At 61.2% G+C, this 55,612-nt stretch carries 58 protein-coding genes and 1 pseudogene (2 of these 59 cut by a window edge); 38 read left to right on the forward strand and 21 right to left on the reverse strand.

What is annotated here, in order from left to right; genetic code table 11:
* From ACFQX9_RS34235 to ACFQX9_RS34275, 9 genes are all read left to right on the forward strand, one after another.
* A protein-coding gene (locus tag ACFQX9_RS34235; protein ID WP_162496348.1) for a histidine kinase crosses the window boundary here: on the forward strand, positions 1-1,110 show its 3' portion. The gene continues 249 nt to the left of window position 1, outside the view; only the last 1,110 of its 1,359 coding nucleotides appear in the window; its start codon lies off the left edge, out of view; its stop codon occupies positions 1,108-1,110.
* 153 nt (positions 1,111-1,263) lie between these two features.
* Entirely contained in the window at positions 1,264-3,783 is a 2,520-nt protein-coding gene (locus ACFQX9_RS34240) for a TonB-dependent receptor (RefSeq protein ID WP_377791687.1), read from the forward strand.
* 132 nt (positions 3,784-3,915) lie between these two features.
* Positions 3,916-4,215, forward strand: coding sequence for a hypothetical protein (locus ACFQX9_RS34245; protein WP_007601417.1), 300 nt, complete (start codon positions 3,916-3,918; stop codon positions 4,213-4,215).
* Positions 4,212-4,445: a hypothetical protein gene (locus tag ACFQX9_RS34250; protein WP_018460276.1), complete on the forward strand. Its 234-nt coding sequence runs from the start codon at positions 4,212-4,214 to the stop codon at positions 4,443-4,445. The genes ACFQX9_RS34245 and ACFQX9_RS34250 overlap by 4 nt, the downstream gene beginning before the upstream one ends.
* A gap of 169 nt (positions 4,446-4,614) precedes the next feature.
* Entirely contained in the window at positions 4,615-4,782 is a 168-nt protein-coding gene (locus ACFQX9_RS34255; protein ID WP_007601419.1) for a hypothetical protein, read from the forward strand.
* Between the two features lie 61 nt (positions 4,783-4,843).
* Complete coding sequence (locus tag ACFQX9_RS34260) at positions 4,844-5,251, forward strand: hypothetical protein (protein ID WP_018460275.1); 408 nt, start codon at positions 4,844-4,846, stop codon at positions 5,249-5,251.
* Positions 5,252-6,114: 863 nt separating this feature from the next.
* Complete coding sequence (locus tag ACFQX9_RS34265) at positions 6,115-7,578, forward strand: GH1 family beta-glucosidase (RefSeq protein ID WP_377791688.1); 1,464 nt, start codon at positions 6,115-6,117, stop codon at positions 7,576-7,578.
* A gap of 148 nt (positions 7,579-7,726) precedes the next feature.
* Complete coding sequence (locus ACFQX9_RS34270; RefSeq protein WP_377791689.1) at positions 7,727-8,959, forward strand: acetyl-CoA C-acetyltransferase; 1,233 nt, start codon at positions 7,727-7,729, stop codon at positions 8,957-8,959.
* Between the two features lie 357 nt (positions 8,960-9,316).
* A complete protein-coding gene (locus ACFQX9_RS34275) occupies positions 9,317-9,619 on the forward strand; it encodes an HU family DNA-binding protein (protein WP_007601427.1) in 303 nt (100 codons plus the stop codon).
* Between the two features lie 70 nt (positions 9,620-9,689).
* On the opposite strand, the gene ACFQX9_RS34280 is transcribed toward ACFQX9_RS34275, so the two are convergent.
* From ACFQX9_RS34280 to ACFQX9_RS34300, 5 genes are all read right to left on the reverse strand, one after another.
* Positions 9,690-9,845: a hypothetical protein gene (locus ACFQX9_RS34280; RefSeq protein ID WP_377791690.1), complete on the reverse strand. Its 156-nt coding sequence runs from the start codon at positions 9,843-9,845 to the stop codon at positions 9,690-9,692.
* A 5-nt stretch (positions 9,846-9,850) separates the two neighbouring features.
* The gene (lon, locus tag ACFQX9_RS34285; protein ID WP_377791691.1) at positions 9,851-12,256 is read right to left on the reverse strand and encodes an endopeptidase La; all 2,406 of its coding nucleotides are present in this window, start codon (positions 12,254-12,256) and stop codon (positions 9,851-9,853) included.
* Between the two features lie 8 nt (positions 12,257-12,264).
* Positions 12,265-12,648 (reverse strand): Hsp20/alpha crystallin family protein, encoded by a 384-nt coding sequence (locus ACFQX9_RS34290; RefSeq protein ID WP_007601432.1) that lies wholly within the window; start codon positions 12,646-12,648, stop codon positions 12,265-12,267.
* Positions 12,649-12,802: 154 nt separating this feature from the next.
* Complete coding sequence (locus ACFQX9_RS34295; protein ID WP_085384836.1) at positions 12,803-13,369, reverse strand: ferritin-like domain-containing protein; 567 nt, start codon at positions 13,367-13,369, stop codon at positions 12,803-12,805.
* Positions 13,370-13,469: 100 nt separating this feature from the next.
* Entirely contained in the window at positions 13,470-13,676 is a 207-nt protein-coding gene (locus ACFQX9_RS34300) for a hypothetical protein (RefSeq protein ID WP_007601434.1), read from the reverse strand.
* Between the two features lie 89 nt (positions 13,677-13,765).
* On the opposite strand from ACFQX9_RS34300, the gene ACFQX9_RS34305 reads away from it, so the two are divergent.
* The 3 genes from ACFQX9_RS34305 (at position 13,766) to ACFQX9_RS34315 (ending at position 17,004) form a co-directional block, all read left to right on the forward strand.
* On the forward strand, positions 13,766-14,392 hold the full coding sequence (locus tag ACFQX9_RS34305; protein WP_377791692.1) for a MarC family protein: 627 nt from the start codon (positions 13,766-13,768) through the stop codon (positions 14,390-14,392).
* A gap of 158 nt (positions 14,393-14,550) precedes the next feature.
* On the forward strand, positions 14,551-15,204 hold the full coding sequence (locus tag ACFQX9_RS34310; RefSeq protein ID WP_377791693.1) for a class II aldolase/adducin family protein: 654 nt from the start codon (positions 14,551-14,553) through the stop codon (positions 15,202-15,204).
* Between the two features lie 12 nt (positions 15,205-15,216).
* Positions 15,217-17,004 carry a chloride channel protein gene (locus tag ACFQX9_RS34315; RefSeq protein ID WP_377791694.1) on the forward strand — a complete coding sequence of 596 codons (1,788 nt, stop codon included), beginning with the start codon at positions 15,217-15,219 and terminating at the stop codon, positions 17,002-17,004.
* Positions 17,005-17,054: 50 nt separating this feature from the next.
* On the opposite strand, the gene ACFQX9_RS34320 is transcribed toward ACFQX9_RS34315, so the two are convergent.
* A complete protein-coding gene (locus ACFQX9_RS34320) occupies positions 17,055-17,312 on the reverse strand; it encodes a DUF2798 domain-containing protein (protein WP_085350586.1) in 258 nt (85 codons plus the stop codon).
* A gap of 286 nt (positions 17,313-17,598) precedes the next feature.
* On the opposite strand from ACFQX9_RS34320, the gene ACFQX9_RS34325 reads away from it, so the two are divergent.
* The gene (locus ACFQX9_RS34325) at positions 17,599-17,988 is read left to right on the forward strand and encodes a hypothetical protein (protein WP_085350675.1); all 390 of its coding nucleotides are present in this window, start codon (positions 17,599-17,601) and stop codon (positions 17,986-17,988) included.
* Positions 17,989-19,355: 1,367 nt separating this feature from the next.
* Complete coding sequence (locus ACFQX9_RS34330; RefSeq protein ID WP_377791695.1) at positions 19,356-19,538, forward strand: hypothetical protein; 183 nt, start codon at positions 19,356-19,358, stop codon at positions 19,536-19,538.
* A gap of 198 nt (positions 19,539-19,736) precedes the next feature.
* Here the strand turns inward: ACFQX9_RS34330 and ACFQX9_RS34335 are convergent, their stop codons facing one another.
* The 4 genes from ACFQX9_RS34335 to ACFQX9_RS34350 form a co-directional block, all read right to left on the reverse strand.
* Positions 19,737-19,976: a hypothetical protein gene (locus ACFQX9_RS34335; RefSeq protein ID WP_317245909.1), complete on the reverse strand. Its 240-nt coding sequence runs from the start codon at positions 19,974-19,976 to the stop codon at positions 19,737-19,739.
* A 95-nt stretch (positions 19,977-20,071) separates the two neighbouring features.
* Positions 20,072-20,335 (reverse strand): hypothetical protein, encoded by a 264-nt coding sequence (locus ACFQX9_RS34340; RefSeq protein ID WP_085350588.1) that lies wholly within the window; start codon positions 20,333-20,335, stop codon positions 20,072-20,074.
* Between the two features lie 187 nt (positions 20,336-20,522).
* Positions 20,523-21,233, reverse strand: coding sequence for an ion channel (locus ACFQX9_RS34345; RefSeq protein WP_377791696.1), 711 nt, complete (start codon positions 21,231-21,233; stop codon positions 20,523-20,525).
* A 110-nt stretch (positions 21,234-21,343) separates the two neighbouring features.
* Positions 21,344-21,982: a response regulator transcription factor gene (locus ACFQX9_RS34350; protein WP_377791697.1), complete on the reverse strand. Its 639-nt coding sequence runs from the start codon at positions 21,980-21,982 to the stop codon at positions 21,344-21,346.
* 409 nt (positions 21,983-22,391) lie between these two features.
* Between ACFQX9_RS34350 and ACFQX9_RS34355 the strand changes: the two genes are divergently transcribed.
* From ACFQX9_RS34355 to ACFQX9_RS34385, 7 genes are all read left to right on the forward strand, one after another.
* On the forward strand, positions 22,392-23,399 hold the full coding sequence (locus ACFQX9_RS34355; RefSeq protein WP_377791698.1) for a transporter: 1,008 nt from the start codon (positions 22,392-22,394) through the stop codon (positions 23,397-23,399).
* Positions 23,400-23,714: 315 nt separating this feature from the next.
* Entirely contained in the window at positions 23,715-25,478 is a 1,764-nt protein-coding gene (locus ACFQX9_RS34360) for an ATP-binding protein (RefSeq protein WP_377791849.1), read from the forward strand.
* A gap of 52 nt (positions 25,479-25,530) precedes the next feature.
* On the forward strand, positions 25,531-25,752 hold the full coding sequence (locus tag ACFQX9_RS34365; RefSeq protein ID WP_377791699.1) for a hypothetical protein: 222 nt from the start codon (positions 25,531-25,533) through the stop codon (positions 25,750-25,752).
* Between the two features lie 13 nt (positions 25,753-25,765).
* Positions 25,766-26,296 carry a DUF1269 domain-containing protein gene (locus tag ACFQX9_RS34370; protein WP_377791700.1) on the forward strand — a complete coding sequence of 177 codons (531 nt, stop codon included), beginning with the start codon at positions 25,766-25,768 and terminating at the stop codon, positions 26,294-26,296.
* A gap of 414 nt (positions 26,297-26,710) precedes the next feature.
* Positions 26,711-27,043: a hypothetical protein gene (locus tag ACFQX9_RS34375; RefSeq protein ID WP_377791701.1), complete on the forward strand. Its 333-nt coding sequence runs from the start codon at positions 26,711-26,713 to the stop codon at positions 27,041-27,043.
* A gap of 1,230 nt (positions 27,044-28,273) precedes the next feature.
* Positions 28,274-28,774, forward strand: coding sequence for a septal ring lytic transglycosylase RlpA family protein (locus tag ACFQX9_RS34380; protein ID WP_377791850.1), 501 nt, complete (start codon positions 28,274-28,276; stop codon positions 28,772-28,774).
* Positions 28,775-28,960: 186 nt separating this feature from the next.
* The gene (locus tag ACFQX9_RS34385; RefSeq protein WP_377791702.1) at positions 28,961-29,239 is read left to right on the forward strand and encodes a hypothetical protein; all 279 of its coding nucleotides are present in this window, start codon (positions 28,961-28,963) and stop codon (positions 29,237-29,239) included.
* Positions 29,240-29,626: 387 nt separating this feature from the next.
* Here the strand turns inward: ACFQX9_RS34385 and ACFQX9_RS34390 are convergent, their stop codons facing one another.
* Positions 29,627-30,904 carry a L,D-transpeptidase gene (locus ACFQX9_RS34390; RefSeq protein WP_377791851.1) on the reverse strand — a complete coding sequence of 426 codons (1,278 nt, stop codon included), beginning with the start codon at positions 30,902-30,904 and terminating at the stop codon, positions 29,627-29,629.
* Positions 30,905-31,157: 253 nt separating this feature from the next.
* Between ACFQX9_RS34390 and ACFQX9_RS34395 the strand changes: the two genes are divergently transcribed.
* Complete coding sequence (locus ACFQX9_RS34395) at positions 31,158-32,297, forward strand: transglycosylase (RefSeq protein ID WP_377791703.1); 1,140 nt, start codon at positions 31,158-31,160, stop codon at positions 32,295-32,297.
* Positions 32,298-33,121: 824 nt separating this feature from the next.
* Here the strand turns inward: ACFQX9_RS34395 and ACFQX9_RS34400 are convergent.
* Positions 33,122-33,340, reverse strand: coding sequence for a hypothetical protein (locus ACFQX9_RS34400; protein ID WP_161495139.1), 219 nt, complete (start codon positions 33,338-33,340; stop codon positions 33,122-33,124).
* A gap of 186 nt (positions 33,341-33,526) precedes the next feature.
* Between ACFQX9_RS34400 and ACFQX9_RS34405 the strand changes: the two genes are divergently transcribed.
* The 3 genes from ACFQX9_RS34405 to ACFQX9_RS34415 all read left to right on the forward strand — a co-directional run bounded on the left by ACFQX9_RS34405 (position 33,527) and on the right by ACFQX9_RS34415 (position 36,533).
* Positions 33,527-34,465, forward strand: a complete 939-nt coding sequence (locus ACFQX9_RS34405) for a hypothetical protein (RefSeq protein ID WP_377791704.1) — start codon at positions 33,527-33,529, stop codon at positions 34,463-34,465.
* 142 nt (positions 34,466-34,607) lie between these two features.
* A complete protein-coding gene (gene lpxD, locus ACFQX9_RS34410; protein ID WP_377791705.1) occupies positions 34,608-35,633 on the forward strand; it encodes a UDP-3-O-(3-hydroxymyristoyl)glucosamine N-acyltransferase in 1,026 nt (341 codons plus the stop codon).
* A gap of 669 nt (positions 35,634-36,302) precedes the next feature.
* Positions 36,303-36,533, forward strand: coding sequence for a hypothetical protein (locus ACFQX9_RS34415; protein WP_377791706.1), 231 nt, complete (start codon positions 36,303-36,305; stop codon positions 36,531-36,533).
* A 138-nt stretch (positions 36,534-36,671) separates the two neighbouring features.
* Here ACFQX9_RS34415 and ACFQX9_RS34420 read toward each other — a convergent pair whose 3' ends face one another.
* Together ACFQX9_RS34420 and ACFQX9_RS34425 are read right to left on the reverse strand one after the other, a co-directional pair.
* Positions 36,672-37,004 carry a DNA-binding protein gene (locus ACFQX9_RS34420; RefSeq protein ID WP_377791707.1) on the reverse strand — a complete coding sequence of 111 codons (333 nt, stop codon included), beginning with the start codon at positions 37,002-37,004 and terminating at the stop codon, positions 36,672-36,674.
* Between the two features lie 72 nt (positions 37,005-37,076).
* Positions 37,077-37,847 carry an outer membrane protein gene (locus ACFQX9_RS34425; protein WP_085350678.1) on the reverse strand — a complete coding sequence of 257 codons (771 nt, stop codon included), beginning with the start codon at positions 37,845-37,847 and terminating at the stop codon, positions 37,077-37,079.
* A gap of 451 nt (positions 37,848-38,298) precedes the next feature.
* Here ACFQX9_RS34425 and ACFQX9_RS34430 point away from each other — a divergent pair, with 451 nt between their 5' ends.
* Positions 38,299-38,889 carry an NYN domain-containing protein gene (locus ACFQX9_RS34430; RefSeq protein ID WP_377791852.1) on the forward strand — a complete coding sequence of 197 codons (591 nt, stop codon included), beginning with the start codon at positions 38,299-38,301 and terminating at the stop codon, positions 38,887-38,889.
* Positions 38,890-38,974: 85 nt separating this feature from the next.
* On the opposite strand, the gene ACFQX9_RS34435 is transcribed toward ACFQX9_RS34430, so the two are convergent.
* Positions 38,975-39,433 carry a hypothetical protein gene (locus ACFQX9_RS34435; protein ID WP_377791708.1) on the reverse strand — a complete coding sequence of 153 codons (459 nt, stop codon included), beginning with the start codon at positions 39,431-39,433 and terminating at the stop codon, positions 38,975-38,977.
* Positions 39,434-40,108: 675 nt separating this feature from the next.
* A complete protein-coding gene (locus ACFQX9_RS34440) occupies positions 40,109-40,432 on the reverse strand; it encodes a hypothetical protein (protein ID WP_377791709.1) in 324 nt (107 codons plus the stop codon).
* Positions 40,433-40,984: 552 nt separating this feature from the next.
* Here ACFQX9_RS34440 and ACFQX9_RS34445 point away from each other — a divergent pair.
* Positions 40,985-42,022: an AraC family transcriptional regulator ligand-binding domain-containing protein gene (locus ACFQX9_RS34445; protein ID WP_377791710.1), complete on the forward strand. Its 1,038-nt coding sequence runs from the start codon at positions 40,985-40,987 to the stop codon at positions 42,020-42,022.
* Positions 42,023-42,154: 132 nt separating this feature from the next.
* Here the strand turns inward: ACFQX9_RS34445 and ACFQX9_RS34450 are convergent, their stop codons facing one another.
* Positions 42,155-42,421, reverse strand: a complete 267-nt coding sequence (locus ACFQX9_RS34450; RefSeq protein WP_377791712.1) for a hypothetical protein — start codon at positions 42,419-42,421, stop codon at positions 42,155-42,157.
* 1,174 nt (positions 42,422-43,595) lie between these two features.
* Between ACFQX9_RS34450 and ACFQX9_RS34455 the strand changes: the two genes are divergently transcribed.
* The 5 genes from ACFQX9_RS34455 (at position 43,596) to ACFQX9_RS34475 (ending at position 46,758) form a co-directional block, all read left to right on the forward strand.
* A complete protein-coding gene (locus tag ACFQX9_RS34455; RefSeq protein ID WP_377791713.1) occupies positions 43,596-45,035 on the forward strand; it encodes an IS1182 family transposase in 1,440 nt (479 codons plus the stop codon).
* Between the two features lie 279 nt (positions 45,036-45,314).
* Complete coding sequence (locus tag ACFQX9_RS34460) at positions 45,315-45,674, forward strand: hypothetical protein (RefSeq protein ID WP_377791861.1); 360 nt, start codon at positions 45,315-45,317, stop codon at positions 45,672-45,674.
* Positions 45,572-45,811 carry a DUF6894 family protein gene (locus ACFQX9_RS34465; RefSeq protein ID WP_377791714.1) on the forward strand — a complete coding sequence of 80 codons (240 nt, stop codon included), beginning with the start codon at positions 45,572-45,574 and terminating at the stop codon, positions 45,809-45,811. The genes ACFQX9_RS34460 and ACFQX9_RS34465 overlap by 103 nt, the downstream gene beginning before the upstream one ends.
* Positions 45,812-46,134: 323 nt before the next feature.
* Complete coding sequence (locus ACFQX9_RS34470; RefSeq protein WP_377791715.1) at positions 46,135-46,323, forward strand: hypothetical protein; 189 nt, start codon at positions 46,135-46,137, stop codon at positions 46,321-46,323.
* 90 nt (positions 46,324-46,413) lie between these two features.
* Positions 46,414-46,758, forward strand: coding sequence for a response regulator (locus ACFQX9_RS34475; protein WP_377791716.1), 345 nt, complete (start codon positions 46,414-46,416; stop codon positions 46,756-46,758).
* Here ACFQX9_RS34475 and ACFQX9_RS34480 read toward each other — a convergent pair.
* Complete coding sequence (locus tag ACFQX9_RS34480; protein WP_377791717.1) at positions 46,755-47,099, reverse strand: response regulator; 345 nt, start codon at positions 47,097-47,099, stop codon at positions 46,755-46,757. The two genes, ACFQX9_RS34475 and ACFQX9_RS34480, sit on opposite strands and share 4 nt — an antisense overlap.
* A 723-nt stretch (positions 47,100-47,822) precedes the next feature.
* On the opposite strand from ACFQX9_RS34480, the gene ACFQX9_RS34485 reads away from it, so the two are divergent.
* On the forward strand, positions 47,823-48,077 hold the full coding sequence (locus tag ACFQX9_RS34485) for a hypothetical protein (RefSeq protein ID WP_377791718.1): 255 nt from the start codon (positions 47,823-47,825) through the stop codon (positions 48,075-48,077).
* 528 nt (positions 48,078-48,605) lie between these two features.
* Positions 48,606-48,794, forward strand: a pseudogene (locus ACFQX9_RS34490) (ATP-dependent DNA ligase); the annotation flags it as partial.
* Between the two features lies 1 nt (position 48,795).
* Here the strand turns inward: ACFQX9_RS34490 and ACFQX9_RS34495 are convergent.
* A complete protein-coding gene (locus ACFQX9_RS34495) occupies positions 48,796-49,866 on the reverse strand; it encodes a tyrosine-type recombinase/integrase (protein ID WP_377791719.1) in 1,071 nt (356 codons plus the stop codon).
* Positions 49,867-50,917: 1,051 nt separating this feature from the next.
* Complete coding sequence (locus tag ACFQX9_RS34500; RefSeq protein WP_007612884.1) at positions 50,918-51,136, reverse strand: hypothetical protein; 219 nt, start codon at positions 51,134-51,136, stop codon at positions 50,918-50,920.
* Positions 51,137-51,363: 227 nt separating this feature from the next.
* Here ACFQX9_RS34500 and ACFQX9_RS34505 point away from each other — a divergent pair, with 227 nt between their 5' ends.
* From ACFQX9_RS34505 to uraD, 4 genes are all read left to right on the forward strand, one after another.
* Positions 51,364-51,642, forward strand: coding sequence for a hypothetical protein (locus ACFQX9_RS34505; protein ID WP_018456703.1), 279 nt, complete (start codon positions 51,364-51,366; stop codon positions 51,640-51,642).
* Between the two features lie 88 nt (positions 51,643-51,730).
* Complete coding sequence (locus ACFQX9_RS34510) at positions 51,731-52,144, forward strand: DUF3830 family protein (protein WP_007601448.1); 414 nt, start codon at positions 51,731-51,733, stop codon at positions 52,142-52,144.
* On the forward strand, positions 52,145-53,080 hold the full coding sequence (gene puuE / locus ACFQX9_RS34515) for an allantoinase PuuE (protein WP_377791720.1): 936 nt from the start codon (positions 52,145-52,147) through the stop codon (positions 53,078-53,080).
* Between the two features lie 5 nt (positions 53,081-53,085).
* On the forward strand, positions 53,086-53,973 hold the full coding sequence (uraD, locus tag ACFQX9_RS34520; protein WP_377791721.1) for a 2-oxo-4-hydroxy-4-carboxy-5-ureidoimidazoline decarboxylase: 888 nt from the start codon (positions 53,086-53,088) through the stop codon (positions 53,971-53,973).
* Here uraD and ACFQX9_RS34525 read toward each other — a convergent pair.
* Positions 53,970-55,612: the 3' portion of a molybdopterin-dependent oxidoreductase gene (locus ACFQX9_RS34525; protein ID WP_377791722.1), read on the reverse strand. 1,084 nt of this gene lie beyond the right edge of the window; the window shows 1,643 of its 2,727 coding nt (coding positions 1,085-2,727); its start codon lies off the right edge, out of view; the stop codon is at positions 53,970-53,972. The genes uraD and ACFQX9_RS34525 overlap by 4 nt on opposite strands.

Raw genomic sequence — 55,612 nt, forward strand, 5'->3', positions numbered from 1 at the left:
AGCATCGCGCTTCGGGACGAAGCCGGCCGTCCGCTGACGCAGCCCCGGACCGACGCCGATGACGACACCCGCGCGCCGCCGGCCTGGTTCGTCAGCCTGGTTCATCCCGAGCAGACCGCGGTGAGCGTGCCCGTCTCGATCCATGGCAAGCCGGGTTCGCTGCTGATCACCTCCCATCCCGATGACGAGATCGCCGAGATCTGGGACGCCATCGTGACCCAGCTCGAGGTCGGCTCGGTGATCGCGCTGGCGCTGTTCCTGGTGATGATGAATGTGATCGGCCGGGCATTGGCGCCGCTCCAATCCCTTGCGGACGTGATGGCCGAGCTCGAAGACGGGCGTTATCAGGCGCGCGTCGCGCCGGGCGGCGCGCCGGAACTCGCCGCGATCTGCACCAAGCTCAACCATCTTGCGGCAACGCTCAGTGACGCCATCGAGGACAAGCGGCGCCTCGCCGAGCGAACGGTGTCGCTCCAGGACGTCGAGCGCAAGGAGATCGCGCGCGAGCTCCATGACGAGTTCGGGCCATACTTGTTCTCGCTACGCGCGCATGCCAGCGCGCTGGCGAAGCAGGCGGACGGACGCGCCCCGAATGCGGAGGCCGTGCGAAAACACGGCAGTGCCATGCTGGAGCAGATCAACGCGCTTCAGCAGTTCAATCGCCGCGTGCTGGAGCGCCTCCGGCCAGTCGGCCTGGCCGAGCTCGGCCTGCGCCAGGCGCTGGAATCGCTGTCGCGGCTGTGGCGGGAGTCGCATCCCGATGTCACCATCGAGACCGTGATCTCGCCGGCGCTTGGCGTCACCGGGGAGACCGCCGACCTCACCATCTACCGCATCGTGCAGGAGGCGCTCACCAACGTGTTCCGCCACGCCGGCGCGACCTCGGTTAACGTCGTCATCGAGCCGGTGGCGGAGGCGGCAAGCGACGGCCGCAGCTGTGCCCGGGTGCGGGTCAGCGACAATGGCCGCGGCATGGAGCCCGGCCAAAAGCTCGGCTTCGGGCTCGTCGGCATGCGCGAGCGGATTCTCGCGCTGGGCGGCACGCTCAACGTCGTCTCGGGTGACGGTGGTCTGACCGTAGAGGCCCTGGTCCCGACGGCAGCGGCCTGATCGCGTCGGGAAAAATTCCCGATTTGGTCGGGAAAATTGGTGCGATACGGCCCGACCTTTTGTGGCTGGCGCACGCATTCCTGCCGATTACACTCGTCTCGACCAACCGGGGGAAGATCAAAACAGTCGGTGGTCACGGATGGGAAGGCTGGGATGGGCGATCGTGTTTGGTTCAAGCGTTTTCGGTTCAAGCCTATTGGGTTCAAGCCTCTTGGGTTCAATCGTCGTTTGTTGATCGCCTTGGTTTCGACCGGGCTGCTCTCCATCTTCGCGATCCCCGCGGGGGCCGCGCAGGACGAGGAAACCAACGTCCAGAACCTGCCGCCGGTCGAGGTGACGGCGCCGCCGCGGTCAACGGCGCGGCGCACCGCGTCATCGCGTCCGGTCGCGCACATCGGAGCGCCGTCATCCGCCAGCCCCAAGACGCGCCTCTACGTCTATCCGACCGCGCCGGGTACCGGCAGAGGTCTTGACGTCGACAAGGTCCCCTCGGCGATCAACGCCGTCGACGCCAGCCAGATCAAGCGCACCGGCTCGCTGAACATCACCGACGCGCTTCGCGACAACATCGCCGGCGTCAACATCAGCGAGGTTACCGGCAATCCATTTCAGCCGGATGTCGAATTCCGCGGCTTCGTTGCCTCGCCGGTGACGGGCACGCCGCAAGGCCTCGCTGTGTATCAGAACGGGGTTCGCATCAACGAGGCCTTCTCCGACGCCGTCAACTGGGACCTGATCCCGACCGCGGCGATCCGGTCGGTGACGCTCGTGACCAACAATCCCGCCTTCGGCCTCAACGCGCTGGGCGGCGCGATCAATTTGCAAATGAAGGACGGTTTTACCTATCAGGGCTCGGAGCTTGATCTCATGGGCGGCTCGTTCGGCCGCATTCAGGGCTCGGCGCAATGGGGCAAGACGGTCGACAAGAACTACGGCGTCTATGCCGCGCTCGAAGGCCTGCACGACAACGGCTTCCGCAATTTCTCCCAATCGGACGTGCGGCGCTTCTACGGCGACGTCGGTTACAAGGCGGGCGACAGCGAATTCCACGCCAACATGGGCGTCGCCAAGAACGATTTCGGCGCCAACGCCACCGTTCCCGCCGAGCTGCTCGACAAATATTGGGGCGCGACCTACACGACCCCGCAGACCACTTCCAACCGCGTCGGCTATCTCAACCTGACGGGCAAGGTCGATGCGACGCCGACCTGGACGCTCGAAGGCACCGCGCATGTGCGCAGGTACGAGCAGAAGCTCGTCGACGGCAATCCGACCGACGCGCAGGAATGCACTGACCCGGGGCTCGCTGGGCTTCTTTGCTTCGGCGACGGCGCCACACCGGCAAACGGCGTGAACGGCCTGCCGCTTGCCAATCCTTTCGCGTCCGGGACCATCCTCGGCGAGATCGACCGGAGCTCGATACGTTCGACCACCTTCGGCGTGTCGGGGCAGGCCACCAACACCGACCAGCTGTTCGGCCACGACAACCGCTTCGTGATGGGCGCGACCTATGACGCCAGTGTCACGCGCTATAACGCCACCGCCGAAATCGGCACGATCGGAGAAAGCTACGTCGTCAGCGGCGGCGGCCTCTTCCTGGGGCCGACTGGCGTACCTGATACCGTTGCCGGCCCTGTCTCGCTGCGGACCGTCAATCAATATAACGGCCTCTACGCAATGGACACGTTCAATATCACGGACGCCTTCGCCGTCACCGGCGGCGGCCGGTTCAACGTCGCGCGCATCACGCTGGAGGATCAGCTCGGGACCGATCTCAACGGCGATCACACCTTCACCCGCTTCAATCCGGTAATCGGCGGCACCTACAAGATCACGCCGGAGCTGACGGCCTACGCCGGCTATTCCGAGGCCAACCGCGTTCCGACGCCGCTCGAGCTCGGCTGCTCGGATCCAGCCCGTCCCTGTCTGATTGCCGCGTTTCTCGTCTCCGATCCGCCATTGAAGCAGGTCGTGTCCAAGACCGTGGAAGCGGGCCTGCGCGGCAGCAGGGAGCTGAACATCGGCACGCTCGGCTGGAAAATCGGCGGCTTCCGCGCCACCAATTACGACGACATCGTCGCCGTTCCCGCAGTCGGCCGCACCGGCTTCGGCTATTTCTCCAACGTCGGCCGTACCAGGCGTCAGGGGCTCGAAGCTGAGGTCAACATCAAGTCGCCCACGCTTCAGTTTCAGGCGAGCTACGCTTTCGTCGACGCACGCTATCTCGACGCTTTCGCGCTCGGTTCCGAAAGCCCGTTCAGGGATACTGTCACCGAGACCATTCAGGTGCTACCCGGCAACCAGCTCCCCGCGATCCCGCGCCATCGCGTCAAGGTCGGCATCGACTATGCCGTCACCGACGTGTGGAAGGTTGGCGGCAACGCGCTGTTCGTCTCCAGCCAATATCTGGTCGGCGACGAGTCCAACCAATATACGAAGCTGCCGTCCTACACCGTGTTCAACTTGCACACGTCCTACCAGGTGACCAAGAACGTCCAGCTCTACGGCAAGATCGACAATATCTTCGACAGGCGCTACGCGACCTACGGACAGTTCTTCGACCGCGAAGCCGTGCCCAACTTCACCAATGGCGGTGCCGAGTTCACCGACCCGCGCTCGCTCAGCCCGGCAAGGCCGCGTGCGTTCTATGCGGGGATGCGGGTGACGTTCTGATCTTGGCTCGGTAAGCCCGGGGGTGGCGCCGCCCGGCATGGCGTGTCACGCCGGCTCTGCTCTACCTCAAGCCGATTGACTCATTGTTCATGTTTTGTTCTTATGTTGCTCGTCCAGCCAAGGGAGCGAGCCATGGACAACCGCATCAACGAAATCCGCAGGATCATCAGGGCGTTACGCGTCAGCATGCGTGAGGCGGAGGCGATCATGCATGAGCAGATCAACAGGGACGAGGACTGCAGCTTCGTCGCAGGCGAAGTCATGAAGATGCGCACGGTAATGAGCGGGCTGGTTCAGGAGCGGGCCGCGCTCGGAGACACCGACCCGATCGTCGTCGCCAGCCTGTTCGTTCCCCGCCGTCGGCCGATGCCATCGCGCGTCGGTGTTGAGAAGCGCCGCCTTGTTCCGCCACGAGAGATGGCACGAGCATGAAGGGGGAGAGGCCGACCTACTTCTCCGACATGCAGGAGCCGCCGGAATTTCTGAAGGCGCTTCATCATGCGCGGCGCCTGTCTTGCCTTGAGGGTTGGTGCCGCATGCACATCGAGGCCATCCAGGTTGCGATTGATCAGTACGCGGAGGCGGCTCTCGGTAACCGGGAGTTCTTCCTCAATAAGCCGCACAGCATCGGTGGAAGTCGCAGCGGCGGCGACGTGCCGTGACAGCGGTGCGTGTCAGCGTATCGACCTTTTGACATCTCCGATGATCCCGCCCGCCGGCGAAGCTTGGCGTCGCGTTGTTTTTACCGATCGGAAACCATAGCGAATGATCCTAAAATTGTAACGAAACTGTTCGGCTGTCTCTGCGTCGGTTCGTCGGAGGGCCCGTCCGATGACAGAGCACCAGTTGAGAGAGCAGGAATTCCAGATCGCGCGGTACCGGCATTTGGAGCGCGAAGTGACCGATCCACTTGCCGCCTGTCTGCTTCACAGCATCATTGAAGACCTGGAGGCCGAGCTGCGCAGGAATAGCCCGGATTGGCACGGGCCGCGCGATTAACGCTTTGTTAGCGCTGATCGTGTCGATGATGCGCGAGGAAATACCAGGGGAGACTGCTCCCATGTTGAAGGACGGCACCTACGCCGCCTGGTACAAGACGCCGCTCGATCAGGGGACCGGGATCGTCCATATCGCAGACGGACAGATCTGGGGCTGCGACAGCCTGATGACCTATCACGGCTCTTGCAAGGTCGACGGCGATCGCTTCACCGCCACCGTGTCGACGAAGCGCCATACCGACGGACGCGCAACCGTGTTCGGCGTCGACGATGAGCTCACGCTGGACATCGAGGGAAACTGCCCGGGCAAGGTGGCGACCTACACGGCGACGGCAGCGCAAGCGCCGGGAATGATCCTCCAGGGTACGCTGATTCTGACGGAACAGCAGGCGCCCGCACCTGAACGAACCGGGCAGATGCCGCCGTTCAATCCCGACAAGCTGCCAAAGTTGCCGAAGCGCTCGCGCTGATCGCGGAAGCCCGCGCGCCACCGCGGCGGAAGGACCTCATGTCTGCTCCCGACCCAGGCAGACATTCCGCAATCCAGGCTCGCCAAGCAACGAGAACGGTCCCGTCGTTGGTCATGGCAACACCGAGCCAATTCATCCGCGCTGGATTCCCGCCGTCATCAAGCGATCACTGCGAATACGAAAGCTGATCTTCCGTGACGACTCGCTCGATTTTCTCCGACTTGCACTTGATGCGGTATCGGAGACGTCCATCGGACTCGATGGGCATATGCTGGACGATGGTGTAAATCATCGGTGGCTCAGTTGCGGCACGTCCTTGTGGGCCTTGGGGCTGGTGGCGAACGTCTTCATTCAGCTTGTAGGCATACGACATATATCTACCTCGAATTCACGGTGGCTCTGACGCGGGTCAGTCATTGTATCCCTGGCAGGACAGGCGCTTGGTCAAGCGGAAGAGGTTACCACAGTCTGATGCGGTCAAACCGCGTCTTAAGTCAGTCGTTCTCTTGCTTGACCGGTGCAGACAGACAATCGCCCAGAGCGGAGCGGCGATGGCTGCACCATACGCCATATTTGCGAACTTTGGTCGTAATTTCCGAGCGGTATATGGCATTCTGTGAGCCTACGGGCCCTCGTATCGAGGGAACTGACAACTTCCTTGCCGGATTGGGCTGGAATTCGAATGACGGTGGGGCTGGTATTTCGGCTTTGGGGTAGCTCTGCCGACGATCGCCCTAGCCCCTTTCGGACAACTTTGTCGCATTCCGCAATCCTGCATCCTCGGCCCTCGGCTCGCCCGCTTCTCAAACGACCCGCGATTCGCCATGGTGCCGCCGAAAGAGCATCACCCCGGAGCACGATCAATGTCGGACAAGGTCTCGCGTCGCCAGTTCGCCACGCTGGCGGGATTGTCCGCAGCCGGAATCGCCAATCCTCTCGAGGTCGCGGACGCCAAGCCCGCATCGCCGCCGCGGAACGTGGACGGTTTCCCCGCGGGCTTCGTCTGGGGCACGGCGACCTCGTCCTATCAGGTCGAGGGCGCGGTCAACGAGGACGGGCGAGGGGCCTCGATCTGGGACAAGTTCGTCCGTATTCCCGGCAAGATCGAGGATGGCTCGACCGGCGACCGCGCCAACGAGCACTATCACCGCTACAAGGAGGACATCGCGCTCATCAGGGAGCTCGGCTGCAAGGCCTATCGCTTCTCGGTGGCCTGGCCGCGGCTGTTTCCGGACGGCGACGGCAAGCCCAACCCGAAGGGGCTAGACTTCTACAACCGCCTGGTCGACGAACTCCTCAAGAACGGCATCGAGCCGTGGCTGACGCTCTATCATTGGGACCTGCCGCAATCGCTCCAGGACCGGTTTGGCGGCTGGCGGTCGGCGGAGACCTGCAAGATCTTCGGTGATTACGCGGCCTATGTCGCCGAGCACCTGACCGATCGCGTCAAGAACGTGTTCACACTGAACGAGAGCGGTCGCTTCGTCTATTTCGGCTACGGCATCGGCATCGACGCGCCTGGCGTGACGCTGCCGAGAGCTGAGGTCAACCAGATCAGGCACAACAGCGCGCTCGCGCATGGGCTCGCGGTGCAGGCGGTGCGCGCCCATGGCCGCCGCGGCACCAGGGTGGGGCCGGCGGAGAACATCGATGCCTGTGCCCCCGCGATCGACACGCCGGAGAACGTCCGCGCCGCAGAGATCGCGCTGCGCGAAATGAACGCCGGCTATCTCAACGTCATCATGACGGGCCAGTATACCGACGCCTTCCTGAAATTCGCCGGGCGCGACGCGCCGAAATACACCGATGCGGAGCTGAAGATCATATCTTCGCCGGTCGATTTCCTCGGCCTCAACATCTACGCGCCGCAGAACTATGTGGTGGCCTCCGACCAGGGCGCGGGCTTCATGCCGCTGCCGATCCCGAAATCCTTCCCGCACATGAATTCGGACTGGCTGCGCGTCGGCCCCGAGACGATCTACTGGGTGCCCAAGCTGGCGGCAAAGATCTGGAAAACGGACGCGATTTATATCAGCGAGAACGGCACCTCCGGCGACGACGTCGTGACGCCCGACGGCAAGATCTACGACACCGACCGCATCATGTATTTGCGCAACTACCTGGCCCAGCTCCAGCGCGCCACCGCCGAAGGCGTGCCGGTGCGCGGCTATTTCCTCTGGAGCCTGATGGACAATTTCGAATGGGTATTTGGGCTCAACAAGCGCTTTGGGCTCTACCACGTCAATTTCGACACCCAGGTGCGTACGCCGAAACTCAGCGCCAGCTTCTATCGCAACGTGATCGCGAAGAACGCAGCGGGGGTTTGATTGCTCTCCCTCGCCCCGCTCTTGCGGAAGGGCGACGAGCTTGGCTCGCGTTGAGAGGGCGGGGTGAGGCGGTTCCGCCAGCGCGCATTGACTCCCTTCGCCCGCTGATTCAAAACGCTTCCAACCGTTCAACAAGAGGATAATGCCAATGATCGACGCACTCATCATCGATGCCTGCCGGACCCCGCGGGGCGTTGGCAAGGCCGGCAAGGGGGCGCTCTCGGGCATTCATCCGCAGCAGCTGGGAGCAACCGTGCTGCGCGCGCTCGCGACGCGCACCGGCATCGACACCGCCGACGTCGACGACGTCATCTGGGGCTGCAGCGCGCAGGTCGCAACGCAAGGCGGCGATCTCGGCCGCATGTCGGCGCTGGACGCCGGCTACGACGTGCGCGCGAGTGCCGTAACGCTCGACCGCTTCTGCGGCTCCGGCATCACCGCCGTCAACATGGCCGCAAGCTCGATCATGTCGGGCACGGAGGACCTCGTCGTCGCCGGCGGCTGCGAGATGATGTCGATGGAAGGACGCCGCGGCGGCGGTCCGATGATGATGGACAACGGCAATCTGCGCCTGCGAGCGCGGCATCCGCAGTCGCATCAGGGCGTCTGCGCCGACGCGATCGCGACGCTGGAAGGCATCACGCGAAGGGACGTCGACGCGCTGGGCCTCGAAAGCCAGAAGCGTGCCGCGCATGCGATCACGAACGGCCACTTCAAGAAGAGCCTTGTGCCGGTGCATCGCGAGGACGGCAGCCTCGCGCTCGACCATGAAGAATATCCGCGGCCGCAGACCACGATGGAAGGGCTGAGCGCTTTGAAGCCCGCATTCCCCGCTGTCGCCGACCATGCGCTCGACGACAAGGGCACGACCTATCGCGGCCTGATCCTGCAGAAATACCCCGACCTCGAGATCGACTTCATGCACCACGCCGGCAACTCGTCCGGCGTCGTCGACGGCGCCGCCGCGATCCTTCTGGCTTCGCCCGCTTACGCCAGGGCGCACGGCCTGAAGCCGCGCGCCCGCGTCGTCGCGATGGCGAATATGGGGGACTCGCCGACGCTGATGCTGAACGCGCCGGTGCCGGCGACGCGCAAGGTGTTGGCGAAGGCGGGGCTGACCATCGACGACATCGACCTGTTCGAGATCAACGAGGCCTTTGCCGTGGTTGCGGAAAAATACATCCGCGACCTCAAGCTCGACCGCGCCAGGGTCAACGTCAATGGCGGCTCGATCGCACTCGGCCATCCCATCGGCGCCACCGGCTCGATCCTGATCGGCACCATGCTCGACGAGCTCGAACGGCGCGACTTGAAGCGCGGTCTCGTCACCATGTGCGCGGCCGGTGGCATGGCCCCGGCCGTCATCATCGAACGTATCTAGCGCGAGCGAAGCTCGTCGCGCTCCCTGGAAATAAGGGAGAGAAAGTACCCGCGATCGCCACATCACGACGATCTAGGCTTGTTTTCCAGGGTGAATCGCGACCGGACTCCGACAAAGAGGCCGGTCATCGCTTGTCGAAAGCATCGAATCAGCTTTAGCAAGGCTGCGTGCGGGCCTTTGAAACAAGGTAAAATCCGCTGCCTGAGGCCTCTCCCGCTCCGGAAGTGGCTAAAAAGCAGGGTTTTTTGCCACAGAGGGCCAAAAAAGCCCGTAAAACCCCGACAAAACTGTGCAGAAGGCTATAGGCCTTCACCGGTTGGTCTAATATGCAGCCGTCAACGAATCAGAGGAGACACGATGGCCACCCAAATGTCGAAATCGCAGCTGATCGAAAAGATCGCGACCACCACCGAGCTTTCCAAGCGTGACGTCAAGAGCGTCATGGAGACGCTGACCGACGTCGGTCACAAGGAGCTCAAGAAGAACGGCCTGTTCCTGGTGCCGGGCTTCGCCAAGTTCGTGGTCATCAAGAAGCCCGCGACCAAGGCGCGCAAGGGCACCAACCCGTTCACGGGCGAAGAGATGATGTTCAAGGCCAAGCCGGCCCGGAAGATCGTTCGCGCCCGCCCGGTCAAGGCCGCCAAGGACGCCGTGGGCTAACAAGGCGAAGGCCCCCTCGAGCGAGGGGGCCTTTTGTTCGGGGCTGTCGCGAGGACTTGAGACGGAGGGCTCAACCCTTGCGGCGCTTCGCCCGGACCGGGGCCGGCTGAAGCCGCGGTCCCGGCATCGCCAGCGCATCGCGAACCCCGTCGGTGGCGCGATCCAGCAACTGGCGCAGCCGCTGCGTCGTCCGCGATCGCTTCGCTCTTTCCAGCAATTTCTTCATGGCATTCACTCCGCCGCTTCGACCTTGGCATCGGCTTGGGCCTCGGCCGGCTCGAGCGCCGCGGCGATGGCTTCGTCGACGCGCTCCAGCCAGATGAATTCGAGGTTGTCCCGCGCGCTCTGCGGGATGTCGTCGTAATCCCGCTTGTTGCGCGCCGGCAGCATCACCCGCTTCAGGCCCGCGGCCGCGGCTGCCACCACCTTCTCCTTGATGCCACCGACCGGCAGCACCAGGCCGCGCAGCGAGATCTCGCCGGTCATGGCGGTGTCGCTGCGCACCGTGCGATTGGTGAGCAGGGACGTCAGCGCCGTGAACATCGCAACGCCCGCGCTCGGTCCGTCCTTCGGGGTCGCGCCTGCCGGCACGTGAACGTGGATGTCGCTCTTTTCGAACAGCTGCGGATCGATGCCGAGCTGCGTGGCCTTGCTCTTCACCAGCGTCATCGCAGCCTGCACGCTCTCGCGCATGACCTCGCCGAGCTGGCCGGTCAGGATCATGCCGCCGCGGCCTGATACCCGCGAGGCCTCGATGAACAGGATGTCGCCGCCGACCGGCGTCCAGGCCAGGCCAGTGGCCACGCCTGGAATGCTGGTGCGCTGCGCGATCTCGCCTTCGAAGCGCGGCTGGCCGAGCACAGTGCCGATGTCCTTTGGCGTCACGACGATCTTGGCAGCCGTGCCCTCGGCGACCTGCACGGCAGCATGGCGGAACAGCTTTCCGATCTCCCGCTCCAGGTTACGCACGCCGGCTTCGCGGGTGTAGCCCTTGACCACCAGCTTCAGCGACTCCGGCTCGATCTCGGCCTGCTCGGCGGTCAAGCCGTTGGCCTCGAGCTGCCGGCGCACCAGATAGCGCTTGGCGATCTCCAGCTTCTCATCCTCGGTGTAGCCGGCGAGGCTGATCAGCTCCATGCGGTCCAGCAACGGACCCGGGATCTGGTCCAGCATGTTTGCGGTCGCGATGAACACCACGCGCGACAGGTCGAAGGGCACGCCCAGGTAATTGTCCCGGAATGTCCCGTTCTGCTCGGGGTCGAGCACCTCCAGCATCGCGGCGGAAGGATCGCCCTGCACGCCGCGGCCCATCTTGTCGATCTCGTCCAGCATCATGACGCAGTTCCGGGCGCCGGCCTTCTTGATGCCCTGGATGATGTTGCCAGGCAGCGCGCCGATATAGGTGCGCCGGTGGCCGCGGATCTCGGCCTCGTCATGCACGCCGCCGAGGCTGACGCGCACGAAGGGACGGTCCATCGCGCGTGCGATGGACTGGCCGAGCGAGGTCTTGCCGACGCCGGGCGGTCCGACGAAGCACAGGATCGGCGCCTTGCCCTGCGGCGCCAGCTTGCGCACCGCCAGATATTCGATGATCCGGCTCTTGATCTTCTCCAGGCCAAAGTGATCGGCGTCGAGGATGCGGCGCGCTTCCTTGATGTCGATCGGCTTCTCCGCGGGCAGTGCCCACGGCAGCTCGATCAGCCAGTCCAGGTAAGTGCGGACCATGCCGGCCTCGCCGGCGGCCTCCGGCATGCGCTCGTAGCGGCGCAGCTCCTTCTTCGCATGTGCATCGGCCTCGGGCGGCATGTTGGCCTTGGCGATGGCAGCGGTCAGCTCGGCCACCTCGGCCGCCTTGCCGTCGCCTTCGCCGAGCTGGCGCTGAATGGTCGCCATCTGCTCGCGCAGGATCGCTTCGCGCTGCCGCTCGTCGAAGCTGGCGCGGGTCTGCTGGCCGATCTCGTTGCTGATGCGCAGCACCTCCAGCCGTTCGGCCAGATGCTTCGACACCTTCTCGACACGCAGAGCGAGGTCGATGGTCTCCAGCACCTCCTGCTTGTCCTGCGGCTTGATGTCCATGAACGAGGTCGCCAGGTCCGCCAGCGGGCCGGGAGCCGTGGTGCCCTGGAACATCGCGACCAGTTCGGGCGGCGCCTGCGGCAGCAGCTCGATCGCCTCGATGGCCTGGCGCTGCAGGTTCAGCCCGCGGGCCTCGATCTCGGGCGTGCTGGTGGTCGGCTCCGGAATCTGCTGGATCCGCGCGGCCGGGAACGGCGTCCCCGGCAGGAAGTCGAGGATGCGCGCGCGCTGCACGCCCTGGCAGACGATGTGATGGGTGCCGTCGGGCGCGGTGATGTAGCGCACGATGTTGGCGATGGTCGCGACCCGATAGAGGTCGTCCGGTCCGGGCTCCTCGGTCTCGGGGCTGCGTTGCAGGACGATGCCGACCGGTCGCTGCTCGCGCAGCGCCTGTTGCGCGGCGGCGACCGACTTCGGCCGTGCGATCGCGATCGGCGCGATGGCGCCGGGGAACAGCACCATTTCGCGCACGGGAATGATGATCAGCGCGTCTTCGGGAATCTTCACGTCGGAATTGCTCTGGGGATTGGTCGGTGCGGTATTCATTGGTTCGGTGGCCATGATCGACCTCAGGATTTGGCGAGGCGCAGCGCGACGCAGCCGTCCATCACGAAGCGGCTGATGGCGTAACGGCCAACGGGCAATGCAATGCGGCGCTCAAAACGCCCCTGCGGCAGTTCGAGCCGGTGGATGCGGGCGTTGCGAAGCTCTGGCGGAAGGGTGCGCTGGCCGGAGATGACGAGCACGCCGTCATGGATGACAGTCTCGACATTGTCGGGATTGACGCCGGGAAGCGCGACCAGGATCAGGAGCTCATGCTCGGTTTCGAGCACGTCGATCGGCGGCTCCCAGCAGGCTTCCTGCCGGCCGAACTGCTGGCGCAGCCGTTCGGCGCGGGTCAGCGAGTCCAAGGCTTCGGACAGCATCCAGTCGAGGGGATTTTTGGGTTGCATGATGCGGGCTCGGCGGGTGAGGAACGCTGAATATGGGGCCGGTTCCCGAGAATTCCAGCCCGGCTGCGCGCAGGTGCCATGCGGATCGTGCGATCCGAAAACAAGCGCCGCGGCCTTCCGGGCCGCGGCGTTCCGTCGTCACCCTATGTGTGCCTCAGGCCGCCTGGCGGTATTCCTCTTCCGCCTCGAGGTTGATCACGGAGGTGGCGAGCTCGGTCAGGGCGTGATCGGTCGCCTCTTCCTCGTCCAGCGTCGCCTGCAGCAGCTTTGCCGCGTCCTGCATGCCGAGCTCCTCGGCCCAGGTGCGCAGCGTGCCGTAGCGGGAGATTTCGTAGTGCTCGACCGCCTGCGCGGCTGCGAGCAGGCCGGCGTCGAGCGCAGGCGCGTTCTTGAACTCCTTCATGATCTCGGCACCTTCGTCGGTGATGCCGTTGATCGCTTCGCAAGGCTTGCCGCGGGCCGGCTTGCCCAGCATCTTAAAGATCTGGTCCAGACGTTTGACCTGGCCCTGGGTCTCGCGCAGATGCTTGTTGAAAGCCGCCGCGAGCTCCTTCGAGTTGGCAGCCTTGGCCATCTTGGGCAGGGTCTTGATGATCTTGTTCTCGGCGAAATAGATGTCCTTGAGCGTCTCCAGGAATAGGTCGCTCAACATCTTCGGCGCCTGACGGGCGCGGCCCGTCGACGATTTCTTGCTTGTGCGCTTCTTTGCTCGTTTTGCCATACATCCTCCTCTTGAGGTGACGCGCGAAGGCATCGCCTTCCGCAATCCTCAGGCGATCAAAAGCTTTCGGAGAACGAAAGTTCCAAACTGCAGCCTGCGCTCAGGTCGGGCGCTTGTAGGGATCTTCCTGCCGCTGCCGCGCCTCGGTGTTGCGGTCGAGCTGCGCGCGCTCGCGGCGCCGCAGGCGCCCCGCCTTCGCCACGCCGTAGACGAGGACCGCACCGAGCACGAAGGCACCGATGAACCAGAGCCAGAGCAGGTTGCCCGAAAGGTGACCCAGCAACATTCCAATTCCACTGTCACTCATTGTGCATCTCCGGTGATTTTCAAAGCGGTTCTATCGGGCTAAGTCAGTCCGCCAGCCATCGTTCCTGCGTCCAGGGAGCCCACCGAGACATGATCGACTTCACCCTGTCCGCGTTCGTGACACTGCTGCTCGTGGTCGATCCGGTGGGCCTTGCGCCGGCCTTCCTCGCCGCGACCGGAGGCATGCCCGACAAGACCAAACGCACCATCGCGCTACGCGCGCCGCTGATTGCGGCGTCGATCCTGGTGGTGATCGCCCTGATCGGAAACTGGCTGCTGCGCCAGCTCGGGATCGGCATCCCCGCCTTCCAGATCGCCGGCGGGCTGCTGCTGTTCGGCGTGTCCTACCAGATGATCTTCGGCGACCGTCCGCATCGCGAGGCCCGCGAGGCCGACAAGGCAACGTCGGAGCATGCCTCCGACGTCGCGGTATTCCCGCTGGCGATCCCGATGATGGCCGGTCCCGGCGCGATCGCGACCACGCTGCTCCTGACCGGCGATGCCGGCTACGGACCGAGGCTCGCGATCATCATCGCGGTCGTGCTCGCCGTGTGCCTGCTCTGCATGCTCTGCTTTGTCTCCGCGAACATGATCGCGCGGACCCTCGGGCGCACCGGCAACGCCGTCCTCTCGCGCGTGCTCGGCATGCTGCTCGCGGCCTATTCGGTGCAGTTCGTGATCAACGGCTTCGCTGCTGTCCGGGCGAGCTTGCCGTAGAGCTGCGACAATCTGTTAATGCGTTGATTTTCATGTTTATTCCATGATGCCATGAGGCGGTTAGCGGGATCGCGCGCGATCCGGTCCGCTTTCTCTTGCGCTGCCATATTGCTTGACGTACTCCCCGTCTGACAGGCGCCCATCGTCAGGAAATCGAGATGTCGATGACAGCGGACGAGCTCGACAAGAGACAGGCCATCATCGGCGCCTGCCGCCGCATGAATGCGCTCGGCATCAACCAGGGCACCTCGGGCAATATCAGCGTCCGGCATGTGGACGGGCTTCTGGTCACCCCGACCAGCGTGCCCTACGACGCCATGACGCCGGACCAGATCGTGTTCATGACGATGGACGGATCGCACGCGCCCGATCAGAAGCCGTCCAGCGAGTGGCGCTTCCACCTCGACATCCTGAAGGCCCGGCCAGACGTCGACGCCGTCGTCCACGCCCATCCGACCTATTGCACCATCCTGGCGATCATGGGCCTGGAGATCCCGCCCGTGCACTACATGATTGCAGCCGCCGGCGGCGACAGCATCCGCTGCGCGCCCTATGCCACCTTCGGAACGGCGGAGCTGTCCGAACATGCCGTGCGGGCGCTGGAGGGGCGGCTTGCCTGCCTGCTCGACCATCACGGCATGATCGCAATCGGCAAGTCGCTGGACAAGGCGATGTGGCTCGCCGTCGAGGTCGAGACGCTGGCGCGGCAATATCACGGCTGTCTCCAGATCGGAGAGCCGCCGCTGCTGTCGAGCGCCCAGATCGAGCGGGTCCGCCAGCGCATGTCCGGTTACGGCATGTCGGAAGAGTAGGGCGGACAGAACGTGTTCCTGCGGATCAGACATCTCGCCGACCGCAAGGGGACGAACCGCATCATGGTTCGGCTGCGGGCGCTGCTGCGCAGCAACGAATTCTATCTGATCCCGCTGGCGCTGGTGATCGGCACGCTCGCCGGCGCCATCGTGACGCTGATGGCCGAGATTGCGCAGATTGCCCATATGGTGATCTACGGCATTCCCATCGACGTCCGCCTGTCCGCCAATACCAGCGTCAGTCCGTGGGCCGCGCTGATCGCGCCCGCGCTGGGCGGGTTGGTGCTTGGGATCATGGAGTGGTGGCGGCGACGGCTCAAGCTCTCGAGCGCGGTCGATCCGATCGAGGCGAACGCACTGCGCGGCGGCAATCTGTCGATGCGCGACAGCGTGGTGGTGTCCAGCCAGACGCTGATCTCGAACGGCTGCGGCGCCTCCGTCGGCCTCGAGGCCGGCTATACCCAGATCGGCTCGGGTATCGCCTCGTTGCTCGGCAAGTTCTTCAATCTGCGCCGCAACGATCTGCGCCTGATCGTCGGCTGCGGTGCCGCTGCGGCGATCGCGGCGGCCTTCGGTGCACCGATCACGGGCGCCTTCTACGCCTGCGAGCTGATCGTCGGCGTCTACTCGGTCGGCAGCGCGGCGCCGATCCTCGCCGCCTCGCTCGCGGGCGCCCTGACCGCGCAATGGCTCGGCGGCGCGCCATACTCGCTCGAAATACCCAAGGTCAGCGCCGTCGGCGTCGAGCAATATCTGGCGCTGATCGGTCTCGCGCTCGTCACCAGCGGTGTCGGCATCGCCGTGATGCGCTCGTCCTCGATGTTCGAGCGCCTGTTCAAATGGCTGCCGGTCTGGTTGCGCCCGGTGATCGGCGGCCTCATCGTCGGCAGTTTTGCGATCGTCACGCCGCAGGTGCTGGCGGCCGGCCACGGCGCAATGGTGCTCGATCTCTTTCACGACATGACGATCGGCCTGATCGCGCTGATCATCGCCTTGAAGGTGACGGCCTGCCTGATCTCGCTCGCCTCCGGTTTCCGCGGCGGCCTGTTCTTTGCCTCGCTGTTCGTGGGCAGCCTGATCGGAAAGTTCTTCTCCGCGGTGCTGCTCTTGATCAGCCCGAACTTCGTGATCGATCCGCTGGTCGCGATGCTGACGGGCATGGCGACGCTGGGCGTCGCCATCGTCGGCGGTCCCTTGACCATGTCGTTCCTCGTGCTCGAGATGACCCGCAACGTCGACGTTACCGCCGTGGTGCTCGCCGGCTGCATCGTCACCTCGATCTGCGTCCGCTTCATGTTCGGGCACTCCTTCTCGACGTGGCGCCTGCATCTGCGCGGCGAGACCATCCGCAGCGCCAACGACGTCGGCTGGCTGCGCAACCTCACCGTCGAGCGGCTGATGCGCTCAGATGTTGGCAAGGTGCCGTCGACCACGACGATCGCCGCGGTCCGCCGCGAATTCGCGCTGGGCTCGCGGCCCGGGATCGTCATCGTCAACAATGCGGACGAATATGTCGGCCTTGTCCTGCTGCCCGACCTGTTCTCGGGCGACCTCGACACCATCGCCGACGAAATCCAGGTGATCGAGCTCGCGCGCCTGACCGAGATCGTGCTGATCCCGGAAATGAACGTGAAGTCGGCGATGGCGGTGTTCGACGAGGCGGAGGCCGAGATGCTGGCGGTGGTCGATTCCACCGACAGCCGCAAGGTGGTCGGCTTCCTTACCGAGACCTTCGCCCGCCGCCGCTATGTCGAGGAGATCGACAAGGCGACGCGCGGCGTACTCGGCGCGCTGTCGTAAGGTCACGCGGAAGCGGGACGGCGTGCATCATGCGCCGCCGTCCGCGCCTGCTATCGGCCTGGCTGCAAGGGAGCAGCGACGACGCTAGCCACGATCCGGCGGACCAGTGGCAGCACCATCAGCAGCGTCGGAAAGGCGACGAGCCATGACAGCGCCCAGGCGCCCGGCCAGGTCGCGAGGAACGCCGGCGTTGCGCCGAGGCTTCGAAGGGTGGAAATGACCGACACCACGGCTGTCATGAGGATGGACAGCACAAATGGCATCACGATCGACGCATAGCGCGCCGGCAGTTTGCGAACCGCAATCATCTGGTTTCTCTTGGAATAAGACGCGTCAGTCACGGTGAACCCAAGAATGGCATCGATCCCGACGGCGTCGGTTGATGCGTTGGTTCACGTAAAACGCTTACGGCGACCGAAAGACGGTGCGCCTGTTCATTATCCGCTCATGTTGGATGGTTCAAGCTGGATCTGGACGTTCGATCTACAATCGTTCAACGCGTGGCAGATTGCCGCGATCACGAAACCATTTCAGTGGTTTGGACGTTTAGTCTTGTTTGATTATGTCGCTTCGAGCGAGAACAGGAAGGTCAAGATGAATAAAGGACCGATGATTTCCGCAGCCGGCCGCAGCGTTGGGCTGGCAGCTTTCGCAAGTCTTGTTCTGATGACGGCCCCGATCACCCCTTCGGCTGCCAACTCGCCCGCGCCCACCAAAGCCGCTGCCGCGGGCTCGGTCGCTCCGGCTGCCACCGATTTCAGCGCGGCTCGCCGCCACCGCTATTATCGGCGAGGTCCGAACGCTGCAGGCCTCGCTTTCATGGGCGTGGCGGCAGGTCTGATCGGCGGCGCGATCGCAGAGAGCAGGCGCCAGGAGTACTACGAGGACCGCTATAATTACGGTCCCGGTCCTTACTACGGCGGCCAGGGATATTACGGCGGCGGTCCCTACTATGGTCCGCGTGGCTATTATCAGCCGTATTAGGCGCCTGTCCTCGCCGCAGTCTCGTTCTCGCCAATGGGCGGTGTTTTGCACCGCCCCTTGTTGCTTCTGCGCGAGGCGTCTCATTGCGCGACCTGTGTCGCGGGCGCGTCAATCCCCTCCAGAAAAAAATATTCCGCTTTACCGAAATTCGGAAACGGCGTATGTGTCGCCCATCCCGGCTCATCCTTGAGGGGCGATCTTGTGGTCGTCATGTTCGCGAGCCGGGCTTGCGGTGGACGCGGCAGCGTTCGGGTGCGAGAGGCCAAGGGCAGGGCGGATTGCTCTCCGTGAGCCCAAGGCTTCGTGCCGACGAGCGGCGCTGCTAGGCTTCGTCTCGTCTGTAAGTTTCCGGCTCCGTCGACAGGGCTGGGAAAACTGCGGCAAAATGGCGAGCCGTGCGTACGGCAAAACCGTGTGGTCCTGGCGTCCAGTCATTTCGGGCAGTCGAGGAAAACTAAAAAATGTCGACCAATGAAGGGCTTATCAGGATCGATGCCCGGTGCTGCGTCCAGCCCGAAATCGCCGGGCCCTATTAGGCCCTAGTTTCACAGCTGCCGTGTCAAGCGAGAGTTGGGGCTGCGCCCGCGCGAGGTGTGACCCGGCTGGACTGCGCCCGGTCGGCCGGCGGGTCGCGGCGCGGCCCTGCTGGATGCGATGGCCGGGCTTGCCCCTGCGCTGGCAGCGCGCTGTGGGGGCCTCCCTGCGGTCTTCCTGTGGCCCGACACTGACGCCTGACGGCGTGGCCCGTCGCCCGCGGCTCGCCCGGTCCCAGTTGGTGGCCGAACGTTGATCCTGGTCAAGTACTGCAATCGGCTGCCGCTGGATGGATTGCAGAGCTGGGGAAGTAAACATGGAATTCCCACACTGGCTTATGATCGGCGGCGCTTTGCTCGTGTTCGTCGGGTTAGTCGGCGCTGCGCTTCAAAGAAGACCAGCGGCAGCCAACCCGTCGGAAAGTAAGGTAGCCGATGAGCAGCCGGCGGCGCCCCTGCCCAAGTCGCTCAACCGTGCGGCTCGTTCGCTATCCGGGGAAGCCTCCCCCGTAGAAAACCGAGCGTCCCGGCCTTCGCAGATCGAGTAATCGCAATCGTCATGCGACCACACGATGATGCCCAGCGACCTCCCGCGTGCGAGAACTGCGAGCGCGAAATGACGCTGCTCGGAAGATTGTCAGAGATCAGAATTCATAAAGCCGTGCGCGTGTACAGATGCCTGCCTTGCCAGCGCATTGCCACGACGCACGACTGAGGCAGCGGCTGGCAAACTGGCCCGGCTTGCCCCGGTGTGTCTGCAGCCCGGCGCTGGCGGGCTTCTGTACGGCCTTCCCGGGCCTCCGCTGAGGTGGCCCGGCTCCTGTGGTTGGCCGAATGAAGGGCCTACTTTTTCTGCTCTGTGGTGGTCGTCGTGGCAGCCGGGGTGCCGTCGCGAGCGTCCCGCCGCTCGTCGCGCCCGGTGCGCCGTTCCTGACGCCGCTCAGTGCGTCCCGTGCGGCGTTCCTGTCGGCGCTCTGTTCGCCCGCTGCGCCGCTCCTGACGGCGTTCTGTGCCTGACTTCGGCGCGTCCGCTGGCGGCGTCGTAGGCGCGGCGGCTGGCGCGGTGGTTTGGGCAACAGCCTCTGAGGCTGCAAAAATTGAGGACGAAGCCACAAGCCCGAACATCCCTGCGTATCCAAGGAAAGTGAGTGCGTTGCGACGACAGACCTGTTTCGGCTCCGACATCTTCAAGCTCCCGGTTTGCTGGCCCGCTGATCAGTCATTTACATGGTTGGCTTCTAGCCACTCTGGAATTCCCTCCGACGGAATTGACGCTCTTGGCAGGTGCGGGATGATGGTGCCTGCAGTGACAATCAATCCTTCGGTGAATCTGGCTCGCGCAAAATCCCGGGCCTGTGCTTCGGTGACAAACGTCTTCGTTAAGCGCGGATGTCGCCGTCTTAGCAGCGTGCCGTCCATCGGCACTTCAAAGGTGACATACCACGTGTACTTCATACCGCGAGGCCGCTGCCCGTCATCGGTCGCTATCCTCCGGGCCGAGACCAACCGCGACGGCTCTTTTTCTCCCCAGCTACCTGCAAACCACTGGTCTACCGCCGCACGCCGACGCGGTTGACGCCACCATTGGCATTGCCACCGGCATTATGGCGCACCGCAGCGCGGGCTACCGGACGCGCACCGAGCACCACACCGGGCCGAGCAACGCAGCCGGCGGGGTAGGCAGTGTATTGGCAATACACGACCGCATTGGCCGGGCCTGGACTGAGAGTGAGACCTGCAAGCCCCAACAGGCTGCTGGCAGCTATCCCTGCAACAGTCGCCGACTTGATCGAAAAATGCTTCTTAGGATGCATGGTGCGGGTCTCCCTTTTTCGTGCAAGCGCAACGGATGCACGGACGCCGTCTCAGGTGCGGCTGCACGCAGCGTGTCCGCTGAAGGATCGCCGGTGTTGACATAGATCAACCGAGTGTTTGCATGGCCACGCCGGAAGCTCACAGGACGCGAGTGCAGCGCACGCGTGTCGGTTCAGCGCCTGCGGTTCAGGTGGTATGGGTCGGCTTGCGCGCTGAGCCGGTACTGCTGAGCTCGAGGGTAACGAGCCTCGCCAGAAGGGTCGCCGGATAAAGCTGACCGATCACGCTCTCGATATTGCAGAGACTTCGTGCCAACGGATGTACCGGAACGATGTCTCCATACCCAGTCGATGTGAGCGTGACAAAGCTCATGTAAAAAAGCGATGCGGCGACTGAATGATCGTCCTCGAAAGCTATTCCCTTGATTGCGTCCGGAGCCGCTAGCCCTACAAACAGGAACAGCGTTGCAAAGGCCACCGCGATCAACAGGTACAGAAGGATCGCCCCGATAATTCGATGATATGTTACGAGACCTCGCCTAAATACGGCCTGAAGCACGACAACTCCTAATGTGCAGGCAATGACCAACCAAGCGCCCGCCAAAATGTGAAGATGGTAGGGTACAGGGTAGTAGATGCGCAGAAAGAATACGGCGACATTAAAAACCAGCGCCAGCGACATCAGAACGAGGGCAGTTGGGCTGTTGGAGATGATCACCATGCTGACGATGATCGTTAGCAACAGACCATCGGCAAACAGATGGAAGGCGGTAATGCCCATTGCTTGTAGCGGGGCGAAGACAAAAATCAGTAATGCCAGCACGCCCGTCAGCATCGAGAGCAGCCAGTCGATGCGTTCTCCACGCAAACGGCGCAGCTCGCTTATGGGCATCCTCATCGATGCTCCTAACACCGCATGGTGCATCGCACCGACCACACCTTCGCAGCAATACAATTCGAGCCTAAAGTTCAGCGATGTTGACGTAGATCAATGGAGCGGCCTGGCGCTCAGAACGTAGCTTGAGAGTCGGATGCGCCGCCTAGGAGCCCGATCCGCTCGGCAAGAGATACCAGCTCGGCTAACGACCGCACCTGCAATTTCTCCATCACTCCGTGACGGTGAGCTTTTATCGTGCGCTCAGTCGTTCCCAGCGTATGAGCAATCTGCTTGTTCATGTTACCGCGAACGACAAGGTCGAAGACCTGTCGCTCGCGTGGCGTCAGTCGCCCGAGACGAGCCCGCGTGTCGTCCATCTTTTCCTTCAGACCTCGTAATGTTTGGTGGTGCGCACAGGCCCTTTCAATCGCGCGAAAGAGGTCATCAGAGTTCACCGGCTTGGTCAGGAAGTCATCGGCGCCCGCCTTGATAGCCTGCACGGTGGCGGGAATGTTGGGAACGCCCGTGAGAAATATGATCGGCAGTGGTGAGCTGAGTTCGCCCAGGCGCTTCTGCAGGGCCGGGCCATCCACGCCTGGCATCCGCACATCGAGGATGATGCAGCTCGGCTCATCACTGGTTGGCAGGTGGTCCAGCAACTGCTGGGCGCAAGCATAGGTCTCGACCTTGTACCCGGCTTTCTTCAGGCGGCGTTCGATCGCCGTTCGGAATGACTGGTCGTCGTCAACAATGTGCACGAACCCCGGCACCGGTCCTCCATTCGTTCCACCAAGGGTATCGCGCAATCCGCGGGGAGTAAGTGTCTTTCGGCGCTCTTTCGGGCATGGCTGATCTGTCCGCTCGAAGGCGATCTATGCAGTTTGTGCCACTCCCCCACCTGCGGCGCGGCCCTTTCGACGATGGCGACCCTCCGAATGGTGGTCGGCAGGCTCCTTTGGAGGTGCGGGCTTGTGCCGGGACCGCGCGGCTGCGTCTTTGACACCGTTGCACTCGCGCCTTCTCCGTTTGATTTTATGCTTGATAGTACACACAAGGCGGTGTTCGAACACCGCAGCCGTGATTTCGGTGAGATGATCTGCCTTTTGTGAGTGATGACGAAGCTTGCCGATGGACCGTTCGATCACTTGATCCGACAGGGTCCCTTGGTAGGATGTCTCCATGAACCGGCATGGCGTTAGGGTGCACTTGACGGTCAGCGACGCAACCATCGCAGTCGATGCAGGCACCGGCGCACCTGAAGCGCGTGTCGCAGGGCGCCTCCCTCTCGGCTTGGCATTGGGAATGATCGCCGTAGTGTCTGTGGTGTCAAATGCGAAGGCACAGGAGGCAGAACCGCGATCCTACTCCAACACGCCTATCGGATTGAATTTCCTGATTGCTGGCTACGCCTACTCGCAAGGCAAACTCGCGTTCGACCCCAATACGGCGATTGCCGACGCCGCCTTCCGCTCCGACACCGGGGTGCTGGCCTACGTTCGTTCTTTCGAGCTTGTAGGTCAGTCAGCCAAGCTGGATGTTATCGTGCCGACATCCTCATTTGCCGCCCATGGACTCGTGAACGGCGGGCCCCGTGAGCGGGAAATATTTGGCTTGAGCGATCCTCGATTTCGCGTCTCAGTAAACTTGTTCGGGGCACCCGCGCTATCGGCGAAGGAATTCGCCAACTATCGGCAGGATCTAATCGTCGGAGCAAGCTTGCAGGTCTCCACACCTCTCGGGCAGTATGACAACACCAAGCTGCTCAACCTGGGCGGAAATCGCTGGTCATTCCGGCCCGAGTTCGGCATTTCAAAGGCTTGGGGTCCATGGACTGTCGAGCTGGCCCCAAGCGTAACGTTTTTCAGCGACAACACCGACTTCTTCGGCGGCAATACGTTTTCGCAGGCTCCGATCTATGCCGTGCAGGGACATGTCATTTACACGTTCCAGTCCGGCATTTGGATGGCGCTGGACGGGCACTATCTCGCGGGCGGCCGCACGACCCTCAACGGCGTCAAAAGTGACAACGAGCAGGCGATAACGCGGGCTGGCTTGACGGTTGCCTTACCCATCAATCGACAGAACTCACTTAAGCTCTCTGCCAGCACCGGCGTCACCACCCGCACTGGAAGCGAACTGACCGCCGTTGGTATCGCATGGCAGTATCGTTGGGGCGACGGATATTGAGAAAGGATCTCGAACGATCTGGCGACAATCGGTAGCAGTCGAACCAATTTGCTCTGCTGCATGATAAGTGCTGGCGCCTTGATTGTGTCTGACCGGCCCTTAATTTCCCCTTGCTTTCTCTTGTCAATCATCTCGTGGTCCAGTTACGGTACTGCATTTGGATTGGGGCTCGAAGTGCGATGCCTTTTTTGGCCAGCTCTATCACCACCCCGAACCCGCGCGGCGCGGAGCTTCACGGCTGTGTTGGCCATCGCATTGTTGATCGCGACGACCGGCCAAAATCGTGCGGCTGATCCGGAGCCGAAGCGCGTTCTGATGCTCCATTCGTTTGGCCTCCGCTTCAAGCCGTGGACTGAGTATGCCCAAATCATACGATCTGAAATCTCCCGAAGGTTCAAAGCGCCAATCGACTTCCACGATCACTCGCTCCTCACCGCGCGGCTGGATGACGACCAATCAGATCGGCCCTTCGTCAACTATCTCCGTAGCCTCTACGCAAAGAAAGCTCCCGATCTGATAGTTGCTATCGGTGCTCCCGCTGCGAACTTCGTCCAGCGATATCGCGAAAGCATTTTCCCGGGCGTGCCGATGCTGTTCACAGTCGTGGAGGCTCGCCGGGTTCAGTATGACAAGCTGACGAGGGACGACACCGTTGTGGCGACAGCTCACGACTTCCCGGCTGCTTTCGAGAGCATCCTGCACGTCTTGCCTCGTACCAAGCTGATTGCGATTGTGAATGGGGCGTCTCCAAACGAACGTTTTTGGCTTGGCGAGCTAAAGCGCGAAACTGCCTTTCTCGCCGAGCGAGTCGAACTAAAGTTCTACAATGAGCTGTCATTCGAACAGATTCTTGGGGATGCCTCGAAGCTTCCGCCTCATAGTGCTATTTTCTTCCACTTAATGAATGTTGATGCCGCTGGGGTTGATCACGAAACCCAAAGTGCTCTGAAACGGCTCGTTGAAGCATCGAGCGCACCAATCTTCTCTCAAGGCGACGGTTCGTTCGGCGAGGGGCTCGTAGGTGGTCCGATGCATTCAATCCGGGAAGGAAGCGAAGTGGCGGCGGCCGTCGCGGTTCGCATCCTAAACGGCGAGCAGGCAGGCGACATCAAGACGCCACCGACGCGCTTCGCGTTGCCAAGATTCGATTGGAATCAGATGCAGCGTTGGGGCATCAGCGAGAGCCGTCTTCCGCCGGGTAGCGAAATTCTGTTTCGGGAGCCGACGGCGTGGGAGCGTTACACTTGGCAGATCGCGCTGACCATCGCTGTTATCCTCTTGCAGGCCGGACTTATCGCAGGGCTTTTAAGTGAGCATCGCCGGCGTCAACTTGCCGAAGTGCAGTCGCGGCAGCGCATGACGGAGCTGGCGCATGTCAACCGCTTCTCGACGGCTGGCGAACTGACCGCGTCGATTGCCCACGAAATCAACCAGCCGCTCGGCGCTATTCTGACCAACACCGAGACCGCGCAGGCGATCTTGAAGTCACCAAACCCAAACATCAACGAACTAAACGAAATCTTGGGGGATATTCTAAAGGATGACCAGCGCGCTACCGAAGTTATCCGTAGGATGCGCAGCCTGCTGAAAAAGGCACCATTCGAACTGAAAAACTTCGACCTCAATGAAGTTGTGGAAGAGACGATCAGATTTTTTTCCGCGTTGGCTGTTAGCCGGAACTTCAAAATGGCGAACGTGCTCACGCAGAATGCGCTTCCGATCCTTGGGGACCGTATTCAACTTCAACAAGTCATTCTGAACCTTGTCGTGAACGGCATCGATGCGATGAAGGACACGCCGGACGAAAACCGCATCATCACCATTCGGACTTCGCGCGTCGAGAACTTTGCCCAGCTAACCGTGTCTGATCGCGGCTCGGGCATTCCCGAAGACAAATTGAAGGAGGTCTTCGAGCCGTTTTTCACCAGCAAGCCCGAAGGCATGGGCATGGGACTGTCCATCGCGCGCACCATTATCGAGGCGCACAATGGGCAGATTTCGGCAAGAAATCGGGATCACGGCGGCGCGACGTTCCAGATCAGGCTTCCTCTATGTACCGACAGCGCTGGACCATCATAGGGCTTGGCACCCTGACGTGCGCTTTCGGCCTTACCAAACGGAATACAGGACGGTGGCCAAGACGATCACGCTCAAAATGACGGTGGCGATCCCCGCCACTTCGATGGTGAAAGCCCGTTGTGGGTCAAATGGCATGCGTCATCCTTGGCGGCTGTCGAGCGACGGCAGCATTGATCTACGTCAAGAAAATCGGGTGCCGCTGATCTGTAGCGGCTTGCCTATTCCGGACGACCGGGCGCATCCTCTCTCGCTTAGGCAGCAATCGTTCGAGTAGAGGAGAAGTACAGATGAGTGACCTTGTCGTAATTGCATTTCCGACCGAGGCGAAGGCTGAGGAAGTTCGTCAAAAATTGCTGGCCATGCAGAAAGAGTATTTGATCGAACTCGGCGATGCCGTGATCGCGGTGAAAGACAGCAACGGAAACGTCAAACTAAATCAACTGATCAATACCACGGCTGCTGGTGCCGCTACTGGCGCCTTTTGGGGCACGCTGATCGGCCTGATCTTTTTGATGCCGCTTGCTGGTGCTGCCCTTGGCGTCGCGTCCGGTACGCTCAGCGGATATTTAACGGATGTCGGCATTGACGACAAATGGATGAAGGAGACGGCCGCCGCCGTTCAACCCGGAACCGCAGCGCTCTTCGTACTGGTACGCAAAGTCACGGCAGATAAGGTTCTTGAGAGGCTCAAAGGCGAAGGCGGCACGGTGCTAAAGACTTCTCTCGACCACACCAAGGAAGCCGCCCTGCAAGCTGCTCTGGCGGAGGTCAAAGCAGCGGTACCGGCGGCTGCGCCTCCTGATTTGCCGGGCGCTTGAAACGATGGCGACCGCCAGCCGACGACCGCTCTGGGCATTACCGCAACCCTCTCTGGCCCAATTTCGGTTTGGGCCCAAGGAGCTTTAGCGGTGACGCCGCGCCGGGTGCGGTCATTGGTGTGGTTCGGGGTCGTTTTAGTGGCCAGGGGAAAGTACGTAAGCATAATTGCTACTGATGGTGCGCCGGGGATGGCGCACGGGCCCGCTGTTTCAGCCGCAACGGCCATGACTGGACGGATCGCTTCTCACGATTGAGCGAGTGATGGAGCAGTTCCCTTCACGTAGATGAACGTGAGGTTTGATTCAGGTCAAAGGTGCTGAGCTCTCGCGAGCGAGCTTCGGATGGACCGCGGTTCGGCGCGATGCGCAAGTGTGGTGTCCTGCGGCTTCTCTCCAGAATAAGGAGTACCCCTAGTGTTGCGTCGAATTCTCATCGCTTCGGCAGCTGCAGCCGTGCTGGTAGTAACCTTCACTCCCGACGACGCCGATGCTCGCGGTCGCGGCGGCGGTGCCTACCGGGGCGGTGGAGGCTATCGCGGCGGCGCGGTAGCAGTTCGAGGACCTCGGGGTGGCGGAGCCGTGGCAGTGCGCGGCGGGCGCTACGCCTATCGTGGTGGGGCCTATCGCGGCTACGGCTATCGCGGCTATGGTGTCGGAGCGGCAGCGGTAGGCGCGGCTGCCGTTGGCGCTGCTGCGTACCGCCGCAGTTGCTACGATGCGTACGGGAACTATATCTGCGCCTATTGATCCGTAGCGACGCCCGACAGCGCGGCTTGGCCCTCTGTGGCGCAAGCGCTGACGGTGACCGTCCGACGATGGCGACCCTGCGCCATCGGTCGGCAGGTTCTCCGGCGACTATGGCCTATCGCGGGGACCGCGCGACCGCGGCCCTTCAGGAAATCTGCTCCGAGAAAATCCGTGGTCGCAGTTACAGGGGGGCGGTGCGCTCCACTCATGCCCCAATGCGCCGATAGAGACCGAATTCCGCAACACGCTTTGTGCCCACCAAGCGGTCAAAATCACCCTTTGGTCATGCTCGCCGGATGAGTTCGTGTCGGTTCGCTTGGTGGGCTAATGCGTTTAAGCCCCTGACGCAAGGTTTCAAGGCTCGCACGGACGGCGCTATCCTCGCACCGGCATTCGATCTCGCGGCGCCGTAGCCTTCTTCAAGCATTTCAACGCAGCCCGAGCGTGTCGAGCGGCTTCTTCATTACCTGATTTTTCCGTCTCTTCGAGAGCCCACGCCGAATACTGAATGGCGGCGTCATGATGAGCGGAATTTGGGTCTGACATCGGCTAACCTTGTAGGCGCTGTCTTTCAAAACTCCTTTAACGCTCAGGCGCGGCAATCGGATCACACTCGTATCAAACCGTTCAGCGTGGGCACGTAACGAGACGATGCGGCATTTGAGAGTTCGTCGCGGACTAAAAAGCACGAGGAGAGTGCCAGCGCCGCTATGGTCATTCAGGACCGCGTCACGGCTCGCCCCCACCCGGCCATGTCCGCTATGCCCGCAAAGCGGAAGCGAGCTATCCGACGGGCCGCCAACTGCTGGCGTTGATGACAATCAGGGCGATCCAACGCTGGCAAAAGAAGGCGCTGGTCGATACGACGGTGGAGAAAATCATCTACCGCGTGGGGCCCTGTTCCGTTCTACTCGAACGGCTCAGCAATGATGAACTCGTCGGATTGGGTCGGGGTGTCCGAGGGCCGAGAGTTGCCATCAATTGGCCCGTCTGCGCGTTGCTCGGGCTCCCTGCACTACCCAGCGGAAATGCCGGCTGTGTAGCCTACCCCACTGTTCCATTTTGGCCGCCTCCCGGAACCTTTGCCGATCAACAGAGTAGAAGCTGCCGGTGGGCTTGGCTGTTTGACCTCTCGCGCCCGCCCGTTCGTAGGACCTCCGATTGGACTTAGCGGTGAGGCGACGCTGTCGCAGCGCCTCTTTCATACCCGAGGGATCCAGCATGAAACGCATGGTCGTGGCCGGCATCGTCCTTCTCTCGCTTTCTTCCGTGGCCGAGGCGCATCGTCTCTCCGGAAGCGCCACTTACTACGGCGGGAGTGACCGCCTATGCGGTCGCCGCACAGCTTCCGGGGGCGTGCTCAACTGCGCTGCAATGACGGCAGCCCACCGGACGCTGCCATTCGGCACCGTCCTGATGGTTCAGAGCGGCGGCCGATCGGTCCAGGTCACTGTGAACGACCGCGGTCCATTCAGCGGCGCGTTCCTTGATCTATCGCCTGCGGCCGCGAGTGCGCTCGGCTGCCGCTGCACCCATCGCAACGTGACTGCCATGGTTGTCCAAATGGGATCCGGTGGGACGTTGGTCGCGAACCGAGGCCGCCAACGTCCCGTCGCTGCGGCGGCCCTGCCAGGGTTCTTCCAGCCGACGGAGGACGTCATGCGTCCTTTAGGAATGTTTGGATCCTCAATGGCGATAGCTCCTTCGCTCCGCCATCACCGCCGTCACTAGAACCGGGCGCTCGTTGGCATTGCGGAGGGTTCGACGACAAGGCGGAGCAGGGCCAAGATCAGCCTATTGCATATCGAGGAGCCTGTGGTGCGGTTGCCTAGTCTAGCTATTGTGGCCTTTATCGCGGGAGCTTCTAGCCCCACGTACGTTTCTAACGCGTTGGCAGCTCCGGAGTGTTCCAGATCGATGGAGCTGGCGGATTGGGGAGAGAATTCGACGGGCGACATCAACGTGGCGTCTGGGGAAAGTTGCACTTTCCCGATCACGCTGCGCGGCGTGACGAGTAGCTCGGAAATCTCACGGAAGCCAGCACACGGCAAACTGAAGAAGCTTAACGTTGCGACTTACGAATACAAGACAAAGGCCCGGTACAAGGGAAGTGACACCTTTGCCATCAAGGCAGTGGGTAAGGGGCCGAAAGCTTCTGGCACGTCAGTAATCACCGTGCACGCGACGATCAAGTAGGCGGGCTGGGCAGTGAGCGGCGCCAATGCGGATCGCAGTGGGCGGCCAACGGGCGACGCCGCACTAGTCAGCCCAGAGGTTCCTCGGATTGTCCCCAATCACCAGAGAGTTGCTCCGTTCGGCAAGTCTGGCGACCGAAGTGGTTGCGATTGGCGACCAACGTTTCCCGACTCGGCATTAATAGCGGCTGGCTGCCGGTGGGCGTTATCGACGTTTGTTTATGAGGGCGGAGCTGAAGTCGTCAGTCGTTGCAAACCGACGTGATTAACCAGAACAGACCTCGCGCTGCTTTGGCCGCAGACATCAAGAATTTGCATCAGAATTGCGGTCGAACAATTCCAGCGGGTTGCGCAGCGGCATCGTGTGTTGGTGAGTTGCGCCGCCGCATCAATGCGTTAGCACGATGAAATCCGTGTCTTTTCCGGTCTCACGGCTAAATCCGTGGTCGGAAATAATCAATGAAGAGGCCGGCGTCAGAAGTTTTGAGATCCTCTCAACCGTATCCTGTGCTATTTCAATGCGGTTAAGGACAGCGGCGGCCTGATCGGGAAGCGGTGCCGGCACGGTTTGCTTCGCGGGCGCTTCTCGCCCTTTCGTGGCAGCCCCGGACATAGGGGGCAATTCATCTGGAATCGACACGACGCTCCAGCGAATAGCGGTTCTCTCGTTCTGGAATTCCAGTGCGGTAAACACGTGCGTTCCCAGCGGCTCCTCCGGATTTTCGATCTTGACCGGGACATCAAACAACGGCGTGAAGCCCTGACGCACGAACAGCTTGCTCAACTTACGACTGACGAAGATGGAGATCGGAACGATCTTTTTAGGCACGCTTGCAGCGGGAGCTGAGCCCGGCTCCTGGAGGCTGGCGGCTTCTGGAGTCTCGGCGTTTGATACCAGTGATCCCTGCGTTGCCGCGGCTGCACCGATGCTCTCGGTTGCGACGGTGGCACTCTGGAATTCGGACGAACCAGCCGCGGCCTTCGGTTGAAATAGATGCGGATTGGTTATCTCGACTGGCTGGACATCATCATGCGCAATGATCACGCGCGTGCCGCGCTTTGTGAGATGCCACAGTCGAACGGCAAAATTATCTTTCAAACGGATGCAGCCGTGTGACGCTGGATGCCCAGGCACGACACCGGCGTGCAACGCAATACCTGACCAGGTGATGCGTTGCATGTAGGGCATGGGGGCGCCGCTATAAATATTTGAACGGTGCCATCGTTGTTTGCTGATGACGCTGAACACGCCGAGGGGCGTCGGATGCCCCTCCGTTCCGGTGGACACCGGCGAGCGTGCAATCAGGGCCCCGTTGTCAAAAAGGGAGACCCGTTGGTCTGCTATCGAGATGATAATCTGGAGCGGGCCCTTCGGAAGGGGCTCGAGCCGAAGGCTCTTCGCCATTTCAGAGTTTGTCTGCCGGTGGTGGGGCTTGTGTTTGTACGGAGCGTATTGGCTTCGCCAGAACGTGTGTTGGGGTCCAAACAGAAATTGAGCGTGTGCGACCCCCGCAGGGAGCATGAAAATCGCGAATACAGCGGTTGTTATCGCGCCCTGCATTGCTGACAATTTCTTAACGAACATCGCCCGGTCCCATAGGCGCGATTCCATCGGTTCGAGACGATGCGCGAAGCTGGCGCCTGATGCGTCATCCTGACAGCGCACCAAGCCTCTCCTCCAAATCTGGTCGCAGTGGGTCGAAAATTGGACCGTACTCACAATTGCAGTGCGAGTTGCCATGGAGTGGGGCGCTACTGCTTGCGATTCGACGCGTTGCAATCGGGCAACATGCTTTGGAAATATCAAGGAGCGGCGGTTTGCGCTATTGCGCCACCCACATTGATCCCAAGAATGAGCCGCTTCGCATGCTTGGCTTTTCTACACGGCTCCAGTGGAGCCTATTGGGGGCGACGGCATCATGAACACGCGGCGATTTACGATAGTGGCGCCGACATTTTGCGGAATGGTCGTTCTCGCGGGGTGGATCGCTGGCTGGCTAGCCGGCTTCGGTCCCGCCGGCACCGAGAACGCTCGCGCAGTGACAATCCAGGACCGCGCAGCATCTCTCGGCGCCACCGCGAGGCTCGCGGATGAACCGCAGGCAATCGCAATGGGCAACACCGGACCCGCGAACGCCGCTGTCGCTAGCGCCGAAGTGGCGACGGCCGCCGAACCCGCGGCGGGGACGGCTACCGACACGACGGCGGCCTCGGATAAATCGGAATCGATCGTCGTGGCCGCGTTGCCCGATCCGTCGCAGACGCGGTCGGCTGATTTACCGCGTGTGCAGGAATCGGTGGACTTGGGCCACCATGATGTCGCCCAACTGGCGCCGACGACGTGCGGTGCATCCGGCGGTGCCTCCAACTCGGGGCCGCAGGATTTCCGGTATCTCATTTGTTATATCTGGTCCGAACTGCCGCCTGCCGAGAAGCCGGCTGCGATCGTCTTGCGTTCGTTCAAGGACATCCCGGTCGGAACGCCGATGGAAGAGATCAAGCGCGCGTCCGACGCTTTCGGTCTGGATTTCACTTTCATGAAGGCGGTGGCCAAGGTCGAGTCCGGTTTCGACCCAAAGCAACGCACCGGGTCGTATATCGGGCTGTTCCAGCTGAGCAAATACGAGTTCGGCAAATTCGGCTCCGGAGATATTCTCAATCCCCGCGATAATGCCGTTGCGGCGGCCTACAAGATCATTACCGAAGGGATTCTGTTCGAGTGGGTGACCCACAGGAAGCCGGACTTGAACGATCTCTACCTGATCCATCAGCAGGGCTGGGAAGGCGCCGCGGAGCACCTCAGCGAACCCAATCGCGTGGCCTGGAAATCGATGTGCGCCACCAGTGAAGGCAGGGAGAAGGGCGAAAAATGGTGCAGGCGCGCGATCTGGGGCAATACGCTTCCGGCCGTTAAGGGGGCGTGGAAATCGGTGGAGAAGCTGACGTCGGAGGCGTTCGTCGGAATGTGGCGCGAGCGGGTTGCTCATTTCCAATCGAGATACATGGGCAACGCGACCGCCGACGCCGAGCGGGCGCAGGTACCAGTGAATGTCCGTTGAGGGGTTAGCAGGAGTTGCCGCACCACGGGCGAGCGGGGCTTCACCGTCGCTGGTCGCGCGGTTGCACTTTACATGTCAACGACGCGCTCGGGTCGTTCCTGCTGCGTGCTAACGAGGCGATCGATAAGGTGCCGATCTCTGTTTGTGGCCCAAAGCCGGCCAGTTCAACGCTCCAACTTAGACGGGATTTATCCTGGACACGATGCAGCGCTGCCTGCTCAAAGCGACGTCGGAACCAACCGGCGATGACATACGTAAGGCGCGATGCGCTTCGCTCAACGGACAGCGCAAAGGCCCGGTTTGATGGGGTTCTCTCCGGGCCTCTGGCTCCGCTTCGTCGCGCGCCGGTTCGGGATCGACAACCGTCGCAGACGAGACGCCGGCAACGAATACAACCACAGCCTGAGTCGGATGGTGAAATTGAGGCGCAGACAGCTCCACGCATGCACGGCGATCGGATACGTCTGGTGGCAAAATCTGGCTGAGATCATCAAGCGACCCGCTCACCATGCTGGCAAGCTCGTGCGCCGAAGCATGCTCTGCCCACCGGCGAGCCAACTCCAAACCTTTTGTCGATCTGCCGCTGCGTCCATAGACCCAGACTATCTCCGCATCCGCGGCCCCGGCGAAACGGATGCCCCGCCGGGGCCTGTACGTTCTCGCCAATCCTGGAAGCTTGGGGGCTGGAAAGAATCGGCAAGGCGCACCGTAGACAAGCAGAAACTCAGGATTTGACTAGTGCACCTTGTGCCAGTGCGTGAATGCCAGCGGGAAGGCATGCTCGTGAACCGATATGGAAGTGTCGCCTGAGGGGCCGAGACTACTTATCCCAACACGGATGAAGAAGCCGCGTTAGTTAAGAACCCTTGATCCATCTCAAGTCTTGCAAGCAAGTGCGGCGTCAGCTTGGTCCATTCATCGCTCTTCGAGGAGGTGAGAATGATCAGGTTAATTGCAATTGGCGCGTTCGCTCTGTCTCTCGCGGTGTCGGCGCAAGCCACACCCATTGCTCCCATGCTCGCGCAGCCGGACAGCATGATCACGGAAATCGCCGCTGCCTGCGGCGCAGGCAGAACTAGGGTGAACGGCGTTTGCGTGGCCCGAACAACCGTCCGGCAAACCCGTCGAGCCGTCCGCAGATGTGCGACTGGAATGACCTGCTAGCGTTTGGTCAATAATGCAATAGTTTAGCTCCGTCGGGATGGCGGACGGGGCGGCGAAAGCACGCCTTGACCGGTAGTAGCGTGACCCATGATCAAAGCCGAGCACGCATCGAAGAGCGCCATCTGCGCGGTGCTCTCGATGACGTGATCATCGTTCCACTCGTTTTAATCGCGATCGCCGCAAACAAGATTCTGCATTTCACCATTTCGGTGTTGATGCGGCTGCTCGACTATACCTTCCCTCTGGTGATGGAGATTGTTTGGCTTCCGCTCTTCGCAGCCAAGGTGCTGGGCAACTTCGTCGTTGCTGCCGTGGGTGCCGCGCTGCGCATCCTTCCTCTTTCCGAGACGAGACGTCGAAAGTGGATCATATCGATGCGCCGCCGCTGGTCGCGGTTCCGGCGCAAGATTAGCTATCGAGCGTTCGAGCGAACCATGCACCTTGCCTTCGCAAGCGGTATGGCGTGGGTATTTCGAACATGTCGCCATCTCACCCCGAACACCGCATTGCTTGTAATCTTGGCTGCGGTACTGTGGCTTCCGATCTCTTTCGGGGTTGCGACAGCGATGCATGCGGTATTGTTTGCCAAATTAGCGTCCTGGCCAGCCTGGATGCAGCTTTTGCATCCGGTGGCTACGGTCATCGCTAAGAGCAAGCTTCTCGTATTACCGGTGTATCCGGCGGCGTGGCCGCAGGCAAAGAAAAGTGTGTTCGCTCGGTTCATGGGCAAGGCCTACGACAACATTCAGCGTCAGTACGTCACTAGAAAGCTAGGCTATCGTTATCGGCAGGCAGAGACGATCGGCGTCGCAGTGCTTCACGCGTTGATGAGGTCGGCCTGTTTTGCATCGCTGGGTAGATGGCTCCAAAACGCGCACGTCACCGAACATCTTGGCGTGGAAAGACCCACGCAGAAATTGCGTTTGTTCTTTTCCCGGTGGTCAGTCAAGTTTTCGGCCGAATACTACGAAGCACAGGAACGGCAAGCTTCGAACCCGCTCTAGACTGCAAGTCACAGTGACTGGATAGGTGCCGGAAAGTCCATTGAATCAGCGTCTCCCGAGCCACTGGGACCCAACTGAGGCTTGGCATGACACAGACGTCGGAAGAAACGCGAGTTCAACTCGCATTGCGGGTGGGGATGGGATGACCGAAGCAGTACTAGGGAGCGCAAGGTTCTTCCGGCGAACTGGGCCGCATCCGCTCGCGCTCGTTGCCAGCGCGGCGCGGGGTGTGGCGGACGGAGGTGAACTATTGCTGGAAGGCGTGGCCCCTCTCCAAACGGCAGGGCCAACTGAAGTGAGCTTCCTAGACAACCGACGTTACGCTTCTGCGCTGGATCAAACGTCCGCCGGGGCTGTGGTCGTTCACCCTGATATGGCTGCGCGAGTACCAGCAGCCACTGCGGCCATCATAACGAGCGAACCCTATGCCGCTTGGGGCCGCGTTGCTGCCCTTTTCTATCCTGTGCCGCCGCTGCGACCCGGTGTTCACCCGTCCGCCATAGTGGCGGATGACGCACACATTGATCCCTCGACAGAAGTTGGACCCCTGACTGTGATCGAAAGCGGAGTGGAGATAGGGCCCGGTTGTCGGATCGGTCCTTGCGCAGTCATTGGAAGCGGCGTCACCATCGGCAGGGATTGCCGGATTGGCGCACATGTAAGCCTTAGTTACGCGGTTTTGGGAGCACGCGTTTACGTGTATCCGGGTGCGCGGATTGGGCAGGAAGGGTTCGGATTCGCCTCCACCAGCGACGGGTTTCTCTCCATCCCCCAGCTTGGGCGAGTTATTCTTGAAGATGATGTTGAAGTTGGTGCCAATTCGACGATTGATCGCGGATCATCGCGAGACACCGTAATTGGCGCTGGCTCCCGCCTCGATAACCTTGTGCAAATCGGTCACAATGTTAGTCTCGGCCGCTGTTGCGTCGTAGTTGCACAAGTCGGGATCTCGGGTTCAACCGTACTTGAAGATTTCGTCCGCGTCGGGGGACAGGCTGCTATGGCAGGGCATCTCCGTATCGGTCGAGGTTCGGAAATCGGAGCGCAGGCGGGCGTCATCTCAGATCTAGCACCCGGTGCCAAGGTGCTGGGAAGCCCTGCTCAATCGATAAAAGCCTTCTTTCGACAGATTGTCACACTTAAGAAGATCGCGACCCAGAGGAAATGAGGCGCGTGCCGATAGCCAGTATCGTCCCCATCAAATAGAACGCAAGCCCCTTGGCGGAGGAGAAAATGGAGAGGGCCATCCTCATAACCACCGTTGTGGCTCTAGGGATAAGCGTTGCAACATGCGCCGAATCTCAGACCGGCCAGTGTTCGTCCTACTACATCTCAGGAATCAATCTTGTGTCGGCGGCCGATGGCCAAGCCGGGCATGTTCAGACCTTTGTCGGGTTTGGCCCCTTCAAGGAAGAGGCGGAGAAGAGCGCCTTAGGATGGTGCTCGCATATCAGGTTCGATCTTGAGACCTGCTTGAATTCGGATCGACGCACCGCGCGCAACCCTCCGTCAGAGGGAGGTGACGCCGCCTTCACCTCAAGTACATGAAGGCGGTGGCGCGCATTACCGGTTGCAGTTAGAGCGCGTCACGAACTGTCAGACGCCGAAGCAGCGCGTGATGTGCGTCGCGATACTTGATGATCGCATCGGCTCAAGAAAAGCAGCGCGACAGCGGCAATCAGGTAACCTTCTAGCAACGGTCTCTCCTTGAAGAGGCTGTTAACCGAGCAGGTCCAGACAATTGGTAACGCCAGCGGTGTGGCTTTCGCGAGCGATTGCCAATGATCTCAATGTTGGCAGCGGTCCATCAATCCCCCTGCCGCAGGACTCTAGAGAGGTGTCGCCGCTGATTTTCGGGCCAATCTATGACTCGAAGACACATATCGCGCCGAAGCATTTCGGTTTCCAGATCGGCGGCATGCGCCTGCCGATCGGACGTTTCGCGAATTTGGAAAGGAGGATTCTCTCCGGCGGCTTTCTGCGCGACGTCCGACGGGAGAGCGCCGCGAACACCCTCATACATCATGGTGAGGCTCTCGTCCGTGAAAGCTCGATGGTCGGGAGGTAAAGCCTATTAGGTCAGCGGCCACCCGCCGGTCTAATGCGCTGACACAGGCGAGCAAATCGAGTCTCAAGAAGGCACTCGTACTGCCAGCAACCCGTTCTGCGGGACGATCGACTTAAGGAAAGCTTCGACAAGAGGTCACTACTGTGATGGCGGAACCGCCTTAGGAAGCGCCAACCGTGCCCGAGCCTTCCGTCGTACCGTGACATGCAACTGGAAGCCCAGCGCGTCCAAGACCGTCAAAACGGTTGTGAAATTTGGATGCTTTGGACCACCGGCAAAGGCGCGATAGAGGGTTTGCCTTGCAATCCCGCATTCGTTGGCGATGTCGGAGACGTTATAATTACTGATAGAAGTGCCAATGGCCTGGCAGATTTCGGTGATGTCCGACCCCTCAAGGGCGCGATTGATGGCGTCGGTTGCGCCGCGGCGGCTTGAGGGACGGCTTGGCAATTTGAGAGATCTTTCGGACATGTTCTCTCCAACAAAAAAAGGCCGGCATCTCTGCCGGCCTAATTTACTGGAGAAAGGACGGTCCGACGAGGCTTAGTATCTCGCCGCCACCGGCGCACCGTACCCGCCGAAGCCGCCGAAGCGATAGTTGACGCGCAGTGTGACCATATCGACGTCTTGGTTGATCCGGTTCAGCGCACCGGCAACGATGGGGTTGGCAACCGAGAACGAGTTGTTTGCGTTGCCCATGAACAGATGATCGTACTCGATGCCAGCTGACCAGTTCGGTGCAAAACCATACTCCCAGCCCACACCTACGGTCCCGCCCCAGCGGGTTGCGCTTGCGGCTGCGAGTTCAGTCCCTGTGAGCGTGTCGAGGATGCTAAAGCGGTTGCTCGTCACCGCCGCGCCGCCTTTGACGTACAGCAAGGACGCGTTCCAGGAATAGCCGATCTGGCCGGTGAACAGCCCGATGCCGTCCGTTTTCGTCCGGGTCGAAAACGCGGGGTTGATCAGGCTGACACGCTGGCTGCTGAGGTCGGCCCAGTCACCTTGAGCTTCCAATCCAAACACCCACTGGCTGGCCTGCCAACGATACCCGACCTGACCGCCGACAAGGCCGCCCGAGCGCTCGCGACAGCCGTCAGCGAATACCACGCCGGCCGCGCCGACGAAATCCCAGCAATTGCGGCTCTGACCCCAGCCACCGTTCGCACCGATGTAGAACCCGGTCCAGTCGTAGATCGGAGCCGCCAGCGGCGGCGGGGCCTTGGTGTACGGACGTGCTGCCATGTCGGCAGCGGAAGCAGGGGCGGCGAGCCCCAAAGCAAACAACGCAACGGTACCGAGCAGAAATGTCTTCATCAGAGTCTCCATCCCCATGCGCCTGCGATTGCCGACGCTGTCGCAAGTTGCACCAGTAGAACTATACGACTCGCTCCCTGTCGTCCGTGTCCTGCCTGTCACACTGCGCCGCCAAAATGGCTAGGAGGGAACCGAATGCACTCTACCGTGCTTAGGAATTCTTAACTTTTTCGAGAAGGCAGGTGTGCAGAAAAATGGACGGCCCTGGCCTGGATGACTGAGACCGGCGGGCGCGTACCTTTTGAAGTTGGTACTTTTCTCGACTGACGATTTGAGTGTGGCCCTCGCGACGAACAGCTGCGGAGCGGTTGGCGCCCAAAAGCAAATCATTGGCCTTCTAGAACAAGCGCTCATTCGCGCTGCTTGTTATGGCGCTCGCCGGCAGGAACGTTGACGTTCATGTCAGCGCTGGCTGCCGGCCGACGGTTTTGTGAGCAAGGTCTTTTCCATTATGACCATATCCCGATTTAGCAGAACTGCAGCTTTCATCGACGGTCCCAACCTCTACGCTACAGCGAAGGCCCTCGATTTTGATCTCGATTACAAGCGGCTACTGAACGAGCTTCGCAGCCGAGGGACATTGACCCGAGCCTTCTACTACACAGCGATCATCGAAGATCAGGAGTACACGTCCATCCGCCCGCTGGTCGATTGGCTCGATTACAACGGCTTCACCGTGATCACAAAAGCCAGCAAAGAATTCTTCGACGCCAATGGCCGCCGCAAGATCAAGGGCAACATGGCCATTGAGCTCGCAGTGCATGCGATGGAATCGGCGCAGCACGTCGATGAGATCATTCTATTCTCGGGAGATGGGGATTTTCGTACCTTGGTCCAAGCATTGCAGCGGAGCGGGGTGCGCGTGACGGTCGTCTCGACGCTCTCGACCAAGCCGCCGATGATAGCAGACGAACTGCGGCGCCAAGCAGATGTGTTCACGGATCTTGTAGAACTGCGAAACAAGATTGGCCGCGATCCGTCAACGCGTCCGTTTCCGCGATCAGCCGAACGTCATGCATCGGACGGCCCCGCACAATGCTAGTAACATCGGCATGCTGAGTTCTCAGTGGTACTGAGGTTACGGAGCTTGTCCACTTACGTTGCTTCGCAGACGGGCCTCGGATCAGTTATAGCCTTAGAAAGATTGCAGCATCGAGATAGCACCGTGCGAACATATTTTCCAACTTCGGGCCCCGAAGGAAGATCATGCGAGGTGACAACCCACCCTGCGTTGATACCCAATTCCGAACTGGAGCTGGGTACATCAGATACATCGTCCGTGTGGCTTCTGGATTTGTAATATGGCGTCCACGAGGCCCGAGGTCCCAAGCCGCGTGGAAAGCAAGGTTTGCCTTTTCGGTAACGCAGATCCTGTTTGATGGGACCTTCGAAAGCACGATCGTGCAGGCGGAGGCGCAGAGCCCATCAATGACCACCGTTTGGCCAGTGTCCTTCAACTTATCATATCGATCAACGTAACGTCCGATCAAGCCACCGCGGTCATTCGCGATTCTTACCACGGCGTGGCTCTCGCCTGCGCATACGAGCAAAATTGCCGAAGCGAGCAACAGCGCAAGTATTTTCATATTGTACCTCCGTAGTGACGGCAGCGGCTTTGGAACTGGCGGTGAGACCCATGGCTCCGCGTCGGTGAGGTGAGCGAGATGCAACGCGTTGCCGGCCAATCGCTGTGTGCCGCTTTTCCGATTCAGTTATCAGGAGCAATCAGAACGAGATAGCCGACTGGCGTAGGAACAGAAGTTGATCTAAGTCAACGAAAATGGCGAACCGGAAAGTCAATGCAAGTTCGTCCCGACCTTCATTAAATCTGGATAGACCACGCGTGCGCAAGAAAGTGGCTGAAAGTTTCGATGCGCGGTTGGGGGTCCGGCGCGCATACTGCATGTTCTTATGAAGGTCTATAGCGCGACGGCGAGTGTCCTTGCAAAGAAGATCATACGGTAAGCAGCTTCGGGCGCCGCTCCCCAAGATGTCAAAGCCGGTCCAGGAAAGAACATGGAAGGTTAAAACAAATGCTGGCTTTTCTGCTGCAGCATCCGATTCCGCGCGACCGCGCTCTTGGAGCAAGCGGCCAATGCCACATCCCAAAGACGGCTCTGTAGCTCGTAAGTTGGTCTTGACCGCTCGCGGGAAAATTGTCCCTCACTGAACGCGAGATTTGTTCGCGAAGATTGAAGCGATACCATCAGCGCAGATTCGGGGGCTGCTTGCGCGGCGTTTCCAGTTAATCCGGTAAGCCTTCATAGCGGCTCTCCATCAGGACCGATCAGGGCAAGCGCCTGCGCGACGAAGCTCTCAAATATTGGTGCCGCGTCCTCAATCCTGTGGCAGCAGCAGCTATCGAGTGAAAGGTTTGCACTGAGGTCGAACAGCTCCAGCCAAAACAATGGTACGCCACCAAGATCGATCTCGGGACCGCGCATCATGCGGATTTCGCAGCTTGCGACCAACGTCACTGAAACGGATGCTGCTGGATCATCGTCGGGAATGGAAGAGAGCCGGACGTAGGCCTGCGCGATCTTCAGTTGCGTAAGCGCGGTTCCGGACGTGCTGCCATCGATCAAAATTGGGGTCCTATGATACTTTTTGGGCGTGTTGACCAAACGCGCGATTGGCCTGCGCATTGACGAGGTCGGCCCGACATAGCAGCTATCAGGAGGAACGCGTTTGCTAGAAGCTGCCAACTTTTTGGTCTTTGCTGCCAAAAACTGGTGTGGCGCAAAGCTCAACAACGATCCGGCCCGTCACACGCAAAGCGCGCCATCAAAGGGGGAGAAGTAATCCGGTGGCCGTTGGGGAGCAGTCAGTAGGTGTGAACCCTCCCGCGGCTGCAGACCCGACGGCGGCAGCTCCTACGGCAGGCCACCCCTCCCGATGAGCGTCAGCCATGGGAGTAGCCTGCGAGCAAGTGCATCGTGCCGGATCAGGCTCAACGCTGTCCGACTCACACTGGTAGCCCGTTTTGATTTAAATCAAGATCGGCGGAGAGTCATTCAATTGCATAAGCGCAGCCGAAGAACCGTCTTCGTATGAAAATGTGGTGGTCGTCTCGTGATTGCTCGCTAAACTGTGATCTTCGATGGACCGGCCAGGAATGAGCAATGCGGGCGGGGAGCATGAGTGCGATACCTAGCGCGACCGGCGGGATTGCTCGGCTGGCCTGCGCGCGCCTCGCTGACTCTGGCAAAGACACAGCTGCGCTACTGTCCAAGGCTGGATTGACGCTGAACGACTTCCGCGATCCTGCAGTCCGGCTCGCGGTAACGACCCAGATCAAGATTCTGGAATTGGCTGCCAAAGAATTGAAGGACGACATCTTAGGCTTCCGCCTCGCGCGAGGCTTTGATCTGCGCCAAATTGGCCTTGTCTACTACGTTATGGCTTCGTGTGAGAATGTCGCCGATGCGCTTCGCGCCGCGGAGCGGTACAGCCGGATCATGAACGAGGGCGTCCGGCTGCGTTTCGATATGGAGGGGCATACCTCGACCATTGCCCTCGAATATGTTGGGGTCGATCGAAGGGGCGAGCGGCAACAGATCGAATTCTGGATCGTGACGCTGGTGCGAATTTGCAGGCAAGTCACGGAGGGCCGTCTGGTGCCGTCCAGGCTCCAAGTGAGGCACCTGAGAGCCGGGATGCCCCCCGAATTTAGAACGTTCTTTGGCAGGGACGTCGAGTTCGGCGCTGATGGCGATGTGATCTCTTTTCCGGTACCAGTGGCACTGCTTCCGCTAGTCGGCCGCGACGGCTATCTGCACGATTTGTTGCGACGCTACGCGGATGAAGCGTTGATACGGAAAGCGCCGCACGGCGCGACGGTCCGTTCAAGAGTCGAGAAGACGCTTACCACACTGCTGCCTCACGGGAGAGGCGTCGCGAAGGAAGTCGCGCGGCAGATGGGACTGAGTACCCGCACGTTGTCGCGCAAGCTTGGCGAAGAGAAGACGTCCTTCGTTGAAATCCTTGACCAGTTGCGGGCCGCGCTCGCCAAGCGTTATCTCGAAGAGGAGCAGCTTCCGGTGTCCGAAGTTGCTTGGCTGCTTGGCTATCGCGAACTGAGTTCCCTCACGCACGCGTTCAAGCGATGGACCGGAATGACACCACGACAGTTCCGGTCCAAAGGTAAAGCAACCCGGTACTGCGCTGTAACGTAATTGCGCGCGACTCAACCAACTAGATGTGCTCGGCGAGGCGGTGCACGGTGGCCGGCCTGCCTCTGGTAGGTCATCGAAGTTATCACCAGGCGCGCTTATCCTCCGGTGAACTGGCGCATTAGGTCAAGCGCGTTAACGATGGCGCAGCAATCGATAATGCGCCCGCCGCGAAATCGCAAAAAAGTTCGCAGCAAGGAAATTAGCAAGGCGATCCGTTGTGCGATGCCTGACTTCGATGACGACGGTAAGGGCGGCCTGGTTGCCCTCCACCAGGGTGGTCATCGGCCAGGACGACATGATTTCCAACTTGTCGTGGATCTCTGCACACGCTCCTAAAACCGCATCGCGACCGCGTCGTCTGCCAAGATAGGGAAATAGGTCGCCAGGCGCATGGCTCAAGAATATGTTTTCGTCGAGCGCAGGCGAAAGTCGATCCCACCTAGCATGGGCAAATCATCGTAAATTCACGGACGCGGCTTGTGGTAATTTCAGTCATGATGCCGAACCATAGCTCTGGTTTCAGCGGCCAAGCAAACTCTGATCCTGTACCTGCAGGAAAATAGGTTCGAAGCACGAATTGCGGTTTTATTGATCCGTCAACGGTGCCCCCAAACGCCGTGACCAACCAACCCAGCACCCACCGCCGCCCCAGTTCCTAAGACTGGAGCGGTACCGGTTTTTTGGCCCGGCTTGGCCGGAGTCTGCTCAGCACCTCGTGCACGATTAGGCTTACCGATAAAGCTTTTTGGCGGGAACGCAGCTGAAACGCCTGCCGACTCGGATACCATTCGGACGAACCAGTCCGGTTGCGTTCGGTGCCTCGCGTTGAGTTTTCAGCTGACTACATTGAAAATCCTTGCCCGCCAGCCTGATGGCCGTGGCAGGCGGTATTTTACACCAGCGGACCGGAATGGACTGCCCGGATGAAGTTGCTTGGTGCGCGGGCTCCGCAGTTAGATATTTTCGTGCAAAGGCTCGTGGTGCGAGATGCTGGCGATTGGGTCATTACCGCGAAGGCCGTGCCGTCCTTGAAGCACGAGCGGCCCGTGTCTAACAATCACTGTCATTCGTCGGATGCGACCGTTGCGAAGGTGAAGGTCTCTCTCGCTTGCGGGCCGCACCGACAAGATCCGTGGAGCACCGTTAGCGCCCCGTCAAAAAGCGCAGACATCGAAGGGCAGAGTCGTCTGCCTGAGGGCATCGGCAACAGAAGGGCCGCTGTTTGAGCAGCGGCCCTCCCGGGTGTGCAATCGGATCGAAATAAAATCTTTCGCCAGCCCCGGGGTTGGGCAGTGTCACCGTTGCCAGATGTTCCCGCCATATCCACGTGAATCCGCCCACATTAAATGGGCGTCAGCCCCAGGCCGGCCGACGTTCTCAGGAGACGTCTAAGAAGCGCCGCGAGTGTCATGGTGGAAGCAAGAAAGGTCGCCTCAGTCGTCGCGCGCTTTTCACGCTGAGCCCCTGGCTGGAGGCCGGGTCGAAGCTCCGGCATGATCGGCGGCTTGTGACCCTGGCTGTGTGAAAACGCCGAGCCTGCTATGATTCCCGCACTGAATCGGCGGGGGCTGGCATGGCTCGTTTCGTTCAAGGAGCTGATCGCGGGCAATCTACTTTGTTGCCGGAATGCCTGGACGACTGGGTTGCAGATGACAATCCGGTTCGCGTGATCGACGCCTTCGTTGCAGCCCTCGATCTGGCTGAACTTGGGTTCGGTGGCGTTGAGCCTGCCGGCACAGGTAGGCCGTCTTATCATCCGGCCGCGCTCTTAGGGCTCTACATTTACGGTTATCTCAACCGTGTCCATTCGAGCCGCCGGCTTGAGCGTGAAGCTGGCCGCAACGTCGAAGTGATGTGGCTGCTCGCCCGGCTTGCGCCCGATCACAAAACGATTGCCGATTTCCGCAAGGACAATGGTTCCGGCATCAAAAAGGTCTGCGCGCGCTTCGTCGAGGTGTGCCGCAAGATGGGCTTGCTCGCGACAGCCAGCGTTGCGATCGACGGCAGCAAATTCAAAGCAGTCAATAATCGCGATAAGAACTTCACGCGCGGCAAAGTCGAGCGGCGGCGCACGCAATTGGAGGAGAGTGTTGCGCGCTATTTCGCTCAGCTCGATACCGCCGACCGGCAGGAGCCGTCGGAAACACTGGAGTTAAAAAAGACGCGGATCAAAGAACGGCTCAAAAATCTGACCGTTGAAATGGCGAAACTCGCAGCGATTGAAAAACAGGTTCTGGCGTCGCCCGATCAGCAGATATCGTTCACTGATCCCGACAGCCGTTCGATGGCCACGAGCGGCCGTGGTTCTGGCGTCGTCGGCTACAACGTGCAGACGGCGGTCGATACAGAAAACCATCTGATCGTCGCGCACGAGGTGACAACAAGCGGCTCAGACCGGTCGCAACTTGCAAACATAGCCCGGCAAGCCAAAGCCGTTCTTGAGGCCGACACGCTCGATGTTGTCGCCGATCGCGGCTACTTCAAGGGTGAAGAAATCGTGGCGTGCGAGCAATCTGGCATCACGGTGACTTTGCCCAAGCCGATGACATCGGGTGCGAAGGCTTCGGGACGCTTCGGCAAACAGGACTTTGCTTATCTGCCAAATGAGGATGTTTATCGCTGCCCTGCCGGTGAGAAACTCAAATATTATTATACCAACGACGAAGACGGCCAGAAGCTGCGCAACTATTGGACGAACGCCTGCAAAACCTGTCCACTCAAATCGAAGTGCACGCCGAGCCCACAACGCCGTATCAAGCGATGGGTGCACGAGGACGTTCTCGAACGCGCTCAGGCACGGCTCGACAAGAATCCAAACGCCATGCGCACACGCCGCGAGACCGTCGAGCATCCGTTCGGCACACTGAAGATGCGCATGGGCGCGACGCACTTCTTGTGCGTGACGCTGCCGAAAGTTGCGACCGAGATGGCGCTGTGCGTGCTCGGCTACAATCTGACACGCGTGCTGAACATCGTCGGGATGAAACCGCTGCTGGCGGCGGTGAGTGCGTGATACGGGCGTTGCCGCGCGCCGTTGCGGTTCATGGGGCGCGTAAAAGAGCCCCGACATTGCCTCAGGATGAGTTCTGGTCGAGCGGCCGTAAAACTTGCCCAAATTGATCGGACCGCGATAGCCTGAGTTCGACCGCGCCGGTCCGCGTCATGCAACAGCGTTTTTACACGACCAAGACCCACAGCGGAGCGAGCCCCGAGGCGCCCCTGCGAGAGCGGGACGAGCCGTGTTCTTAACCTAGCTAAATGCAGGACCGGCCAGCGAGTCCCGAATGCCGGAATGGAAGATTCGATATTTGCCAGGTGCAAGGTCGCGCCGGAGGACAGTCGCAGATTGCGCGACAAGGCCCGAGCGCTTCGCCTTGTTTTAAAAGAACAACGTACACTGCTTCGTCTTGCTCGCGCCAAAGCGGCGATGGACCGGGCGGAAGTTATCGCGCAACGAGAAAATCTGCATTCCACCAAGGAGACGTCCGCCACGCGACAGCGCGGCACCGCAACTTGGAACCATCCGGCAGGGCGTCCATTTGAAACGCTATGCCAAGCTTTTACTTTGACGTTCATCACGACGGCGGAATCACAATCGACGACGAGGGGGTCGATCTTCCCGATATGCGCGCGGCCGGAAAGCAAGCCTTAGTCGCTCTTGGCGAGGCAATCCTGCATGATGCGGACGAGCTAAAGAGTTCGGCGACAAAGATCGAAGTTAGAGACGCTGCAAATCGTGTGGTGCTCCGGACGTCTGCTATGGTCGTTTTTGAGGTCCTTCAATCCTGACAACCGCAGTGCTCTAGTCGTCCCAAACACGCTCACCACATTGACACAAGAACAACCGCACCGAGCGGCGGGTGGTGGGATCAAGAAGGTGGTGGACGAGACGAGGAATCGATCCACAGCGGGAGCACATCGGCTGCGGCTTTTCGTTCTTGCGAGTTTCGGTCATTGACATCAGCTGGCGTTAGCACGCTGCACTACCTCGGACTGTCCGTCGCACGACGGGATTGACCACTTCGCGGAGGCCAATTGCCGGCTTTCCCGCTTGACCTTTCTTTCCGCCCCGTGCGATTTTGAGGGTTCCTGAAATAGCCGTCCACTAAGCGATGAAACTGCTGACTGAATACTTGGAGCGTGCCGTCAGCCTGGAGAAATTGGCGGCAGGCGAGCAGGATTCGACCTTCAAAACCCAATTGTTGGGTCAGGCGGCGGCTTATAGAAAGCTGGCGGCAAAGCGTGCCCAGGAATACGGATTGCCGTCACCGAGCCTGCCAGAAAAGCCACCACATCCCTGAAGTGGGTTGAACTTCACCCGTTCCTTTGCGCCTTGGGCTGTGAGCAAGGAGCTGTCATTGGCATTCCCGCGGGGATCGGGAGGTAACGTTATGGCGTCTGTGCTTCTGGTCGAAGATGAAGCGCTCATACGCATGATGGTGGCGGACATGCTGGCCGAGCTGGGCCATAGCGTCGCTGGTGAAGCGAGCGACTTGAAGAGTGGGCTGTTGCTCGCTTCTGAGCCTGGCGTTGATGCCGCCATTCTCGACATACAGCTTGGAGACCATAGCTCTCTGCCCATTGCGGAAGCTCTGCAAGGCAGGGGCATTCCGTTTGCCTTTGCGAGCGGCTACGGCGCCGCCGGGGTGCCGGAGGGTTTCGAGGATTATCCGGTCCTTCAAAAGCCGTTCCCTCTCGAAGAGCTTGAACGTTGTCTAGCGGCCCTGTTGTCCTAACATAGGCCGGTTGTTTGTTGCATCACGCGAGCAAGCTCTTCTTCAGAGAACGGCTTCCTCAGCAGCGGGAAGCCATCACGCTTTCGTTCGCGGCCCGACAGCTGAAGAACTTTGAGCGTCGGACGGATGCGCGTGGCACGTTCGGCCAGCTCGTGACCATCCATGCCGGGCATATTGATGTCGGTGATCAAAATCGAAATATGCTGTTGTCGCGTCAGCGTTGCGAGAGCTTCTTCCCCGCCATGTGCGCACACGACTTGGCAACCAAGGTCTTCGAGCATGCACGCGAGCACGTCGAGCACGACGGCATCATCGTCGACCACAAGAACTGTATGAGTCATGCAAACCACCTTCGCGAGTTAACATATGCGAATGGCTGAGGTTCCCCGCTGAGAGCTAACAAGCAGTCGTCGCCGACGCTCCTTGAGCACTTTGCTCCACTTGCTAATTGCAACGTTATCCCGGGCTTATGAGTACGCGCGCCTATCTGCAAGATCTCCTCGTCCCCTACCTAGATCTGTGTGATCAGACACGGCCTTGGAGGCGGCGTTGGCATAGCTGCATCACTGCATCTCGGGATTGTGCTGACTTCCCTGTAAGCTGATGGTCATTGCGCATCGCCCGTCGTCGACTGCGTGTCGCAAGGGAATAAATGCCTTCAGCTGATGAATGCCGCGCCTATGCCGCCAGCTGCAAATTGCTTGGGGCCGAACCGGGGAATTCTGCGCGCCGGTCGACCGTGCTGACAAATATGGCTCGCAGCTGGATCGCGCTCGCGCACCAGCTCGACAGCTTTGCCGATCTCACGAAGTCGGAAGGCGGCTAACCGTTGGTCCCCATCCGCGCCGGCTGATGGTTCGGCCGGATCTCGGCGCCGCTCGTGCCGCAGTTCGTACAGCTGACTTGGGCTCGTCAACAGACCGTGTCCCTCCAATCATTGGCAGCGGCCCCGGCAAACGGGCGCCACTTATGCTTGAGGCCTCCCAGAGACATCGTAAACCTGGGCTATCGCTTGACTGGTCGTTCTCTTTTTGTTCTACTGAGGGAGAAGTCCAGGTCGTGCAATGCCCACAATCGAATATCTCCGCTCGGAAATCGAGCGCATGCGCTCGCAGGTCAGCCGCCAGCGCAAGGAAATCCTCCAGCTTCAACGGGCGGGGTTATCGACCGCCTCGGCTCAAACCCTGCTTCAGCGCATGCTGAGCAAGGTTGACGACCTGTGCGCTGAGCGGGACCGGCAGGTGCGGGCTGCAAAGGAAAGCCCGACCTATGCCTCCGGCAAACCGATAAGAGGCACTCCGGCGAACCGAAGAATGTGATGGATAATCTTCGGCGGTTTCCGGCGCCGTGGGTGATGGTGGAGGAGGAGCAATGTTTCCGCGTGAAGGGACGCGAACGGCTTCTCCGTCTGCTCTGTGCCCCACCGCGAAGATCTCCACCAGCGCCCGTACCAATACGCCGAGCAATTCCTAACCCGTGACGAGGCGAGGCGGATCGCAAAGGCAATCTCACGGTTGCCGGAGCTTTTGCAGCGGCCGCAGTACTGAGGGCGCTGCTTTCTCGCACCGCGTTCCCTAGCTGTTCTGCTGCCGTTCTAGTTGACGTTGAAAATACAACCTGGAATCTCAATTGCGGTTGTATGTGAGAACGCATGGGAACGGCGCATGAGCCTCGCGGTTGGAGATTCCTAAGTAAGGTAGGTAGACTGCCCCGCCGTCGGCTCCCCCCCACCGACGGCGGGCTTTTTTTTGTGAGTTGCGTTAGTGGCAAAGCGTACCCGAGCACCGGCCAAGAAGCCGCGAGCTTCCATGCCGGGCTTTATCGGCCCCCAGCTTGCGACCCTGAAGATGAAAGCTCCTTCGGGGGGGCAGTGGATTCACGAGGTCAAATACGACGGCTACCGCATCCAGCTGCACATCGACGGCGACAGCCGTAAGGCCTTCACCAGGAACGGCCATAACTGGGTCAACCGGTTCTCGGCCATTGCAGGCGCCTTTGACCTCGAAGGTCAAGCCATTGTCGATGGTGAGGTGGTCGTCAGGCGGCGAGCCGTGGCCCTTCATGCTCCAGGGCTTTGGCAACAGGAGCGCCGACGATCCGCCGCAGCTCGGTGGCGAGTCCGTCCAGCACCGCACGCTTTTCTTTCATCCGGCGGGAGTGGTTGTAGACCTTGCCCGTAACGGTGGGCACGATAGTGTCGCCCTTCTTTGTGACGGCGTGGTCGAGACACTTCGCGATCCATGCATCGTCAAAGCCGAGATCGCCGGCCAATGTTGCCGCCGTCCGGCGCAGATCGTGCGGCGTGAACGGCTTCAGGCCCAACAGCTCACAGAGACCAGGCGTTTTGGTTTTGTCCTCGTTCTTTTCGTGTTTGGTGCCGCGCAACGCGTCGGCCATCGCTTTGCGGTGGATCGGCTGGCCCTCATACATTGGGCTCTCGAACACGAGCTGCTGGTCTGCAGACGCCAGCGCCTCCTTGATGATCTCGATCGCCAGACGAGACAACGGCTGCTGGATCACCCGGCGCTTCTTGACCCGCTTGAGAGGCACGTCAAAACGCGGATGTTTGCCGTCGAGGTCAAACAGCTCGTCCCGATGTGCACCAAGCAATTCACGTGAGCGCAGCATGGTGACCAACTCGAACTTGAGCGCCAACCGGGTCCGGCGGTCCCAGGGGAGGTCGTCGCGATCAAGACCGTGCCAGAAGACCCTGATCTCATCCTCCGACAGGACTCGGGTGCGCGGGTGTTCCGGATCGAGCTTCGGCAGGTTGACGCAAGGACTGGCGCTCACATAGTCGCGGCCCGCTTCAGCTGCCCAGTTGAACAGCCCCGAGGCTGCCTTGCGCATATGGCGGGCGTTGCTGACGGAGGGCTTGCCGAACTTCCCCGCGACGATGTCGTTCGAGAGCGTCGCGATGTCGTGCTTGGTGACGTCTCTCGCGAGTGTTTTGCCAAGCCTCACACCGAGGAAGCGGCGCAGGTGGCTCGCCGTATTTTCCCAAGCCTCCAACCGGGGCCGCGTTTCGCCGTCCGGCTTCTTGACAGGCGTCTTCATCCACTCGATCCGCTCCTCGATAATCTCGGCGACAGTCTTGCCGCGCTTCACTTTTGCGGCCTTCTGGTCGCGGAAGGTCTCGGCGAGAGCCTGCGTACCCAGTCCCTTAAGGCCGTAGACCCTGCTGCGGGCGTCCTCGACCGTGAAAGTCCCCGGATTGTAAACGCCGAGCCAGCCGGTGCGCTGCTTGCCGGTCTGCCGGTCGGTGAACTTGAACGAGAAGGTCGCTACTCCAGCCGCAGTGATGCTGACGTAGAGACCAGGGCACTTGCGGTCCTAGAACTTGGTCCGCTTGGCGACCCGCTTCTCGCACAGGCGGTCGGTCAGGATGATGCTGCTGTTGCGGCCGCGCTTGCCGACGGGGGAGGGGGCGATGCTACTATCCATCTGGTTTCGGCTCCTAAGGCTTGGGACCAAAGGGCTCGGCTTTGAAGCCTTCAGTTTGTCGTGCGGACGCTGAAAGGCTTAGGGCCGGGCCCTTTATTTGGTGAAGCCCGCTGAAACAGCCCGCATCAGGGGTAGTCGAAAAGCACTTGTTTAAAAGTCTTTTGTTAGTTTCGGCGTGTTTCACCGAATGCCAAAATATAGAGGTGTGGTCCTGGCCCTCGTTGCTACGGTCAAGCCCTGGCGAATGCGGCATCTGCGTCAACCGGCGCGGTGCCGGCGACTTTCGCGAAGGCGAGGGAGGCCAAAGAGAACTCGGCTCCCGGGAGAGCACGGCATAAGCCGTCCAACCATCGCGCAGGGAAGGCCGAGTGATTGGCTACACCTGTATGCTGCTGTGCGGTTCTCTCTGCGTGTGCTTTTCGCGCAGCGGACCGCGGGTGCCAGCCGGCACCCGGCCTTCCCTGCGCCCTCTTGGACAAGAGGGTGGAGCGATCAAGCAAAGCTCGGGCGAAATCAGCCGCGAGAACGCGAAGCTGTGTCTGCAAGTAAAAATGCGAGCTGGAAGAGTGGCGCTGCCGCCTCATACTCCGTCATTGCGATCGCAGCGAGCGATCCAGAAATGCATCCGTGGAAAATGTCTGGATTGCTCCGTCGCAAGAGCTCCTCGCAATGACGACGTGGAGGCAGTTTCGCTGATCGCGCTAGGCTTCCGGCATCACCGTCCCGCTGGTGCAGACATCGCGCCGTTGGAATAGCGGGACCAGTCGGGCCCGGTCGGCTGCGACGGCCAGAGCGCGGCGTTGGAGTCGCGCACCGACTGGGTGATGGGATGGGGCTGCGCCTTGCGGACATGACGGCGGTCGTTCGCCGCGGCAGTCTGGATGGTGGCGGCGGCAATCAGCGTCGCGCCGAGAATGATGAAAGTCTTTTGCATTGTTTCTTTCTCCCGTGACGACGCCCGGCTGTGAGATGTGTGTTTTGTGTGTCGCCGTCGCGGCTGACATGGCGACGCGCCCGGCCGATATCACCGCTCGCGACATCACATTGGAGCGAGCCAATTTTCTAGCCTCGGCTAAATATTCGGCAATCGCGACCGGTGGCACCGGTGGACTTGCCTGCTCCAATCCGGTTCAATGGGCCAAATCTGGTTTTCAGGCGACAATGATGTCGAAATATCTGCTGGTCCTTCTGCTGATCGCCTCGCCGGCCGTGGCGCAGGTCAAGCTGACCCCAAAAACATCGGCGGCGCATCCGGACCCCTGCGCGCCGATCGGGCGGACCGCGGACGGCAAGCTGGTCTACTCCATGAAATGCGAGAATTTGCCTGTGCCGCCTCCGTCGCCGCAGGCGGAACTGAGGGAGGCGCCGCAGCCCGCCGCCGAGCCGGAGCCCGAGACGCGGCGGAGTGGCGTTTTCGGCTGGTCCTACGACCGCAGGTAACGGGCCGCGCCCCTTGCGCGAAGCCCGACGGAGTGCTCTTTGCCTGAAAATTCCCCGTGGGGCCACCGCCCCGATCCAGAGAGATGAGATGACCAAACTCGTTATCCGCGCCGGCGACTTCACCTTCGATGCCCGTTTCGAGGAGCAAGCGGCGCCCAAGACTGTCGCCGCGTTCCGCAAGGCGCTGCCGTTCGAAAGCCACATCATCCACGTGCGCTGGAGCGGCGAGGGGGTGTGGATGCCGCTCGGCGACTTGGACTTCGGTGTCGGTTACGAGAACCATACCAGTTATCCCGCGCCCGGCCAGATCATCCTCTATCCCGGCGGCATCAGCGAGACCGAGATCCTGATGGCCTATGGCGGCGTGCACTTCGCGAGCAAGATGGGCCAACTCGCCGGCAACCATTTCATCACGCTGACCTCTGGCCTGGAGAATCTGGCGACGCTCGGCAAGAGCGTGCTGTGGAAGGGCGCGCTGCCGATCCGCTTCGAGGAAGTCTGAGTGACTGGTACCCGCTACCCGCGCGATCTCCGCGGTTACGGCCGCAACCCGCCGCACCCGCAATGGCCCGGCAACGCGCGGGTCGCGGTGCAGTTCGTCGTCAATTTCGAGGAGGGCAGCGAAAACAACATCCTGCATGGCGACCCTGCTTCGGAAGCGTTTCTGTCCGACGTTCTCGGCGCACAGCCTTGGCCCGGCCAGCGCCACGCCAACATCGAATCGATGTTCGAATATGGCTCGCGCGCCGGCTTCTGGCGGCTGTGGCGGATATTCAGCGAGCGGAAGTGGCCGACTACCGTGTTCGGCGTCGCCACAGCGCTGAAGCGCAATCCGGAAATCGTAGCTGCCATGAAGGAAGCGGGCTGGGACATCGCCAGCCACAGCCTGAAGTGGATCGAGCACAAGGACATGACCGAGGCGCAGGAGCGCGCGGAGATCGCGGAAGCGATCCGCGTCCACACTGCGGCGACCGGCTCGCGGCCGCTCGGCTGGTACACCGGACGCTCCTCGATCAACACCAACCGTCTGTTGATGGAGGAGGGCGGCTTCCTCTATCTCTGCGATTCCTACGCCGACGATCTGCCCTATTGGGTCAAGGGCGCCAGCGGTAAGCAGCTCGTCATTCCCTATACGCTCGACGCCAACGACATGCGCTTCATCAATCCGCAAGGCTTTGCCGAAGGCGAGCAGTTCTTCACCTATCTGAAGGATGCCTTCGACGTGCTCTATGCCGAAGGCCAGAGCGCGCCGAAGATGATGTCGGTCGGCCTGCACTGTCGTCTCGCCGGTCGCCCCGGCCGCGCGGCGGGGCTGATCCGCTTCCTCGACTACATCGGCAAGCACGAGCGCGTCTGGGTGCCGACGCGATTGCAGATCGCCCAGCATTGGCACGACAAGCTCGCGCACCTTGCGGCCGACGCATTCGAGATCGGGTGAGGACGATGTCGCAGATATCGCTGTCTGATCTCAATGCCGCCGATGAAGCCGATTTCGTTGCCGCGCTCGCCAACGTCGTTGAATATTCGCCGTGGATCGCCGGTCAACTGGCGGCGAAGCGACCGTTCACCGGCATCAACCAGTTGCACGCCGCGCTGATGGCGGCGATCCAGAGTGCCGAACCCGAGGTGCAATTGGCGTTGATCCGGGCGCATCCGGACCTCGCCAACAAGACCCAGCGCGCGGCGGGGCTCACCGCGGAATCGACCGACGAGCAGAACAGCGCCGGCCTCGACCGGCTGTCGGAGGCCGAATACGCGGCGTTCGAGCGCGTCAACAATGCCTATCGCGACAAGTTCGACATCCCCTATATCGTCTGCGTGCGCCGTCACACCAGGGATTCCGTGCTGCGCGATTTCGAGACGCGATTGCGCAATATCGCCAAGACCGAGACGCGACGTGCGATCGAGGAGATCGGCCGTATCTCGGCGTTGCGGCTCGATCAACTCGTCGCAGCCGATGACAAGCTCAAGGTCCACGGCCGGCTCTCGACCCATGTGCTGGACAACCACGCCGGCAAGCCCGCGCCGGGCATTCCGGTCGAGCTGGTCGAGCTCGCGAATCTCGGCGAGAGCCGCGTGATAGCGCGCGCCGTGACCAATGCGGACGGCCGCACCGACCAGCCGCTGATCGAGGGCCGGCCGCTGCCGATCGGCCGCTACGAGCTCCGGTTTAGCGTCGCCAAATATTACGCCCAGCGCAACGTGCAGCTCACCGACCCGCCGTTCCTCGACGAGATCCCGCTACGCTTTGCGATCAGCGAGCCGGAAAGCCACTACCACGTGCCGCTGCTCGTCACGCCGTGGAGCTATTCAACCTATCGCGGCAGTTAATTGCCGAACTTCTCGTGCAGCGCCGGAAACAGCCGGTCCGGCTTGTAGGGCGGCGCAGTGAAGCGGATGCCGGTGGCATCGGCAATCGCGTTGCCGAGGGCGGCGGCGACCGGATTGTACGGACTCTCGCTCATCGACTTCGCCCCCAGCGGGCCGATCGTGTCGGAGGTCTCGGCGAAGAGGACCTCGGTGCGGGGGACATCGGCGAAAGAGGGCAGGTGATAGTCGCGGAATTTGGGGTTGGCGACGCGGCCGTCCGCGTCGATCACCATCTCCTCGTAGAGCGCGGCACCGAGCGCCTGCGCGACACCGCCTTCGACCTGGCCGCAGCATTGCATGGGATTGGCGACGACGCCGGCGTCCGCCGCATGCACGCTCCTGAGAATCCGGAGCTCGCCGGTGCCCTTGTTCACGGCGACGCGAAAGCCCTGCACGTTGAAGCCGACCGAACGCGGCGTCCCGCCGGAATTGCCGGCGCCTGCCAACGGCTGTCCGCGCTCGCGCGCGAGCTTTGCCAGCTCGACAAAGGACATGCGCCGTACGCCACTGACGACGGCCTCGCTCTCGAGCGTGCAGCTGCCGACGTCGCAGAGCCATGCGCCGGCGGCGGCCGCCTTCAGCTCGGTTGCGAGCTGCACGGCTGCCGCATGCGTCGCCTTCCCGGCGACGAACATGCCGGCGCTGCCATAGGCGCCGGTATCGTGGCCGCCATGGGCGGTGTCGGACTGGCGCAGGCGGATCCGGTCGACGGTGGTCGCAAGCGTGGTCGCCGCGATCTGCCGGTGCACGGTGCTGGTGCCGTTGCCGAATTCGGCGGTGCCGACGGTGAGGTCGAAGCTGGCGTCGTCGTTGAGGGTGACCATCGCATCCGCGAGATGGCCCGCCGGGGGCACCGTGTCGATCATGGTCAGCGCGACGCCGTCGCCGATCAGCCACTCCGGCGACAGGTCCGGCTGCGGGCCATCGGCCTGCATCGCGCGCTCGACGAGGTCGAGGCACTGGTCGAGCCCGTAGGAGCCGTAGAGCACGTCGTGAAATTCCGATGGCGGTGGCGACACCATGGGATCGCCGGGCTTGACGACGTTGCGCCGCCGCATCTCGTAAGGGCTGATGCCAAGCTGCTTGGCCAGTTCGTCGATCGCGGCCTCGACCGCGATCAGTGTTTGCGGCAAGCCATAACCGCGAAACGCGCCTGCCGGCACTGTATTGGTGTAGACCGCGTGGCCGTCGACCCGCTTGTTCCGGCAATTGTAGACGCTGATGGATTCCGCCAGCGAGTGGAACATCACCGGGCCGGCATGATTGCCGTAGGCGCCGGTGTTGGAGAGCACGTCGAGCTGGAGCGCGGTGAGCTTGCCGTCCGCGTCGGCACCGGCCTTGACGTGGACCCGCATCGGATGCCGCGTCGAGGTTGCGATGAACTGCTCCTCGCGCGTGAGCTCCAGCTTCACCGGCCGCCCGGTCTTGAGCGCCGCGAGCGCCAGAATGTCCTCGACGAACATCTCCTGCTTGCCGCCAAAGCCGCCGCCGACGCGCTCGCAGAACACGCGGACCTTGTCCATGGGAAGCTCGAAGATATCAGACAGCGCACGCCTGGTCAGGAACGGCACCTGCGTCGAGGTGCGGACATTGAGCACGC

Source organism: Bradyrhizobium sp. GCM10028915, from assembly GCF_042666195.1.
Lineage (GTDB): Bacteria > Pseudomonadota > Alphaproteobacteria > Rhizobiales > Xanthobacteraceae > Bradyrhizobium > Bradyrhizobium canariense_D.

Bases quoted from the DNA above. Each gene is read 5' to 3' on its own strand.
- ACFQX9_RS34240 (WP_377791687.1), top strand. From the start codon at position 1,264: ATGGGCGATCGTGTTTGGTTCAAGCGTTTTCGGTTCAAGCCTATTGGG.
- ACFQX9_RS34245 (WP_007601417.1), top strand. From the start codon at position 3,916: ATGGACAACCGCATCAACGAAATCCGCAGGATCATCAGGGCGTTACGC.
- ACFQX9_RS34250 (WP_018460276.1), top strand. From the start codon at position 4,212: ATGAAGGGGGAGAGGCCGACCTACTTCTCCGACATGCAGGAGCCGCCG.
- ACFQX9_RS34255 (WP_007601419.1), top strand. From the start codon at position 4,615: ATGACAGAGCACCAGTTGAGAGAGCAGGAATTCCAGATCGCGCGGTAC.
- ACFQX9_RS34260 (WP_018460275.1), top strand. From the start codon at position 4,844: ATGTTGAAGGACGGCACCTACGCCGCCTGGTACAAGACGCCGCTCGAT.
- ACFQX9_RS34265 (WP_377791688.1), top strand. From the start codon at position 6,115: ATGTCGGACAAGGTCTCGCGTCGCCAGTTCGCCACGCTGGCGGGATTG.
- ACFQX9_RS34270 (WP_377791689.1), top strand. From the start codon at position 7,727: ATGATCGACGCACTCATCATCGATGCCTGCCGGACCCCGCGGGGCGTT.
- ACFQX9_RS34275 (WP_007601427.1), top strand. From the start codon at position 9,317: ATGGCCACCCAAATGTCGAAATCGCAGCTGATCGAAAAGATCGCGACC.
- ACFQX9_RS34280 (WP_377791690.1), bottom strand. From the start codon at position 9,845: ATGAAGAAATTGCTGGAAAGAGCGAAGCGATCGCGGACGACGCAGCGG.
- lon (WP_377791691.1), bottom strand. From the start codon at position 12,256: ATGGCCACCGAACCAATGAATACCGCACCGACCAATCCCCAGAGCAAT.
- ACFQX9_RS34290 (WP_007601432.1), bottom strand. From the start codon at position 12,648: ATGCAACCCAAAAATCCCCTCGACTGGATGCTGTCCGAAGCCTTGGAC.
- ACFQX9_RS34295 (WP_085384836.1), bottom strand. From the start codon at position 13,369: ATGGCAAAACGAGCAAAGAAGCGCACAAGCAAGAAATCGTCGACGGGC.
- ACFQX9_RS34300 (WP_007601434.1), bottom strand. From the start codon at position 13,676: ATGAGTGACAGTGGAATTGGAATGTTGCTGGGTCACCTTTCGGGCAAC.
- ACFQX9_RS34305 (WP_377791692.1), top strand. From the start codon at position 13,766: ATGATCGACTTCACCCTGTCCGCGTTCGTGACACTGCTGCTCGTGGTC.
- ACFQX9_RS34310 (WP_377791693.1), top strand. From the start codon at position 14,551: ATGTCGATGACAGCGGACGAGCTCGACAAGAGACAGGCCATCATCGGC.
- ACFQX9_RS34320 (WP_085350586.1), bottom strand. From the start codon at position 17,312: ATGATTGCGGTTCGCAAACTGCCGGCGCGCTATGCGTCGATCGTGATG.
- ACFQX9_RS34325 (WP_085350675.1), top strand. From the start codon at position 17,599: ATGAATAAAGGACCGATGATTTCCGCAGCCGGCCGCAGCGTTGGGCTG.
- ACFQX9_RS34330 (WP_377791695.1), top strand. From the start codon at position 19,356: ATGAAGGGCCTACTTTTTCTGCTCTGTGGTGGTCGTCGTGGCAGCCGG.
- ACFQX9_RS34335 (WP_317245909.1), bottom strand. From the start codon at position 19,976: ATGAAGTACACGTGGTATGTCACCTTTGAAGTGCCGATGGACGGCACG.
- ACFQX9_RS34340 (WP_085350588.1), bottom strand. From the start codon at position 20,335: ATGCATCCTAAGAAGCATTTTTCGATCAAGTCGGCGACTGTTGCAGGG.
- ACFQX9_RS34345 (WP_377791696.1), bottom strand. From the start codon at position 21,233: ATGAGGATGCCCATAAGCGAGCTGCGCCGTTTGCGTGGAGAACGCATC.
- ACFQX9_RS34355 (WP_377791698.1), top strand. From the start codon at position 22,392: ATGAACCGGCATGGCGTTAGGGTGCACTTGACGGTCAGCGACGCAACC.
- ACFQX9_RS34360 (WP_377791849.1), top strand. From the start codon at position 23,715: ATGCTCCATTCGTTTGGCCTCCGCTTCAAGCCGTGGACTGAGTATGCC.
- ACFQX9_RS34370 (WP_377791700.1), top strand. From the start codon at position 25,766: ATGAGTGACCTTGTCGTAATTGCATTTCCGACCGAGGCGAAGGCTGAG.
- ACFQX9_RS34380 (WP_377791850.1), top strand. From the start codon at position 28,274: ATGGTCGTGGCCGGCATCGTCCTTCTCTCGCTTTCTTCCGTGGCCGAG.
- ACFQX9_RS34385 (WP_377791702.1), top strand. From the start codon at position 28,961: ATGGAGCTGGCGGATTGGGGAGAGAATTCGACGGGCGACATCAACGTG.
- ACFQX9_RS34395 (WP_377791703.1), top strand. From the start codon at position 31,158: ATGAACACGCGGCGATTTACGATAGTGGCGCCGACATTTTGCGGAATG.
- lpxD (WP_377791705.1), top strand. From the start codon at position 34,608: ATGACCGAAGCAGTACTAGGGAGCGCAAGGTTCTTCCGGCGAACTGGG.
- ACFQX9_RS34420 (WP_377791707.1), bottom strand. From the start codon at position 37,004: ATGTCCGAAAGATCTCTCAAATTGCCAAGCCGTCCCTCAAGCCGCCGC.
- ACFQX9_RS34425 (WP_085350678.1), bottom strand. From the start codon at position 37,847: ATGAAGACATTTCTGCTCGGTACCGTTGCGTTGTTTGCTTTGGGGCTC.
- ACFQX9_RS34430 (WP_377791852.1), top strand. From the start codon at position 38,299: ATGACCATATCCCGATTTAGCAGAACTGCAGCTTTCATCGACGGTCCC.
- ACFQX9_RS34435 (WP_377791708.1), bottom strand. From the start codon at position 39,433: ATGAAAATACTTGCGCTGTTGCTCGCTTCGGCAATTTTGCTCGTATGC.
- ACFQX9_RS34445 (WP_377791710.1), top strand. From the start codon at position 40,985: ATGAGTGCGATACCTAGCGCGACCGGCGGGATTGCTCGGCTGGCCTGC.
- ACFQX9_RS34455 (WP_377791713.1), top strand. From the start codon at position 43,596: ATGGCTCGTTTCGTTCAAGGAGCTGATCGCGGGCAATCTACTTTGTTG.
- ACFQX9_RS34460 (WP_377791861.1), top strand. From the start codon at position 45,315: ATGGAAGATTCGATATTTGCCAGGTGCAAGGTCGCGCCGGAGGACAGT.
- ACFQX9_RS34465 (WP_377791714.1), top strand. From the start codon at position 45,572: ATGCCAAGCTTTTACTTTGACGTTCATCACGACGGCGGAATCACAATC.
- ACFQX9_RS34470 (WP_377791715.1), top strand. From the start codon at position 46,135: ATGAAACTGCTGACTGAATACTTGGAGCGTGCCGTCAGCCTGGAGAAA.
- ACFQX9_RS34475 (WP_377791716.1), top strand. From the start codon at position 46,414: ATGGCGTCTGTGCTTCTGGTCGAAGATGAAGCGCTCATACGCATGATG.
- ACFQX9_RS34480 (WP_377791717.1), bottom strand. From the start codon at position 47,099: ATGACTCATACAGTTCTTGTGGTCGACGATGATGCCGTCGTGCTCGAC.
- ACFQX9_RS34485 (WP_377791718.1), top strand. From the start codon at position 47,823: ATGCCCACAATCGAATATCTCCGCTCGGAAATCGAGCGCATGCGCTCG.
- ACFQX9_RS34500 (WP_007612884.1), bottom strand. From the start codon at position 51,136: ATGCAAAAGACTTTCATCATTCTCGGCGCGACGCTGATTGCCGCCGCC.
- ACFQX9_RS34505 (WP_018456703.1), top strand. From the start codon at position 51,364: ATGATGTCGAAATATCTGCTGGTCCTTCTGCTGATCGCCTCGCCGGCC.
- ACFQX9_RS34510 (WP_007601448.1), top strand. From the start codon at position 51,731: ATGACCAAACTCGTTATCCGCGCCGGCGACTTCACCTTCGATGCCCGT.
- uraD (WP_377791721.1), top strand. From the start codon at position 53,086: ATGTCGCAGATATCGCTGTCTGATCTCAATGCCGCCGATGAAGCCGAT.